Genomic DNA, 55,610 nt, shown 5'->3' on the forward strand with positions numbered 1-55,610 from the left:
GCGGCTGGCGGGACGCCTGTGGTCGAGGCGGCCAAGGATAACGGGGATGCCGCGGGGAACAAGGGGAAGGAAGACGGGGATGGCACAAGCACGGGGTGACGGACTGATCACTGCGCTCGATATCGGTTCGTGGAAGGTTTCCGCGCTGATCGCCGAGCGCAGCGAGGGCGGCGAGCTCAACGTGCTCGCCACTGGCCAGCGCGAGAGCCAGGGCGTCAAGCGCGGCTATATCGCCGACATGCCGTCGACCGAAAAGGCGGTGCGCGAGGCGGTCGAGCAGGCCGAACGGATCGCGGGCACCAACATCGAGGATGTCTGGGTCAGCTTTTCGGCGGGCGGACTGGTGAGCGACATCGCGTCGGTCGAGGTCGAGCTGGGCGGCCACCGGATCGAGCAGGAGGACATCAACGAACTGCTCGCCGCAGGGCGCAGCTCGATCGATCCCGATGGCCGGATGGTGCTGCACGCGCAGCCGACGCTCTACACGCTCGACGGCCTGCGCGGCGTGAAGAAGCCGCTGGGCCTTCATGCCGACCGGCTCGGCGTCGACATCCATGTCGTCGCCGCCGACGGCTCGCCTGTCCGCAACCTCGATCTGTGCGTGCGGAGCGCGCATCTGGAAGTGAAGTCGATCGTCGCCTCGCCCGTTGCCACTGGCATGGCGTGCCTCAGCGATGAAGAGCGCGAGCTGGGCGTCGCGCTGGTCGAGCTGGGCGCGGGCGTGACCAACGTCTCATTGTTCGCGGGCGGGATGCTTGTCGGACTGACCTCGATTCCCTTCGGCGCCGCCGATATCACCGACGACATCGCCTCGGCCTTCGGCACGCGGCGCAATCATGCCGAGCGGATGAAGTGCTTCTACGGCTCGGCGACCGCGACGCCGCGTGACAATCACGACATGATCGAGGTCGCGCCGATCTCGGCCGATGACGACAGCAGCGAGAGCGCGCGGATCACGCGCGCGCAACTGATCGCGGTCATCCGCCAGCGCCTTGAACATCTGGTCGGCGAGATCGGCAAGGCTCTGAACGAGCTTGGTTTCACCGGGCCTGTCGGCCGGCAGGTGGTGCTGACGGGTGGCGGTGCGGAACTCAAAGGCATCGCCGATTACGCGCAGGGCGCGCTCGGTCGCGCTGTCCGGGTCGGTCGTCCGCGCGGGCTCAACGGCCTGCCCGACGCGCACAGCGGTCCGGGTTTCTGCACGCTTGCCGGGCTCGTCCAATATGCCGCGAGCAACCCGGCCGATCTTCGGACCATCGTGCCTGCCCACCAGATGGTCCATCGTGTCCAGGGTTCGGGGTTGATCGAGCGGCTGATGGCGGCATTTAAGGCGGGATATTGATGGTTACTGGCCGTAAAAAAGTCAGAAGTTAAGAATTTTTGCTTGCGCGTTAACTTTTTAGGTGATTCGGTGATTCCAGTAGTGCACAAGTGTTCAGGGGCAACTGCTTCGCCCATGACGAAGCTTGGGGAGACAGTAAAATGAGCATCGAATTCATGCCGCCCGAAGTCGACGAACTTCGGCCGCGGATCAGTGTCATCGGCGTCGGCGGAGCGGGCGGCAACGCGATCGCGAACATGATGGCGAGCCAGGTCCAGGGGGTCGACTTCCTCGTGGCAAACACCGACGCGCAGGCGCTCAACGCCTCGCCCGCGGAACGTCGCATTCAACTCGGCCTCAAGATCACTCAAGGGTTGGGTGCGGGTTCGCGGCCCGAGATCGGTCGTGCAGCCGCTGAAGAAGCCGCCGAGCAGATCGAGCGCGCGCTTGACGGCGCGCACATGTGCTTCGTCGCGGCCGGCATGGGCGGCGGCACGGGTACGGGCGCTGCGCCTGTGATCGCGAAGGCGGCCAGGGATCGGGGGATCCTGACCGTCGGCGTCGTCACCAAGCCGTTCAGCTTCGAAGGCAACCGCCGGATGAAGTCCGCCGACGCGGGCATCGCCGAGCTGCAGAAGCATGTCGACACGCTTATCGTCATTCCCAACCAGAACCTCTTCCTGATCGCCAATGCGAACACGACCTTCAAGGAAGCGTTCCAGATGGCCGATGAGGTGCTCCAGCAGGGCGTCCGCGGCATCACCGACCTGATGGTCATGCCCGGCCTGATCAACCTCGACTTCGCCGACGTCCGTTCGGTGATGGGCGAGATGGGCAAAGCGATGATGGGCACGGGCGAAGCCGAAGGCGACGGCCGTGCGATCGAAGCTGCGGAGAAGGCGATCGCCAACCCGCTGCTCGACGGCGTGAGCATGAAGGGCGCCAAGGGCGTCATCATCTCGATCACCGGCGGCGAGGACATGCGCCTGATGGAGGTCGACGAGGCCGCCAACCATATTCGTGAGCTGGTCGATCCCGACGCCAACATCATCTGGGGCTCGGCGTTCAACAACGATCTCGAGGGCAAGATCCGCGTCTCGGTTGTGGCGACGGGCATCGAAGCCGAAGCGTCGGCTCAGCCCGAGCCCGCCCGCGTCTTCGCCTTCCCGACCGCGCGCCAGCCGGCGGCAGAGAAGGTCGAGGAAGTGAAGCCCGTGATCGAGGAAGCGCACGCGCCTGTGCTCGAAGCGCCCGAACCTGTCGAGGTCGAGGCCGAGGCTGTAAGCTTCGAGGATGATGCGGTTGTGGCTGAGGCCGACGAGCTGGTGCTCGACGCAGGTCGCATCGTTGACGAGCCGGTGGCGGAGGAGCCGCTCGATCTCAAGATCGAGGCGCCCGAGGAGCAGGCGAAACCCGAATGGCTGGGCGCCAGCGACGACGAGCAGCGCGCACCGCGCGTCTCGACGGGCGGTGGCACGCTGTTCGAGCGGATGTCGAACATCGCGCGCGGCGCGGCACGCCGGGACGAAGAGGACGCGAGCGGCAAGTCCGATCCGCTCGATATCCCGCGATTTCTGAACCGTCAGAACAACCAGTAACAGCATCTGGAAAATTGCGACGGTGCCGCCGGCTCATCTCCGGTTGGCACCGTTTCGCCGTTGTGGCGGCTTGCCATTCACGCGCGCTTCATCGATCAAGCAGTGCATCGACCTGTCATGACAATTGCCGTATCCCTCCCACGATGGCGCCTGCTCGCGGCGACCGCGCTGCTTTGGACATTGCCGCTCCCCGCCCTCGCGCAGGTAGGCGGGCCCGACGACCGAAATGCTGCCGGACGCGCGCTCAACGAGGCGCTCAACACGCTGGCTGCGGACACCCACAATGTGCGCGCGCTGATCGGTGCAGGCGATGCCGCGCTGACGCTCGACGATCCCAATGGCGCGATCGGCTTTTACGGGCGCGCCGATGAGATCGACCCGCGCAACGGCCGGGTGAAGGCCGGGCTCGCGCGGGCGCTGCTGATGCTCGAAAGGCCGCGCGAGGCGCTCAAGCTGTTCGATCAGGCGACCAGCATGGGCGTGTCCGAGATCGAGGTCGCGCGCGACCGCGGGCTCGCCTACGACCTGCGCGGCGACCAGAAGCACGCGCAGCGCGACTATGCGCTGGCGATGCGACGCGGCGACGATCCCGAAGTGACGCGCCGCATGGCATTGTCGCTGGGGATTTCGGGCGATCGCGAAGCCGCGATCAAGACGCTCAATCCGCTGCTCTACAAGCAGGACAAGGCGGCGTGGCGCGCACGCGCGTTTATCCTGGCGATGAACGGCGATGTCGATGGCGCCAACGGCATTGCGCGGCAGGTCATGCCCGGCAATCTCGCGCGTCCGATGGGCTATTTCTTCGCACGGCTGGGCGGGCTGTCGCCCGCACAAAAGGCGGCGGCGGTGCACTATGGCCAGATGCCCTCCGATGGCAGGTCCGATGGCTTGACCTATGCTCAGGCGGACGTGGCGGAACGGCAAGCCGGAACAGTCGATGGCGCTTTGATCCCCGCGGGCGCACCGCTCGGACCGGTTGTCTCCGACGCCGCGGTGAAGCCTTCGGCCAGGCCGTCCAAGGAGCCGCGCAGGCGCCCGGGCCGGAATGAGCCGCAGCAGCTCGCCTCGATTGCCGCGGCACAGACGTCGCCCGTCGTTTCGACCAACACCGCGCCACAACCGGCGCGCGTCGCGGCGGCGCTGCCCAGCCCGACCGCAACCACGATCGTGCCCCCGGTTCGCGCGCAGCAGAAACGTATCGGGGAGCGGCTCGACACACGCATAGGTCCACCGCCACCAAGGACGGAGCAGTCGCTGGCTTCCGCCAGTGCAAAGCCTGTGCTGGTGACGGGGATGACCGCACTGCCGCCGCCTTCTGGCGCCCCCCTGGTTACAAGTTCGGAAACGGTTGTGCCGGCGTATGCCGCCGCGGCCGTAACGGCGCCGACGCCTGTGGGTCCCGACTCGCGCCTTGGCAGCCAGCCATCGCCCGCGGTTCAAGCTCCACGGCCAACTGGTCCGACGCTGGCGGATATCATCGGCAAGCTGGAACTCGAAGAAGCGGTGATCGTGCCTCCGCCCGTGCCGGCGCCGCGCAGGGCAGTGGCCGTCGAAGCGCCGCCCGCGCCCGGCGCCAAGGCTGTAGACCCGAAAAAACCCGAAACGAAGAAGCCAGAATCCAAAAAGCCAGATCCGAAAAAGGCGGCGAAGCCCGACCCCAAAAAGACCGAGCCCTCGCGCATCTGGGCACAGATCGCGACGGGCAGCGACAAGGCGGCACTTGGGCGCGATTATCAGAAGATGGTGAAGAAGGCACCTGCCGCATTCAAGGGCAAGTCCGCCTGGACCGCATCCTATCGCGCGTCGCGTCGTCTGCTTGTCGGCCCCTTCGACAGTCAGAAACAGGCGCAGGATTTCCTCGGCAAGGCCAAGGTGACGGGTTTTGCCTGGACCAGCGCCGCCGGTGAAGCGGTCGAGAAGCTTCCGCTAAAATGACGCTGGCGCGCTATGCCAGCCATGCCGACCAAAGCCGCGGGCGGCTTCATGCCGAAGACGGCGGCGCCGCGCGGGGGCCTCGCGATGCCTTCCAGCGCGATCGCGACCGGATCATCCATTCGATCGCCTTTCGTCGGCTGCGCCATAAGACGCAGGTCTTCATGGCCCCCGATGGCGACCATTTCCGGGTACGGCTCACGCACAGCCTTGAAGTCGCGCAGATCGGGCGGACGATCGCGCGTGCTCTCGGGCTCAACGAGGATCTGACCGAAGCACTCTGCCTGGCGCACGACATCGGCCACCCGCCCTTTGGCCATGCGGGCGAAGACGCGCTGGAGGCCGCGATGCTCAAGGCGGGCGGGTTCGATCACAATGCGCAGACGCTGCGCACATTGATGAAGCTCGAGACGCCATATCCGCGCTGGGACGGGCTCAACCTGTCATGGGAAATGCTTGAGGGGCTTGCCAAGCATAACGGGCCGATCTTCGCGCCGGGCTGGGCGCTCGCGGAGGCCGATGCCCAGTTCCCGCTGGAGCTGCAGGGCTGGTCGTCGCTGGAAGCGCAGGTGGCGGCGCTTGCGGACGATATCGCCTATGACAATCACGACATCGACGACGGGGTGCGTGCAGGGCTGCTGACGCTCGATCAGTTGATGGAGGTGCCACTGGTCGCACAGGGCTGGACCGAGGTCACCGCACGCTGCGAGGGGACGAGCGCGGCACGGCTGCGCTCCGAACTCATCCGCTCGCAGATCGGACTGATGGTCAACGATCTGCTCGCCGAGACGCGGCAACGTATCACCGGCGCGCGCATCGAAAGCGTCGATGATGTCCGCGCGGCGGGCCGCGCGCTAGTGGGTTTTTCGGACGCGATGCGCGACGCCGAGCGTGGGCTGAAGCGCTTCATGTACGCCAATCTCTATCATCACCCCAGCCAGCTCGCCGCCGCCGAATTCGCGCGGCGGATCGTGGCGGGCGTGTTTGCCGCCTATGCTGCCGATCCCGCGTTGTTGCCCGAGGGCTGGCGCGCGGCGCTGCCCGCAGACGAGCCCGGTCGCAGCCGCCATATCGCCGATTTCATCGCGGGGATGACCGACCGCTATGCGATTGCGCGCTATCGCGAACTGGTGGGACCGATCGATCTGCCCGAAGGCTTCTGAGATCCGCGGTATCCGCGGCGCTTGAAGAGGAGAGAGCGACATGAACTGGCTTTCGATCGCACAGCTTGTGGCGGCGCTCGGATGCGCGCTGATCGCGGGCACCTTCTTTGCCTTTTCGACCTTCGTGATGCAGTCGCTGGCCAGCCGTCCGCCTGTCGAGGGCATGGCGGCGATGCAGGCGATCAACCAGATCATCCTGCGCTCGGCCTTTCTGTCGGTCTTTCTCGGGACCGCGCTGCTCTGCGCGGCACTGGCGGTGTACGCGCTGATTGCGCGCGACGCGCACGCAACGCGTATCGTGGCGGCGTCGTTCTTCTACGTCGTAGGGACGTTAGGGGTGACGATGTGGGCCAATGTCCCGCGCAACAATGCACTGGACCGCGCGGACCCTGTCGCACGAGAAAGCGTCGGCCTGTGGCAGCGTTATGTGCGCGAATGGACCTTGTGGAACCACGTCCGAACCATCGCGGCCACCATCAGCACCGCGCTTTTCATCGGGTGGCCTTGAAGCGGGCCCGCCCGCATCGTTGCGGACGAGCCCCTTTTATTTTGATCAGGCGCGGCGCGATCAGCGAACGGCGAGCTGTTCGCCTGAATCGAAACGCTCGACCTCGCTCAGCTTGAACGAGACGGGCCTGCCGTCGGAAATGCCACTTACGCGATCGCCGTTCACGACGAGGCGGAAAGGCGAATTGCCGGGAAAGCGGTGGCCGGTGATGATCTTGCGTCCCGCGCTTTCCCTGGTCTTGTAGACATAGCTATAGCCGTCATGCTCGAAGCGCGTTGTGGCGGGCTCGCCGGCAATGGCAGGTACACCGGTCAGAACGGCGGCGGTTGCGGAAATGGTAAGCAGCATTCGCATGGTGGTTCTCCCTTGCTGAATGCCGTTCAGGTCCCCCGAGGCTTTGCCTTCTCCTGAAAAGATGTTGCACTGCAATAAAATAGACAAACGCAAAGCGCGTTGCGGTGATTGCAGGAATGTAAATCGTGATCTCGGGGCGGACGCCGCTCTGCCCGCTTCAAATCGCGGTTCCGTTAAGCTACAGCGCCGCGTTCCCGCTTGTCATCGGAAAGCTAACGTGACCCTTTACGCCCGTTTCGCCGCGCATATCGACGCGGTGCTCAACAGTCTTGTTGCCGCCGGAGAGCTGCCCGGGGATCTCGATCGCAGGAATGTGACGGTCGAGCCGCCACGCGACGCCTCACATGGGGATCTGGCGACCAACGCGGCGATGGTGCTGGCCAAGCCCGCGGCAACCAATCCGCGCGCACTGGCCGAGAAGATCGCGGCGGGCCTGGAGGCGATCGACGAGGTCGCCTCGGTCGAGGTCGCGGGACCGGGCTTCATCAACATGCGCCTGACCGACGACACCTGGCGTCGCGAGCTGTCGGCAATTGATGACGATGGCGCGAATTACGGCCGCTCGACGACCGGTACGGGCCACATCGTCAATGTCGAATATGTTTCGGCAAATCCTACCGGCCCGATGCATATGGGGCATTGCCGCGGCGCGGTGGTGGGCGATGCGCTCGCCTCGCTGCTTGAATATGCCGGGAACAAGGTGATCCGCGAATATTATGTCAACGACGCGGGCGGGCAGGTCGATGTGCTCGCGCGCTCGACGCATCTTCGCTACCGCGAAGCACTGGGCGAGGATATCGGCGCGATCCCCGAAGGGCTCTATCCGGGCGACTATCTGGTACCGGTGGGACAGGCGCTCGCGACCGAATTCGGCGACACATATGTCGGCGCACCCGAGAGCGACTGGCTCAAGCTGTTCCGGACGCGCGCCGTCGCCGCGATGCTCGAGATGATCAGGGCCGATCTCGCGCTGCTCGGCATCCATCACGATCTGTTCTCGTCCGAGGCCGAGCTTCAGGCCGCGGGCAAGCCCGAGGCCGCCGAAAAGTGGTTGCGCGAAAAGGGCTTCGTCTATGACGGCGTGCTCGATGCGCCCAAGGGGGAGACTCCCGAGGATTGGGAGCCCGTTGAGCTGCCGCTGTTCCGCGCGACGCAGTTCGGCGACGATCAGGACCGCCCGATCAAGAAATCCGACGGAAGCTGGACCTATTTCGGCGCCGACCTCGCCTATCATTTCCAGAAGGCGCAGTCGGCCGACCAGCTCATCGACATATGGGGCGCCGACCACGCCGGGACCGTCAAGCGCATCCAGGCCGCGGTCGCCGCGCTGACCGAGGGCAAGACGCGTTTCGACGTCAAGCTCGTTCAGATGGTGCGGCTGCTGCGTGCGGGCGAGCCCGTCAAGATGTCCAAGCGTTCGGGCAATTTCGTGACGCTGGCGGATGTCGTGAACGAGGTCGGCAAGGACGTCGTGCGCTTCACCATGCTGACGCGCAAGGCCGACGCGCAGATGGATTTCGATTTCGCCAAGGTGGTTGAGGCGTCGAAGGACAATCCCGTCTTCTATGTCCAATATGCACATGCGCGGATCCGCTCGGTGCACCGCAAGGCGGCCGAAGCGGGCATTGTGTGCGAGAGCGCCGATCTGTCGCTGCTCGATGCTGAAGAGCTCAAGGTGGTAAAACTGGCCGCCCAGTTCCCGCGCATTGTCGAAAGCGCCGCCGCGGCGCGCGAGCCGCACCGGATCGCCTTCTACCTGTTCGATCTGGCGGCCGCCTTTCACGCGCTGTGGAACATGGGCAATGACGCGCCCGAGCGCCGCTTCCTTGTGGTGAATGATCCGGCGACGACCTGCGCAAGGCTTTTCCTTGCCAACGCGATCGGGCAGATTGTCCGCAACGGGCTGGCGATCATGGGGGTAGCCGCCGTCGAGGAGATGCAGTGATGAGCGATGCGCAGCGCGGGGGACTGGACCTTCGCGACGAGGACCGGTTGCCCTGGCTCGAGGCGGTCGAGGATGTTGGCGCCGACCGTCCCGCAGTCTCCTCGATGAAGCTTGTGGGCGGCGTCGTCGCGGCGCTTGCGGCGCTGGGAATCGTGATCGCCGGCGCATCGTGGATCAGCAATCGCGACAGCGGCACCGAGGGCGACGGTTCGCTGATCCAGGCGCCCGCGGGCAATTACAAGGTCAAGCCCGAAGCGCCCGGCGGGATGAAGGTCGAGGGGCAAGGCGACACCAGCTTTTCGACGAGCGAGGGCGCGGAAGCCACGGGCAAGATCGATACAAACGCGCTGCCCGAGGCCCCCGTCCAGGGACAGGTGGTCAAGACACCCGCGCAGCGCACCGAGCGTGCCGCCGCTCCGGTCGCAACGGTCAAGGTAGCCGACGGCGGCAAGCTGCCCGCGCCTTTGCCCGCCAGGTCCTCGATGCCGCTCCCCGTTGGCGTCGGCCCCGGAGGTTCGCTGATCCAGCTCGGCGCCTATGCCAATGAAGCCGTTGCCAATGCTGCGTGGACGCGGATGACCAAGCGTTTTCAGTTTCTGGCGGCGCTGCCCAAGTCGATCGTTCCGGTGAAGATTGGCGAAAACACGCTGTACCGCCTGCGCGCCAACGCAGGATCGAGTGGACAGGCGGCCGAGCTTTGCGGCAAGCTGAAGGTGGCGGGGGAGAATTGTCTCATCGCGGCCAATTGACGGGATCACCCTCCCGTCACCCTGAACTTGTTTCAGGGTCCATGCGACGCTTCCGCGACCGTCGGCGTTTTCGTATAGATGCTGAAACAAGTTCAGCATGACGGCTGGTGAAAAGGTGGTGGCGTTTCAATGAAGCCGGTGATTTTCGGGCTGTCGGGCGAGGTTCTGACCGACGACGAGCGCAGATTCTTCAAGGAAGCTGATCCCGCCGGCTATATCCTGTTCAAGCGCAACGTGGTTGATCGCGATCAGGTCAGGCGGCTTACCGACGATCTGCGATCAATCGCAGCGCGCGATGATCTCGCCATCCTGATCGACCAGGAAGGCGGCCGCGTTGCGCGGATGCAGTCACCGGTCTGGCCAAAATTTCCCGCGGGTGAGCCGTTTGGCGCGCTCTACGACAAGGCGCCCGCCTCGGCGATCGAGGCGGCGCGCGCCAATGCCGAGGCGATCGCGCTGACGCTCTCCGAGGTCGGGATCACCGTCGATTGCCTGCCGTTGCTCGACGTCCGCCAGCCGGGCGCGAGCGACGTGATTGGCGACCGGTCTTTTGGCAGCGATCCGATGCGCGTCGCGGCGCTTGGCCGCGCGGTGCTCGATGGCCTCAGGCGCGGCGGGTGCGTCGGCGTGGTCAAGCATATGCCGGGGCATGGCCGCGCGCTGGTCGACAGCCATCTGAAGCTGCCCGTGGTCGATGCGAGCGACGAGGAACTGGAAAGCGACATCGCGCCGTTCCGCACATTGAAGGACGCGCCGATGGGGATGAGCGCGCACATCGTCTACAAGGCCTGGGATCCCGAGCGTCCGGCGACGCTCTCGCCGATCGTGATCGAGGAAATCATCCGCGGCCGCATCGGCTTCGACGGGCTGCTGATGACCGACGATATCGACATGAAGGCGCTTGTCGGGTCAGCGGGCGAAAAGGCCGCAGCTGCTGTGGCCGCGGGCTGTGACATCGCGCTCGATTGCTGGGGGCGGATGGACGAGATGGTCGACATCGCCAGTTCGCTGGGTGAAATCCGGCCTGAATCGCGCGCGCGGCTCGATCGCGCGATGGCGACAATCGCGGCGGAGCCCAAAGGCGATTTCGCAGCGCTGGTCGAGAAGCGTGATGCGCTTCTCGCCTATGCATGAATCACGAGCTGTTCTTCGAGGAGGATGCGCCCGAACTTGGTGGAGAACGGCTGACGCTTCACCTGGATAGCTGGGAGGGGCCGCTCGATCTGCTGCTGTCGCTCGCGCGCGTCCAGAAGGTGGATTTGCGCGAAATCTCGATCCTTGCGCTGGTCGAGCAATATCTGGAATTTCTGAACGAGGCCAAGGCGCTCAAGCTCGAGATCGCGGCAGACTATCTCGTGATGGCGGCGTGGCTGGCCTATCTCAAATCCTGCCTCTTGCTGCCGCGCGATGTCGAGGCCGATCCCTCTCCCGAGGAGCTTGCGCTCAGGCTTCAGTTGCGTCTTCAGCGACTGAGCGCGATGCGTGAAGCGGGCGCGCGACTCGTTGGCCGCGACCGGCTGGGGCGCGACGTCTTTCAGCACGGCGCGCCCGAGGGACTCAGGACGATCCGCAAGAGCCTGTGGCAGGCCGATCTCTACGAACTGATCGCGGCTTACGGTGTGGTCAAGGCGAGGACCCAGCCCGCGTGGCACCAGGTCCAGCGCCGCCCCGTCATGACGCTCGAAGCGGCGCTGCACCGCGTGGAGCGGCTGATCGGGGAGCGCATCGACTGGGCCGAGATCGCCACGTTCCTGCCCGACGGCTTGAGTTCGGAGCTACGGCGCTCGGCGCTTGCATCGAGTTTTGTTGCGGCGCTTGAACTCGCCAAGCAGGGGCGCGTCGCGCTAAAGCAGGAGGAGGCTTTCGCGCCACTCTATATCCGGAGCACATCGTGAACCCTCCCGACGACAGGCTGCGTGCGGTGGAGGCAGCGCTCTTTGCTGCCGAACAGCCACTGACTCTGGCCGAAATCCAATCGCATGTCGGCCCTGCAGCCGATGTGAAGGCCGCGCTTGCGCAATTGCAGGAAGACTATGCGGGGCGCGGCATCGAACTGGTCGAGCGTGGCGGGCGCTGGCATTTCCAGACTGCGGCCGATCTGGCGCACATCCTGCGCCGCGAGCGTGAGGAGCCGCGCAAGCTGACGCGCGCGGGGATCGAGACGCTGGCGATCATCGCCTATCACGAACCCGTCAGCCGCGCGGAGATCGAGGCGATTCGCGGCGTCCAGATCTCCAAGGGGACGCTCGACGTGTTGATGGAGGCAGGCTGGGTACGTCCCGCAGGGCGACGCGAGGTGCCGGGGCGACCACTCATCTATGCGACCACGCCCGATTTCCTCTCGCATTTCGGGCTTGAGAGCCGGCGCGACCTGCCCGGCATCGACGATTTGCGCGCCGCAGGGCTGCTTGATCCGGTCGATCTCGCAATCGCAGAGCTTGAACTGGAAAGCCCCGACGATAGCGACTAGATAGGATCGGTGATTGTCATCGTTTTTGCATGATCCTGTCGCAAAGCGCCGCGTCGCTTTCGGCGAATCGTGCTTCGAGGAGAAAATAAATGGGTGGTCTGAGCCTTTGGCATTGGCTCGTGGTCGGCGTGGTTATCTTGCTGCTTTTCGGCAAGGGTCGCTTCTCGGACATGATGGGTGACGTCGCAAAGGGCATCAAGAGCTTCAAGAAGGGCATGAGCGAGGACGAAGAGGCGCCGAAACCCGTCGCCACGCCGCGAATCGAGACGCAGAAGACCGTCGAGCCGACCGTGGAGCATGAAGCCCGTCCCGTGAGCGAGGATCGTCCGGCCAACTGAGCCGACGACGCCTCCCGCTTTCGCGCCTGTAGGATTACCGGGCCCGCATGTTCGATATCGCCCCGACTGAATTGCTGCTGTGCGCCATCGTCGCACTACTGGTGATCGGCCCCAAGGATCTGCCCAAGGCAATGCGCACGGTTGGTCATTGGGTTGGCCGTGCGCGCGGTGTAGCGCGCCATTTTCGCGCGGGCTTCGACACGATGGTGCGCGAGGCAGAACTCGAGGAAATGGAAAAGAAATGGCGTGAGGAAAACGAGCGCATCATGCGTGAGCATCCGCCAGGGCCATCCGCGGACGAGGGTGCGCCACAGTTGACGCCGCAGCCCGAAATCGTCGATGCGCCCGAAATGACGCCGCCGCCTGCGTCCGCCGAGGACGCGAGCGAGGCTGAGGCGAAGAAGAAGCCGGCGAAGCCTGCGGGCCAGCTCGATTTCGGGCTCGATGCGGACACGCCGCAGTGAACGACATCGACGACACCCGCGCTCCGCTGCTTGAGCACCTGATCGAATTAAGACGGCGGCTGCTCTGGTCGGTGGCGGCACTTGGGCTCGCCTTCATCGTGTGCTTCTATTTTGCGCGGCCGATCTTTTCATTTCTCGTCCAGCCGCTTGTCGCGGCGGGCCAGGGCAAGATTATCTACACCCAGGTGTTCGAGGCGTTCTTCGTCCAGATCAAGGTTGCGCTGTTTGCGGCCATGATGGTCGCTTTCCCCGTGATCGCGAGCCAGCTCTGGCAGTTCGTTGCGCCCGGACTCTATCGTCAGGAGAAAAAGGCGCTTCTGCCCTTCCTGATCGCGACGCCGGTCTTGTTCATTGCGGGCGCCTCGCTTGCCTATTTCTTCGCTGTCCCCGTGGCGCTGCGCTTCCTGCTGAGCTTCCAGGGGGATCTGGGCGGCATCGAGCAGGAGGCGTTGCCGGCAGTCGGCAACTATCTTTCCTTCATCATGCAATTCATCATGGCCTTCGGGATCGCCTTCCTGACCCCGGTGCTGCTGATGCTGCTCGAACGTGCGGGGATCGTGACGCGCCAGCAACTCGTGGGTGCCCGGCGTTACATGATCGTCGTTGCTTTCGTCATAGCAGCGGTGTTCACGCCGCCCGACGTCGTCTCGCAACTGATGCTCGCCGTCCCGTTGGTGCTGCTCTATGAAATGACGCTTGTGACGATCTGGATCACCGAAAAGCGCCGCGCGCGTCAAGGCGCTATCCCCGAGAAGTAGGAAAGGGCCGCCCGCAAGGTGCGGCCGACCCTTTCACTTACGACCGATCGATCAGTCGATCGCGTCTTCGCCGGCTTCGCCAACCGATTTGATGTCCTGGCCAGCGCCTTGAACGGTGTTGCACGCAGATACGAGCAGGCCGCTCGCGATCATCATCAACGCCAGATATTTGCGGATCATGTCGTCCTCCGAATGAAGCCGCGTCACTAGCGGCCTTCAGGGGGACAATGCGCGAAAAGCCGAATCGGTTCCGAAACGACGAGGCGGGATGACGGGAATAAAATGAGGCCCGAACATGCCACCGGGGGGGAGGGGGTTGGCATGTCCGGGCCCTTGTCTTGGATAGCGAGAGCGGGGGGGCAAAAGGTCACTATCCAAGATCAAAAACGGGCGGCGGCGGCTTTGGTTCCGTGTTGGCGCAAAATTTTTTGGGCAAACCGTTCGGAGGAAAAATGCGTTTAGTGGCCAATATTTAGAGACGGGGCGTCTCGTCGCTGGTTGCCAGGATAAGCGAAAATTCGCCGATTCTTGTGTCGCGAGCGAGGGGTGAACGAAGCTGTCGGGAAAGACCCTCAATGACGCGACCGAAACGGTCCGCCAGGCGTGCATCAAGCGCCGCGCTTTCGATCAACGCGGACGAACAAACGGACAAACGCGCGCTTCCCGCATCGACTGGGCGCAGCGTGATCGCGATGCGGGCACGCGCATCGCAGCTCATTGCGAGTTCGATCAGTTCGGTCAGCAGAAAGGCTACCGGCACCGCGACATCCTGGGTGACATAGCAGGTCGCCAGGTCGAGCGTGATGATGGGGCCGTGTTCGCCTTCGGGTACGGATGCACGCAGATTCTGGGCCAGTTCCCCCACCAGCTTGCGCAGCTCAACGCCGCGACTCTCTTCCAGTTCGGCATAATGATTGCGGTGGACCACAGAGAGCGCGTCGACACGGCGCTGGATCGAGGCATAAGCGCGCGCGACATCCGGGGCATTGGCGCCGCGTGCGTGCAGGTTGATCAGGCTGGCGATGACCTGGAGATTGTTCTTCACGCGGTGATGCACCTCGCGGGTCAGGCGCGTCTGACGCGCGAGCCCCTCGGCAAGCTCGGCTTCGTGCGTGGAGATCATGCGGGTGATCGTGTGGAAGGTCGAACCGAGCTGACGCAACTCGTGCGCCGATGTCGGTTCCTGGATGGGTTCGAGGATCTCGCCCGGCTGGTAGGCTGAAACCTCTCGCTCGAGCCGGCGCAGCGGTCGGATGAGCAGCCGGTCGACCACCAGCCAGCCGATCGCGGCAGCCGCGGCCCACATCACGAGCGGCAGGAGGATCGCGACGATCTCGGCAGCGCTGAACGGCTCGCGCGCGACGGTCATTTCGGCGGAAAGACCGGTGGTGCCAACCGGCGCAGACAGCGTTTCATAGCCGGCAAGGCCGGGCTCGCCGGTATATTCGATCAGCGTCAGGCTCTCGTCTGGTCCGACAAGCGCCAGCGCGTAATCGACCGTGAAGCCCCCGGGCGCGCCAACAGCAGCCAGCGCTTCACGCGAATATACGATGACGCCAGCATGCGACGTGCTGCTCCCGACCACGATCTCGAGTCGTCCGTTCTGCAACTCGATCCGGGGCACGCCAGTGGCCGGCAGCGACAAGGTGCTCGGCCTGCGGGGCGCAAAGGCAGGCGTGGCGCATATGGGGGTGGAAGCGGGGCCGAATATCGCGAAGGGCGCGGCCGAGCCGCCCTGCGCGGACATGATCCCCGACAGTCGCGCGCAGATCGCGGGATCTTCCGACTGGTCGCCGAGTGCTTCCATGGCGACACGTGTCGCCGAAATGTCGGAGGCGATCGTCGCCGCAAGCTTCCGCGTGCTTTCAGTCAGGGCGATTCGCATTTGCGCCTGGTTTTCGAGATCAGCGGTGCGACTCGACTGCAGGGTGGCGAAAAAGGCGATCAGGCCAAGGGGCAGAAGCGCGAGGCTGAGGATCAGGAAGAGCTTGAAGCCCGTCGACAGATTCGCAAGACGCGGCTCTCGCAGCGCCATGCGGGCTGCGTTAGCGCCGGAATCGCGCGGCTTCACGCCGCTTCAACCGAGCTTGCCCAGAAGATCGAGCATTTCGGAAGGGACGGCCTCATCTACGGTTTTCTGGTACACGGAGCGGAGGGCCTGCCCGACGTCGCGGCTATTGGCCGGACGGGTCGACCCTGCCCGCTTTTCCTTTCTGGCGCCTGCGGAAGACGGGTCCGACTTTTTTACTTTATCTTTTGTCGACACCGGCGGTGAATCCCCCTGCACAGCTACTTGCAAAGCCCGAACACAGGCACCTCTCTGGCCGAAAACCCCTCGTCAATCAAATGGCAAGACGCGTGCGGCGTATTTGATGATTGGTGGATGAAACAAAAAACTCGCTGGTTGGTTCCAGACTGTTACGCATCTGTATCCGCTTTGCGCGTAAGGGGAAGCCTTGTCATAGGTCGCCGCCCGCCGCACAACAACCGTTCGATCATAGGAGCATCGCATCAATGTCGCTTGGTCAGCAACTGGCGCCGCATCTGCCCTTCCTTCGCCGCTATGCGCGCGCCCTTACGGGCAGCCAAAGCCACGGCGACACTTATGTCCGTGCGACGCTCGAAGCCATCGTCGATGCTCCCGAACAGTTTCCGCGCGACGTCGATCCGCGGCTCGGTCTCTATCGGACCTTCCAGGCGATCTGGTCGTCGACCAATTTTGATGGTGAGGGACCCGTAACCGAAGGTCAGCAGCATGAAACTATCGCTCAGGCGCGGCTGGCGCAGATTACTCCGCTGTCGCGGCAGGCGCTGCTGCTCACCTCGATGGAGGGTTTCACCACCGAGGATGCAGCCTATCTGATCGACTCCGACACGGAGGAGGTCGATACGCTCGTCGCCGAGGCTTTGGCCGAAATCGAGCGCCAGACGCGCGCCGATGTGCTCATCATCGAAGACGAGCCGATCATCGCCATGGATATCGAGACGATCGTGCGCGATCTTGGGCATGACGTGACGGGCGTCGCGGTTACGCGCGACGAAGCCGTGGCGCTGGCGAAGGCACGCCGGCCCGGGCTGGTGCTGGCGGATATTCAACTCGCCGACGACAGCAGCGGCATTGACGCGGTAAAGGACATATTGCGAGAGTTCAGCGTGCCGGTGATCTTTATCACGGCCTTTCCCGAACGCCTGCTGACGGGCGAGCGGCCAGAGCCGACCTTTCTCATCACCAAGCCGTTTCAGCGCTCCACGGTGAAGGCAGCGATCGCGCAAGCGCTGTTCTTCGACCAGGCGACTGTCCCTGCATAGTCTTCGATACGGCGACGGAACTGCGATGGCGTTCCCGCGTTGAATTCATTCAGGATCGTAACGCAGGGCCGCGACTCCATGGCTGATGACAAGCAGGTTCACATCGATACCGAGGACGCACGGGCCGGCTGGACGCCGCACGTCACGCGCTATGTTCTCGGCATTTCGCTGGCAGCCGTGGTAATCCTTTTTGCCATCATTGTTCTGCTCTGACTCCACGTATTTCGGGGATTTCGTTGGCCGCTGCGGCGGAGCGGTGCTAATTTTGCACGTACGGAGGCGGCGATTCGCTGAATCGACCGAGCCGGGGACATGATGGGCAAGGACATAACTCAAACATTGACGGACCATTCCGACAGCGACGCGGACCTGGACTCGCCGGCTCCGGAGCACGTGTCCCTGGGGGACGACGAGTTCAAAACCGAACTTGGCGCTGTCATTCCCCACCTGCGTGCCTTTGGCCGATCTCTCTCGGGCAATGCCGATCTTGCCGACGATCTGGTTCAGGAAACGCTGATGAAGGCCTGGGCGGCGCGCAAGCGCTTTCAGGCGGGCACCAATATGCGCGCCTGGACCTTCATCATCCTGCGCAATCTCTATCTCTCGCAGATGCGCCGCGCGCGCTTCAAGGGGGAGTGGGATGATCTCACGGCGGACAAGATCCTGGCGGCGCCTGCAAGCCAGGATCGGCATGTCGAACTGGCCGACATGCACCGCGCGCTTATGCTGCTCCCACAGCCTCAGCGAGAGGCCCTGATCCTCGTCGGAGCGGGCGGCTTCGCCTATGAGGAGGCGGCCGAAATTTGCGGCGTCGCGGTGGGCACGATCAAAAGTCGTGTCGCGCGGGGGCGTGTGGCGCTCGAGCAGATCATGCAGGACAATACGCTCAGCCCGCGCAGCGAGCACGAGGGCGATACCGGGCGTTCGGCGCTTGAGACGATCATGGAACAGGTGGACGAACTCAGCCGCGATCGCTGACGCGGGGCTTCGAGCCTGATTTACATTTCTGGTTGGTTCAGCCTGAAACGATCAGCGTCCTAGCGTATCCTGTCCAGCAACGCGCGCATATCGGCGGGGGGCTGATCCATGCGCTCGCGAAATGCGGCGCGCAACGCCTCACCGACGCCGTCGGTCCGTCGTGGGCGTGCTACCAGCGTCGGGTGGCCGTTTACGCTACAATCCTGGTCCCTTCTATCACGCATGCACTCACAACGCGGCTGAGCGCGGCTGGTTGCGTGCCGGCTGTCTTTTGAAGAACGGTGCCGTTAAGGCAGTTGCATGGATGCAACACATGCGATTGCCGATGCGCTGACCCGTGCCGAAGAACACGCGCCTTTCCTGCGGCTTATGCTTGAACGACACTCCGAGCTCGCGAACGCGATGCGCGACAAGGGCATCGGTGCGGCATTGGCGTTGGCGCGTACAAATGCGGCCGCTGAGCCCGATGTCGCGCGCGCGCTGCGCATTGAGCGGCAGGGATTGGCGCTGACGCTGGCGATAGGCGATCTTGCGGGCCTGCTGAGCTTTGAAGAGGTGGTGACGCACCTTTCCGATCTTGCTGATCGCGCGCTCGACCGCGCAATTACGGCGGCGATCGCGGAGCGGACGCCCGGAGAGGAGCCGCGCGGCTTTGCGGTTCTCGCGCTCGGCAAGCATGGCAGCCGCGAGCTGAATTATTCCTCGGATATCGATCCGATCCTGATCTTCGATCCCGAAACGCTGCCGAGGCGTGCTCGCGAGGAGCCGGTTGAGGCCGCGGTCCGCATCGGGCGCCGTGTCGTCGAGCTGCTCCAGGCGCGCGACGCCGACGGCTATGTCTTTCGTGTTGACCTGCGGCTGCGTCCGTCGCCGGAGGCGACGCCGATCGCGCTGCCGCTCAATGCCGCGATTTCCTATTATGAATCGAGCGCACTGCCGTGGGAGCGCGCTGCCTTTATCCGTGCGCGCGCCTGTGCGGGCGATATCGCGCTTGGCACGCAATTCCTCGACGCGATCCGGCCCTTTGTATGGCGCCGCGGGCTCGACTATGGCGCGATCAGCGAAATTCGCGGCATTTCCCGCCGAATTCGCGACCATCACGCCCGGGGCCAGATTTTCGGGCCCGGCTATGATCTGAAGCGCGGCCGCGGCGGTATCCGCGAGGTGGAGTTCTTCGCGCAGATTCATCAACTCATATATGGGGGACGCGAGACGGAACTGCGTGTCCCCGCGACGCTCGACGCGCTTGCCGCGCTCGGCGCTGCCGGACGGATAGAGCGCGACGTGGAGGATGTGCTCGCCACCTCCTATCGCCTCTACCGTACGATCGAGCACCGGTTGCAGATGGTCGATGATCAGCAGACGCATAGCCTCCCGCGCGACGCTGCCGCGCTCGACAATGTCGCGCGGCTCCACGGTCTGGATGACGGCCGCGCGCTGATCGATCTGCTCTCCGGCCCGGTCGAGACGGTGGGGCGGATCTACGATCACCTCGACGATGATGGTGACGAGACGCGCAGACTTCCCGGCGACGTCGATCTGCTTGAGCGGCAGCTTGCCGAGGCGGGATTCGCCGACGCGCAGGCGGCGCTGGCGCGCATCCAGAAATGGCGCAACGGATCGATTCGCGCACTGAGAACGGATACCGCACGCTCGGCACTCGAAGGCGTGTTGCCGGGGCTGATCACCGCGCTGGGCCATTCGCCAGATCCCAATGGCGCGCTCAACCGGCTGGACGACATCATTCACCGGCTGCCCAGCGCGATCAATCTGTTCCGCCTGCTCGATGCGCGTCCGGCGCTCGCTCGCCTTCTTGGTGACATTTTGAGCTATGCGCCGGCGCTCGCTGAACAGCTCGGGCGACGTCCCGAACTGCTCGACGGCCTGATCGATGCCACCGCGCTCGATGCCGCGCCTTCGGTCGAACAACTCGCCGCGGAGTTCGCGCGCGTGGAGCGCGGCGCGGACTATCAGCAAATGCTCGATTCGGTTCGGCAGAAGGTCAACGAACGCCGCTTTGCGATGGGCGTGCAGATCGTCGAGGGTGCGGGCGATCCGCTCGAGGTGGCGGCGGGCTATGCGCGCGTCGCGGAAGCCGCAATCAACGTGCTTGCCGATGCAGCGATCGCGGAGTTCGAGACGGCACACGGCCGCGTTCCCGATAGCGAGATGGCGATCATCGGGCTGGGGCGGCTTGGTGGCGGCGCGCTGACCCATGCCTCCGACCTCGACCTGATCTATGTCTTCACGGGAAGTCATGAGGCCGAGTCGGATGGACCCAAGCGGTTAGGTGCGGTCCAATATTACAACCGGCTTGCGCAGCGGATCAGCGCCGCGCTGTCGGTGCCCACCGCATCGGGCCCGCTTTATGAGGTGGATACACGGCTCAGACCTTCGGGCGCGCAGGGACCGCTTGCGGTCTCGCTGACGGGTTTCGAGCGTTATCAACGCGAAAGCGCCTGGACCTGGGAGCACATGGCGCTGTGCCGCGCGCGCCCGGTCTTCGGATCGAAAAATGCGCGTGCAGCGCTGGCGGCGAGCATCGCCGATATCCTTGATCGGCCGCGAGATGCGGCCAAACTGCTCGCCGATGCTGTCTCGATGCGTGCCGAAATGGCCAGGCACAAACCTGCCTGCGGGCCTTTCGACGTCAAGCTGATCGAGGGCGGGCTGGTCGATCTGGAATTCTGCGTCCACACAACGCAGCTTCGCAATCGGACAGGGTTCGACACCCGTTTGGCGCGCGCGATCGATGCGCTGACAACCGCAGGGCATTTGCCTGCGGAGCTGACGGATGCCTATGAGCTGCTCGCGCGCATGCTGGTGACGCTCAGGCTGGTTTCGCCTTCGTGCGACGCGCCCGAAGAGGCAACGCGTCGACTCGTCGCGCGCGCCTGCCGCCAGGAAAACTGGGATGCGCTGCTCGACGCCTATGCCGCCGCGCGTGCCACGGTTACGCAAAGCTGGCAGCGTGTTGTTGCCGAAACCGAGGAGGTCAGTTGATGTTGAAACCAGGCGATGCCGCGCCCGATGTCATGCTCACAATGCCCGATGGGAGCGCGAAGAGCCTGTCCGACTGGCGCGGCAAGTCGCTCGTGCTCTATTTCTATCCCAAGGACGATACCACCGGTTGTACCGCCGAGGCGCAGGCCTTTACCGAATTGATCGGCGATTTCGACGGTGCGGGCGCCGCGGTACTCGGCGTTTCCAGGGACACGCCGGCGAAGCACGGCAAGTTCATCGCCAAATATGACCTCAAGGTCGCGCTCGCTACTGACGCGGATGACAGCGTGTGCGAGGCGTTCGGCACCTGGGTCGAAAAGAGCATGTACGGCCGCAACTATATGGGGATCGAGCGCGCGACCTTTCTGATCGACAAGGACGGCAGGATCGCGCGGATCTGGCGCAAGGTGAAGGTGAAGGGGCACGCCGAGGAAGTCCTGGCCGCGGTGAAGGCGCTGGGCTGAACGATGCAGAGCGTAAGCGCGGCGATCCGCGGCGTGCTGCTCGCTGACGTGCCTGCCGATAAGGTTCGGGTGGCGCGCCGGGTAGCGCGCGACTGGCGCATGGGCCGATTGGCGCACGATTTTTCGGTGGCCATGCCCGATCGGCCGGCGCGGCCTGAGCGCCCCGAACTGCTGCCGCCCAATCGCATGCCCAAGCGCGGCAGGGGCGGCTCCGAACGAGGGCGCGTGGCCATGCTTCATGCGCTCGCGCATATCGAATATGTCGCGATTGATCTCGCATTCGACATGGCCGGGCGCTTCGGAAGCGAGTTCCCTCGAGGCTTTGTCGATGACTGGATGAAGGTCGGCGCAGATGAGGCGATGCACTTCGCGTTGCTCGACCGGCGCCTGCGAACGCTCGGCAGCGGATATGGTGCGCATCCTGCACATGACGGTCTGTGGGAAGCCGCTGGAGAAACCGCGCACGACGCAATGGCGCGTCTGGCGGTGGTGCCGATGGTGCTCGAGGCGCGCGGGCTCGACATCACGCCGATGACGATCGAGCGTTTTCGCAGTGCCGGCGACGAGCCCTCCGCACGCATCCTCCAGCGCATCATGACCGATGAAATTGTGCATGTCTCGGCGGGCACGCGCTGGTTCAACTGGGCGTGCGTTCGCGACGATTCGGACCCGGTTAACAAATGGAAAACGCTGGTAAACCGCCATTTTCGCGGCGTGCTGAAACCCCCATTCAACGACTCAGCGCGGGCGGCTGCCGGTCTAACGCAAGATTTTTACTTATGACTTGTAGAAAGCGCCCGGGCTTTTCAGAAAGGCTGGGCATCAGAAAGGGCGGGGCAAGCCCGATGTAAGAACAAACGAAACCACGCTGGTCGCGATCGGCGTTTACAAGCCGATCTCTGGGGGTCGCATGGGCGTGAATATGTATTTCAAGAACGTATTTTCGATGGGCGGGTTCCGTATTACCTCGCGCATCCCAGAAATTCTTGCCATTGCCGCAGCGCTGGTCGCCGCGCCTGCTGCGCAGGCCGCCGATGCCGAGACCGCAGCAAGCGCCAATGCAGCCGTTGCCGCCCTTTCCACCCCCGCAACCGGGGGTGTTTTTGAAAAGGCGTCGCCGCGCGAGGCCGCAGCCGATCCGCAGTACCGCTCGCTCTTCCTGTCGTGGAAGAAGCTCGATCAGGTCGGGATTCAGGGCAGCGTTTCGATCCCGTCGCAAAAGCCGGTTTCCGAGCTCGCCTTCACCAGCAATTTCGGTTTCCGTTCAGACCCGTTCCGCGGCAGCCGTGCAATGCACGCGGGCGTCGACATCCCGGGGCCGCTCGGCACCGCGATCTACGCAACCGCCGACGGCGTCGTTGGCCGCGCTCAGCGCCTTGGCGGTTATGGCAATTATGTCGAGATCGAGCACGGCCAGGGCATCCAGACCCGTTATGGCCATCTCTCGGCAATCCTCGTTGCGCCCAATACGCGCGTGAAGCGCGGCCAGTTGATCGGGCGTATGGGCTCGACGGGCCGCTCCACGGGCAGCCATCTCCATTATGAAGTCCGTCTGGACGGCCGCGCGGTTAACCCGATGCCGTTCCTCCAGTCGTCGGATTATCTGGTTGCGCTCCAGCAGCGCGAGAACACCGGAACCACCCGCATCGCGATGGGCGGACCGGACAAGGAGTAAGCGGAGAGGAAAGGGGTCGGCGCAACATGTTGCAGCCGGCCCCACCGCTCACTATCTGGGTTCCATGAGCGAACCGCTTCCTATCGAAATCACCCCCTCTGCCGCAGCGCGCGTCGCAGCCATTGCTGTGCGTCAGGGCAAGCCCGCGATTCTCAGGCTCGCGGTGGAAGGCGGCGGATGCTCGGGCTTCCAGTATCGCTTCGGCCTTGCCGACAACATCGAGACTGAGGACATCACGGTTTCGCGTGATGGCGTCCAGCTTGTCGTCGATCCGGTCAGCCTCGACCTGGTGCGCGGCTCGGCGGTCGATTTTGTCGAATCGCTTGGCGGCTCGGCCTTCCGGGTGACCAATCCCAATGCGGCTTCCGGCTGCGGCTGCGGATCGAGTTTCTCGATCTGACGCGAAGCGTCACCCTGAACTTGTTTCAGGGTCCATGAACACGATATTGTCAGAACTTGGGCCGCCTGTGTTCATGGATGCTGAAACAAGTTCAGCATGACGGGGCGCGCATTAGCGGCTAATCCTTCGCCCCATGAAAATCGCGACATATAACGTCAACGGCATCAAGGCGCGGTTGCCGCGGCTGCTCGAATGGCTCGACGAAACCAGGCCCGACATCGCCTGCCTGCAGGAGCTCAAAAGCTCCGATGAGACCTTTCCCGAAGCCGACATCCGCGGCGCGGGATACGGCGCGGTGTGGCACGGGCAAAAGGGCTTTAACGGTGTCGCAATCCTCGCGCGCGGTGTCGATCCGGTCGAGGTGCAGCGCGGGCTGGATGGCGAGCCCGAGGATGAGCACAGCCGCTATATCGAGGCGGATGTGATGGGGCTGCGCGTCGCGTCGATCTATCTGCCCAACGGCAATCCCCAACCGGGACCAAAGTTCGACTACAAGCTGCGCTGGCTGAAGCGGCTTCAGGACCGCGCGCGCGCCGTGCTTGCCGAGGAGGTGCCCGCGGTGCTGGCGGGCGACTATAACGTCATCCCCAATGACGACGACGTCTTCAATCCACAGGCGATGATGAACGATGCGCTGATGCAGCCCGAGAGCCGCGCCGCCTTTCGCACGCTGTGCTTTCAGGGCTGGACCGACGCGATCCGTACGCGGCACCCCAATGGCGGGGTCTGGACCTTCTGGGACTATCAGGCGGGCGGCTGGCAGCGCGACGCAGGCTTTCGCATCGATCACCTGCTGCTGAGTCCACAGGCGGCCGATCGCCTTGTCGACGCCAATGTCGACAAGGCGCACCGCGGTCGGGAAAAGGCGAGCGACCACGCCGCGACCTGGACGATCCTGCGCGACATGTAGGAAAGTAGGTTAGGGAAGGTGAGGCCAAGGCCGGGCGTTCGTCGATAAATTTACCCGGATAATATTGACGGATTTTTATCCGGGTAATATATGGGCGTCCGAAAGGATGACCCATGGACAGCACGTGCACCGCCTTTGTCGGCGATATCTGGATCGCAAGCGGCGCGCCCGACGAGGTTCGCGATACGATGCGCAGTTTCGACAATGATCGGGCGGCGGGCGCGCTGCTCGTGTTCGACGACGAAACCGGCCGCCAGATCGATCTCGACATGCGGATGGAGGAACCCGCGCGCGCGCGCGGCCGGCCAAGGCTGGGCGTGATCGCGCGCGAGGTAACGCTGCTGCCGCGCCATTGGGAGTGGCTGCGCACGCAGCAGGGCGGGGCGTCGGTGACGCTGAGGCGGCTGATTGACGATGCGCGCAAGCACCAGGGTCGCGATCCGCGCACGGCGCGTGATGCGACCTATCATTTCCTGTCGGCGATCGCGGGTGACAAGCCGGGCTTCGAGGAGGCGATCCGCGCGCTCTACGCGGGCGACGAGGCGCGATTCAATGTGCTGGTGGGCGATTGGCCCGTGGGCATACGGGATCACGCGCGTTCGCTTGCAGAGGGCGCCTGGAGTTAGGCACATTCAACACACAAAAGGGCCAGCCGGCATCAGCCGCGCTGGCCTCTTGCGTGCGGATGTGCCGTGCTCAATCGTCTTCGGGCTTGGACTGTAGCTGGATGTAGTTCTGCAGGCCCATGCGCTCGATCATGTCGAACTGCTTTTCCAGCACGTCGACATGCTCTTCCTCATTCTCGAGGATCTCGGCAAGCAGGTCGCGGCTGACATAGTCGCGCACGCTTTCGCAATGCGCGATCGCGTCGCGCAACAGCGGGATCGCCTCATTCTCCAGCGCAAGGTCAGCCTTCAGGATTTCCTCGACGGTCTCGCCGATCTTGAGGCGGCCGAGAAGCTGGAAATTGGGTAGCCCGTCGAGAAAGAAGATGCGCTCGGACAGCTTGTCCGCATGCTTCATCTCGTCGATGGACTCGTGACGTTCGAAATCGGCAAGCCGGCTGACGCCCCAATTGTCGAGCATGCGGTAGTGGAGCCAATATTGGTTTACCGCGGTCAGCTCGTTCTTGAGAGCCTCGTTCAAATATTCGATGACCTTGGTATCGCCCTTCACTGTATGCTCCTTTGTCGGGAAGCCATGAATATACGCCCGAACAGGCATTCAGTGAAGCAAAAAAGCGGCGGATTTCTGCGGTTTATTCGGCGAAACTAGTCGCTATTGTCAGGCGGTCGCAAGCTCGGACTTGATAATGCTTTGCGCGAACGGAATGCATTGTCCGCAGCGCGTACGGCGGCCAAGCGCGGCATAGGCGCTGCACGCATTGCGTCCCCCGCCGCTGCGCACCGTTTCGCGCAAATCCTTTTCCCGAATGGCATTGCAGACGCAGACGACCAAGGCGAATCCTCCGATTATGATTCGGAGATAAGGATAATGATAATGGATCGCAATATAGAAATGACGTTCGGGTTGTTTCAGCCGGCGCGATGCGACGAACCGAGCCAGGGTATATCAGTTCGCTGAGCGGCGCATCGGCTGAAGACGGCCGCGCGCGAGCGATCGCCATAGCCATTCGAAGGGCCCATAGGCGAAGCGATCGAGCCAGGGCTTGGACCATAGCAGCATCAACACCCAGACGGCGACCACGAACAGGTACACATTTGCGCGCGAAACCGTGCCGAACAGACCCAGCCCATAGCCATAGAACAGCGTCGTCATGACAATGCTGGTGCCCAGATAGTTGGTGAAGGCCGCGCGCCCCGCCGCTGCGATCCGGGCGACGATCGGGCTGGCGGCAAAGTGCTGGAGAAGCCAGATGCCGAGCGCGGCATGTGCGATGACGAGCACGATGCGGAAAGGCGCCGCCCAGACGAACACCGCCCCGAATGTGGTCAGCGCATCGAAGCCGCTGAGCATGCACCACGCGCACAGCAAGATCATCGGCGGCAGCCCGATCAGGTAGAATCGCATCGCGGTCGCGCGGTAGCGTTCGGGAGCCCACCCGCCCGTCAGAAAGCCGTTCCTGAGCAGCGCCATCCCCAGCAGCATGAGGCCGAGCGTCTCCACCCCCGACATCAGGATCATCAGCAGCGGGCCCGTGACGCGATCGCCAGTGCGGTACCCAAGGATCCCGGCATAATCGCTGCGATATACCGCGATTTCCTTCGCAATCGCGGCGCTTCCCGGAGCGCCGAGCCCTTCGCGCATTGCCTGAAAGCTGGCGATCGCTTGCGCCGTCGCGTCTGGCGCGCTGGCCGCCATCTGCATCAAGATCATCATCGCCAGCATGAAGACCCACAGAAAGAAGCTGAGCGCGATGAAGATGATCCCCCATTTGATGAGGTTCATCGGTTCGCGGTCGCTGAATAGCCAGGCGATGCAGCCGACCACCGCGTAGAGCACGAGAATGTCGCCGAACCAGACCAGATAATAATGCGCCAGCCCGAACAGCAGCAGCCACAGCATGCGCCGTGCATGCACTTTGCCGCCATCCTCGCCCCGGGCCTCGGCACGGTCGACGACGAGGAGCATGCTCGCGCCGAAGAGCAGCGAGAACAGCCCGCGCATCTTGCCGTCGACGAGCACGAAATTGACCGCCCAGACGCCGAGGTCGATCGGGCGCGTGCCCCCCCAGGCGAGCGGGTTGATATAGGCCTGCTCGGGCATGGTGAAGGCGATGACGTTCATCACCAATATGCCCATGACCGCAACGCCGCGGATCGCGTCGAGCGTCAGCAGCCGGGGTGGTGGGGCGCTCGTGCTGTGCATCATTCCTCCCCGCGATCGTCTGCGGGATGTGGACCGTGACCATGCGGTTTGGCAAGTGCTTGCGGCTCCCTCAGGTTTGCGCGACACCGGGCGCGATGACCGAGGGCAGCAACCAAACCGCGTTTTCCGCCACGCTGGCCGGCGGCGGAGCCAGCGACGTGTCGCGCGGCGTCGCGATCGAGGCGCCCGTGGCGATCGAGTTCAACGGCCTTGGCTATGCCGTGATGATGGCGACGCCCGCGTATCTCGAGGATTTTGCCTATGGCTTCGCGCTGTCCGAACGGCTGATCGAGGGCGCGGTCGATATCCTTGATGTGGATATGCACGACACCGGTAGCGGCACGATCCTGCGCGTCCAGCTTGTCGAGGCGCGCGCCGGGCTTGTTGTCGAGCGGGTGCGCCACCGCGTCTCAGAATCGAGCTGCGGGCTGTGCGGGATCGAGAATCTGGAGCAGGCGCTCAGGCCGTTGCCGAAGGTGGCGGGCAGAACCCCTGATCCACAGGCGGTGTTCGCTGCGCTCGGCGCGCTGGGGGAGCATCAGCCGCTCAGCCACGCGACAGGTGCGGTGCACGGCGCGGCGCTCTGCGGCGCGGACGGGACGATCCGGCTGGTGCGTGAGGATGTCGGCCGGCACAACGCCTTCGACAAGCTCAACGGGGCGATGCTGCGTGCGGGGCTGGGCTGGGACGGAGGTTTCGCGCTGCTGACCGCGCGTTGTTCCTATGAACTTGTCGAAAAGGCCGCGCTGGCAGGATGCCCGGCGCTGGTGACGATCTCGGCACCGACTTCGCTGGCGCTGGAACGCGCCGAAGCGGCGGGGCTGGTGCTGCTGACGCTGGCGCGGCCGGACAGCTATCTGGTGGTGGCATAGAGGAGAGGCGGGGCCACTTTCGATGCGTCTCGCCTGCCGTCGGCAATCGCTATCCCGCCGGAACAGCCCCGTCCACTCGGCGAAGAATGTCGCTCACGCGTTCGCGAAGCTCCCCCACCGACGTGTCGACCGCGCCGCGGTTCGCATCGAGCGGCTCAAGCGGCATCTCGGTGTACATCACTCTTCGTTCGGCGAAGACGGGTGGCCGGGATTCGTGCAGCGTGCAGGACAAATGCACCGTCAGGTCGCCCGGCTCGGTCGGCAGCGCCACGACTGGCAGATAGGGCTCAGTCTTGGCGATCTCCACTGGCATGGCGACACGATGCGAGCCCGCGACGACGCGAAGGAGGCCGTTCGCCTCGCTTGTCGGCGTGAGCGCGATCCCGACCGTCATCCGGGCGCAGACATAGGCATGCCGCCCCAAGTGACAGTCGCGGTGAAAGGATACGTCGGACGGTCCGGACTTTACGCCGACCGGCTTGAACAGCGCCTCGATGATGCGACCCTCCACGGGCACGTGCGCGAGCCGGTTTTGGCCGGCGACGATCTGCCGCATGCGCTGCCATGCATCGCTCGACAGGATCCGCGCTGTGGTCGGGGAGTGCTCGATAAATTCCTGGAGCCGGACGCATCGCCGCGAGCCATCGTTCATTCCGGCCCACCAGGATTTTCCGTCGCCCTCGGCATAGTGCGGAAGCGCGCGGTCCATATCCGCCGCGATGGCAGCCATGTCCGCAGGATCGAACCAGCCCCGCAGATGCAGATATCCTGCCTCGCGGAGGAAATGCGCGATCTCGGCCGGGTCGTCCCGGGACGTGAAGGAAGCATTGAGATCGAGGGGCGCGCCCGACCGATCGAGAAAGACAAGCCCCGCTTCTACCGTCGGCCAACCCTCGAGCATCGTTATCCACAGCGAATCCCAGATCGAGATATCGCGAAGCGTGCCGCCTCGGAACTGAAGCGTCCGGGCGACAAGCAAGCCGTTGAAGGTGATCTGGTTCTGGGCCCAGTCCGAAAACTCGGCCGGGGACAGGGTCACGACAAGGGCGTCCTCGACAGTGCCGGGGCGCGCGCAGACGGTCGCGCCGTCCCGCAGGATCGTCCAGACCGATCCATCAACGTCGAGGGAGAGCGGAGGAGCGCTGAGCGCCGCCATCCCGGCAGCCGTCATTGACCCATGTTCGGCGGCCAGCCGCGCGAACTGGCTCGCGAAGAAATCCTGTGCCTGGACGGCTCGCCGCTCGGAATCCCTGCGTGTGCGACGGTCGAGCTCAAAGGTCATGGCGATCTTTCCTGATTGGGCTGTTCATGACAATGCTTCCTGGCGCGAGCCGATCTATGATGCTGTGGATTCCCGTTCCTGTCCGCCGGGCTGGGTGCGCGCCGGAAACAGGGCTGCAACGGTGTCGTCCCACACTGAGACCAGATCGAAAGCGCCATCCACTCGCAGCCACTGCTGGGCCAGCCCATCCAGCAGCGCCAGGATCTGGCGCGCCACAACACGAGGATGCTCGACATGCGGCGCAACCATCCGGGAGAATTCGTCGATCACCATGGCTTCGCGCCGCAGGAAAAAATCATGTGCCGGATGGGCTGGGTCCAGCGCTTCGGCCTGCAGCACCGCGAAGAGACGGAGCAATTCCGGCTGACCCACCTCGCGTTCGACGATGATGCGGAACAGCTTGCGCACGCGAGCGAGCGACAGCACGCCTTGCTGGCTTTCCTCCTGCGTCAGCTCGGCCGTCGCATGTACGATCACCGACTCTCGTCGATCGCGCTCTTCCAGAATCGAGATCAGCAGCCGCTCCTTCGATCCGAAATAATAGAGCAGGCCGCCATTGGTGAGGCCGCAGCGCGCAGCGAGCTCCTGGATCGTGAAACCATGGTATCCGCGCTGCCCGATTACCTGGATGGCAGCGTCGAGGATCTGCTGCCGCCGGACTTCGGGATCTTCGCGGAGCTGCTTGCGAGCGCGACGTGACATGCATATCGTTCCAGTGACTGACCAATTAGTCAATAAGACGCGCGCGGGAGACTGTCAACCGTGGAGGACATGGATCAGGGCGAGAATCGATGAAGGCCACTTTCAAATCGGACAGGCGGCCGGACACTTCGGGCCGCTCCGATGTCAACCGGCGCAATCCGGATCAACGGTCGCACTGGCTCCAGTCGCCGCGCTCGCATGCAGCTACCCTGCGTCGCCAGGCGGCCATCTGGGCTTCGTAGCGCGCGCGGGCCTTGGCATTCGAGCTGCCACGGGCGTTGAGCTTGGCCCGGTCGCGAGCGCCCGTCGATCTGGCCTGTGCGGCGTTGAGTTCGGCGACCCGCTTTCGATCGGCGAGCTTTGCAGCGCGCTGCGGATCGTCGGGCGCAGGATCGGGTGTGCGGGTAACCAGACCCCCGGCGTGCGCGGGTTCTGCGGATGGTGCGAAGGATGCGGCGAGGACAAGCGCCGCCAGCGCAAATCGTGACATTGATGAACCCCTTTTTGCGAGTCAGCCATGCGACAGTACGCGCTATCGGGGCAAGTGTCCGGGGCGGGGCAGGAGAGGCGAGCTGCACCGCCGGCAAGCCCGGCCGAAAGCGGGTTCAGGCGGGCTGGCGGATCTGCTCGATCGCGGCGCGCGCGATCGCGTCGAGCGCGTCGCCATCATAGGCGAGGATCATCGCCTTCATGCGCGGGTCCCAATATCTGAGGATGTGATCGGCGGTGGCGTGCGCCGCCTCGTCGGGGCCTTGGGTCGCCAGATTGCGCGCGATCTGGTTGGCCATGTAGATCAGGCGTTCGAGGCTGTTCACTCGGCCGCCTCCGCGCCGGCGATGCGACGCGAGCGTTCGCTGAGCGCCTCATAGTCCTCCTGCCAGTCGGTCGGGCCGTTGGAGGGGATCACCTGCACCGCGGTCACCTTGTATTCGGGACAGTTGGTGGCCCAGTCCGAATAGTCGGTCGTGACGACATTGGCCTGCGTCGCGGGATGGTGGAAGGTCGTATAGACCACGCCGGGGGCGACGCGATCGGTGATAAGCGCGCGCAAGGTTGTTTCGCCCGAGCGGCTGGCGAGGCGGACCCAGTCGCCATCGCGCACGCCCCGATCCTCGGCATCCTGCGGGTGAATCTCCAGCCGGTCCTCGGGATGCCATGCGGTGTTGGCGGTGCGCCGTGTCTGCGCGCCGACATTATAGTGGCTGAGGATACGGCCCGTGGTGAGCAGCAGCGGGAAGCGCGGACCCGTCTTCTCGTCGGTCGGCACATAATCGGTGACGACGAACTTACCGAGCCCACGCACGAAACCGTCGATGTGCATCACGGGCGTGCCCTTGGGCGCAGCATCATTGGCGGGCCACTGGATCGAACCGAGTTCGTCGAGCCTGGCGAAGCTGACGCCGGCGAAGGTTGGGGTGAGGCGCGCGATCTCGTCCATGATCTCTGACGGGTGGGCGTAATTCCAGTCGAGGTCTAGCGCGCGCGCGAGCTCCTGCGTCACCTCCCAGTCGGCCAGGCCGTTCAAGGGCTCCATCACCTTGCGAACGGGCTGGATGCGGCGCTCGGCATTGGTGAAGGTGCCGTCCTTTTCGAGGAAGGTCGAGCCGGGCAGGAAGATGTGCGCGTAGTTGGCGGTCTCGTTGAGGAAGAGATCGTGGACGATCACGCATTCCATCGCGCTCAGGCCGGCGGCGACGTGCGACGTGTTGGGATCGGACTGGAGGATGTCCTCGCCCTGGATGTAGATCGCCTTGAATACGCCATCGACTGCGGCGTCGAGCATGTTGGGGATGCGAAGTCCCGGCTCGGAATCGAGGTGAACGCCCCAATCCTGTTCGAAGAGCCGTCGTGTTTCGGCGTCTGAGATATGGCGATAGCCCGAAAGCTCGTGCGGGAAGCTGCCCATGTCACACGCGCCCTGGACGTTGTTCTGGCCGCGCAGGGGATTCACGCCAACTCCGGGGCGGCCGATGTTTCCGGTCGCCATGGCGAGGTTGGCAATCGCCATCACCGTGGACGAGCCCTGCGAATGCTCGGTGACGCCGAGGCCGTAATAGATCGCGGCATTGCCGCCCGTCGCATAGAGCCGCGCAGCGTCGCGCAGCTCGGCCGGATCGACGCCCGTGACGGGCGCTAGGAATTCGGGGCTGTGCTGCGGCCGGGAGACGAAATCGGCCCAGTCCTGATACTCGTCCCAGTCGCAGCGTTCGCGGATGAACGCCTCGTCGGCGAGGCCTTCGGTGACGATGACATGTGCCATCGCCGTCAGCACCGCGACATTGGTGCCGGGGCGAAGCGGCAGGTGGTGCGCGGCCTCGATATGCGGGCTGTGCACCATGTCTATGCGGCGCGGGTCGATCACGATCAGCTTCGCGCCCGCTTGACCGTTCTTGGCGCGCAACCGCTGCTTCATCCGGCTGGCGAAGACGGGGTGGCCGTCGGTGGGGTTTGCGCCGATCACGAGCATGACGTCCGCATGCTCGACGCTGTCGAAATCCTGCGTGCCGGCCGAAGTGCCGAAGGTGGTCTTCAGCCCGTAACCCGTGGGCGAGTGGCAGACCCGCGCGCAGGTATCGACATTATTGTTGCCGAAGCCCTGCCGGACGAGCTTCTGGACGAGGAAGGTCTCCTCATTGGTGCAGCGCGACGAGGTGATGCCGCCGATCGAGAGGCGGCCGTACTGCGTCTGTATGCGCTTGAGCTCGGAAGCGGCATACGCAAAGGCTTCTTCCCACGACACCTCGCGCCAGGGCTGGTCGATGCTTTCACGGATCATGGGATTGAGGATGCGCTCGCGGTGCGTCGCATAGCCCCAGGCGAAACGGCCCTTGACGCAACTATGCCCGCGATTGGCCTTGCCTTCCTTCCACGGCACCATGCGGACGAGCTGATCGCCCTTCATTTCGGCGCGGAAGGTACAGCCGACGCCGCAATAGGCGCAGGTGGTGATGGCCGAACGATCGGGCGCGCCGATCTCGGCCACCGCCTTTTCCTGAAGCGCGCCCGTAGGGCAGGCCTGCACGCAGGCACCGCACGAGACGCACTCGGAAGACAGGAAATCATCATCGGCAGTGCCCGCCGAGACCTTCGACTTGAAGCCGCGCCCTTCAATGGTTAGCGCGAAAGTGCCCTGCACCTCGTCGCACGCGCGCACGCAGCGCGAGCAGACGATGCACGCGGCGGGATTGAAGTCGAAATAGGGGTTGGTGCAGTCGAGCGGCACCTCGAGATGATCGGCGCCGGGGCCGTAGCGCACGGTATCAACGCCCGCGGCCTGCGCTTGTCCACGGATCTCGCATTCGCCCGTCGTGCAATCGGGGCAGTCGGCCGGGTGATCGGAGAGATAGAGTTCCATCACGCCCTTGCGAAGCTGCTGGAGCCGGGGCGTGTGGGTGTGGACGACCATGCCCTCGGCAACGGGCGTGGTGCATGAGGCGGGAGTGCCGCGCGCGCCGTCGATCTCGACGAGGCAGAGGCGGCAGGAGCCGAAGCTCTCCAGGCTGTCAGTGGCGCAGAGTTTGGGAATGTCGGTGCCGTTCTCGGCGGCGGCGCGCATCACGCTGGTGCCTGCGGGCACCGTGATCGCGCGGCCGTCGATGCTGAGCGTGACGGTCTGCTCAGCGTTCGAGGCGGGCGTGCCGAAATCGGCCTGTCGCGTGTAGGTCATGCGGCCAATCCTTGCTGGGCCAAGTATAGCGCCAAATCCTCAGGCGTGTTGAGATTGTGGAATATGATGTCGCAGGAAACCTGTCGCACGCCGCTCACGGCGAACCAGCCACGCATCGAACGATCGGGCTGACTAGCGAGATGCCGGTCAAGCGCATCGGCGAGCGATGCGGGCCAGAGACCGAAGATATGCTGGCCTTCGAGGACACAAGCCCCTCCCTTCCAAGGGAGGGGTTGGTGTGGGTGGCGAGCGGAGCGAGCCTCGTTGGCACAAAAAATGGCTTTGCCAGCCGGCGCCGTGGCGCCGGCACCCACCCCTTGCCCCTCCCTTGGAAGGGAGGGGTTGAGCAGGGAAAGCAGATCAGTGGGCACCGGCAGCGTGTCGCACCCAGCGGTGAGCACGGCGTCAAAGCCATTGTCGGCGGCGTAACGCAACGCGGCGCAAAGGCCACCCAAGGGCCCCTGATCGGGAGCGGGCCGGTCGGGGATTGAGATCAGCCCCGGCCATTCGCGGCCGCAGATGATCAGTGCGTCGGTCTGCGCGGCGAGGGCTTCTGCGACATGATCGAGCAGCGTCTTGCCTCCGATCCTGGCGAGCGCCTTGTCACTGCCAAAGCGGCGTGACTGCCCGCCGGCGATGATCGCGCCCAGCACCTTCACCGGAAATCCTCCGGGAAATGATGCAGCGCGCTCAGCACCGGATAAGGCGTGAAGCCGCCCAATGCGCAGAGCGAGCCCGATTTCATCGTCTCACACAGATCCTCGACCAGCGCGATATTGGCGGCGACGTGCTCGCCCGCGATGATGCGATCGATCGTCTCGGCGCCGCGCGTGGAGCCGAGACGGCAGGGGGTGCATTTGCCACAGCTCTCGATCGCGCAGAATTCCATCGCGAATTTTGCTTGGCGCGCCATGTCGACGCTTTCGTCGAACACCACTACACCACCATGGCCGATCAGCCCGTCGCGCGCGGCGAAGGCCTCATAGTCGAAGGGTGTATCGAACAGCGCGCGCGGAAAATAGGCGCCCAGCGGACCACCGACCTGCACCGCGCGAACGGGGCGCCCGCTTTCGGTGCCGCCCCCGATCTCGTCGACCAGCTCGCCCAGTGTGACGCCGAAGGCGGTCTCGAACAGTCCGCCGTGCTTGATATTGCCCGCGAGCTGTATCGGCATCGTCCCGCGTGAACGACCCATGCCGTAATTGGCGTAAGCCTCGGGCCCTTCGGCGAGCACGAAGGGGACGGCGGCGAGCGTCAGCACGTTGTTGATGACGGTCGGGCAGCCGAACAGACCCTTGTGCGCCGGAAGTGGGGGTTTGGCGCGGACCTCGCCACGTTTGCCCTCGAGCGAATTGAGCAGCGACGTCTCCTCGCCGCAGACATAGGCGCCCGCGCCGACGCGGACCTCGATATCGAAGGGTGCGACGATCGCGCGACTGCGCTCGATCGCAGCCTGTATCTTCGTGATCGCGTGCGGATATTCGGAGCGGATGTAGATGAAACCCTTCCGCGCACCAGTGGCGAGTCCAGCGATCGCCATGCCCTCGATCAGGACATAGGGGTCGCCCTCCATCAGCATCCGGTCGGCAAAGGTGCCGCTGTCGCCTTCATCGGCGTTGCAGACGATATACTTGCGTGTTCCCTGGGCTTCGAGAACGGTCTTCCACTTGATGCCCGCCGGAAAGCCCGCGCCGCCGCGGCCGCGCAGGCCCGAGGCGGTGACTGCCTCGACGATTTGCACTGGCGTCATCGCCTGTGCTGCGCGAAGGCCCTTCCAGCCGCCGGTCGCCTCATAGTCCGCGAGGTCGAGCGGGCGGGTCCTGCCCGCGCGCGCGAAGGTCAGGCGCGTTTGCGCCGTGATGAAGGGGTGGTCGGCTATGCGACCGATCGACAGCCTCTCAATGTCATCCCCGTGAAAACGGGGATCCAGTTGGGCATCTGAGCGCGCACCAGCGTCGTCTGGATTCCCGCTTTCGCGGGAATGACACTGGATAATTGCCTCAACGTCCGTCGGCGTCATCGGGCCGTAGCCGATGCCGTCGATCTCGACCAACGGTTCGAGCCAGTGCATGCCCCAGCTCGATACGCGGACGATCTCGGCATTGGGAGCGGCGTAGGCGAAGGCTTCGGCCACCGCATCGGCACCGCAGGCGAGCGCAAGCGCGTCGTCGGAGATCAGGATGCGCATCACAGCGCCTCGATCAGCGCGCCGAGCTTTTGCTCGTCGAGCCGCGCGTGGAGATCGGTTCCGATCATCGCATTGGGGCCGACCGAACAGAGGCCAAGGCAATAGACGGGCTCGATCACCACGCGGTCACGTGCTTTATCCATGGCCCACTTGGCGAGTCGTTCGCTGCCCCGCGCCTGGCAGGCCTCGGCGCGGCAGAGCTTGAGGACGGGGCGTGGCTCGGGCACGGTACGGAAATCATGGTAGAAGCTCGTGACGCCATAGACTTCGGCGCGGCTGAGGTTCAGCGCCTGCGCGATCGCGCGGATCGCATCTTCATCGACGCAGCCGAATGCATCCTGCACATCATGAAGGATCGGAAGCAACGGGCCTTCGCGTTTCCCGTGACGGGCAATGATGCGGTCGAGTTCGTCTGCGTTCAACCAAGCCGCTCCGCGTGCCAGCGCACATGGTCTTCCATGAAGCTGGAGATGAAGAAGTAGCTGTGATCATAGCCCGGCTGCATGCGGAGCGTGAGCGGAATCCCGGCCTTGTCGCACGCGGCCTTGAGCAGCGCGGGCTTGAGCTGATCGGCGAGGAAGGTGTCGGCATCGCCTTGATCGACGAGGATTCCGGGCACGCGAGCGCCGCCCTCGATGAGCGCGGTGCTGTCATATTGCCGCCAGTCGGCGCGGTTGGCGCCGATATAGCCCGTTAGCGCCTTTTCGCCCCAGGGACAGTTGAGTGGCGAGGAGATCGGCGCGAAGGCGGAAACGCTCTTGAAGCGATCGGGATTCTTGAGCGCGATGGTGAGCGCGCCATGTCCGCCCATCGAATGGCCGGTGATGCCCTGCCGGTCCATGTCGGCCGGGAAGTTCGCGGCGATGATGCCGGGCAGTTCGCTGGTGATGTACGAATACATCCGGAAATTGGCGGACCAGGGATCCTCGGTGGCATCGACATAGAAACCGGCGCCTTTGCCGAAGTCATAGCCCTCTTCGTCGGGAACGTTTTCGCCGCGCGGGCTCGTGTCGGGGCAGACGAAGATCACGCCCATCTCGGCGCAGATCCGCCGATATTCGCCCTTTTCCATGACATTGGCATGGGTGCAGGTGAGCCCCGAAAGATACCAGAGCACTGGCAGCTTCGCGCCCTCCGCATGCGGCGGGACATAGACCGCGAAGACCATGTCCGTACCCGTTTCGGCGGAGGCGTGGGCGTAGACGCCCTGCACTCCGCCGAACGCCTTGTTCGTCGATACCGTATCGAGCGTCATGCTCACTGCGCCGGACGGAACAGCCCGCAGAGCTTGTTGCCCGCGGGATCGCGCAGATAAGCGAGATAGAGCTTGCCGAAGCCGCCCTCGCGCATGCCCGGCGCGTCCTCGCAAGTGGTGCCGCCATTGGCAACGCCTGCCGCGTGCCACGCGTCGACCTGTTCGGGGGAGGCTCCCGCGAAACCGACAGTGCCGCCATTGGCATGGCACGCGGGTTCGCCGTTGATCGGCTTCGAGATCATGAACAGCCCGCCATTGTGCATGTAGATCACGCGGCCCTTGTCATCGACCATGCCGGGTTTCGCGCCCAGCGTGCCGAGGACGGCGTCATAAAAGGCCTTGGACTTTTCGATGTCGTTCGAACCAACCATCACATGTGAAAACATGGCATCCTCTCCCTTGTCAGCCGCTACTTCTGCGGCATCTACCACTCAATCGTCATGCTGAACTTGATTCAGCATCCACGAACACCGTCTCGTCATGTCCTGCACCGCCTATGTTCATGGACCCTGAAACAAGTTCAGGGTGACGGTCCGGGGAGGCTCGACGCTGTTCAGTAAACCACGACGCTGCGGATGCTCTCACCCGCATGCATCAGATCGAAACCCTTGTTGATCTCTTCGAGCGTCAGCACATGCGTGATCATCGGGTCGATCTCGATCTTGCCATTCATATACCAGTCGACGATCCTGGGCACGTCGGTGCGGCCCTTGGCACCACCGAAGGCGGTGCCCTTCCACACGCGGCCGGTGACGAGCTGGAAGGGGCGCGTCGCGACCTCTTTGCCCGCTTCGGCGACGCCGATGATGATGCTCTCGCCCCAGCCGCGATGGCAGCATTCGAGCGCGGTGCGCATCACCTCGGTATTGCCCGTCGCGTCGAAGCTGTAATCGGCGCCGCCATCGGTGAGCGCCAGAACCTCGGCGATCACATCCTCGCGGCTCTTGCCCTTGCCGTTGATGAAATGCGTCATGCCGAACTTGCGGCCCCATTCCTCACGGTCGGGGTTGATATCGACGCCGACGATGACGTCCGCGCCCACCATCCTGGCGCCCTGGATCACGTTGAGGCCGATGCCGCCCAGCCCGAAAACGACGACCTTTTCACCCACCTGCACCTTCGCGGTGTTCACCACCGCGCCGACGCCGGTGGTGACGCCGCAGCCGATATAGCAGCTCGTCTGGAAGGGCGCGTCGTCGCGGATCTTCGCGACCGCGATCTCGGGCAACACGGTGAAGTTGGAGAAGGTCGAACAGCCCATATAGTGGTAGATCGGCTGCCCCTTGTAGCTGAAGCGCGTCGTGCCGTCGGGCATCAGGCCCTTGCCCTGCGTCGCCCGGATCGCGGTGCACAGGTTGGTCTTGCCCGAAAGGCAGCTTTTGCACTGGCGGCATTCGGGGGTGTAGAGCGGAATGACGTGATCGCCGGGCTTGACCGAGGTGACGCCGCTGCCCACCTCTCGCACGATCCCCGCGCCCTCATGGCCGAGGACTGATGGGAAGATTCCCTCGCTGTCGAAGCCGTCGAGCGTATAGGCGTCGGTGTGGCAGATGCCCGTCGCCATGATCTCGACCAGCACCTCGCCGGCCTTGGGGCCTTCCAGATCGAGTTCGACGATTTCGAGCGGCTTCTTCGCCTCGAACGCGACGGCGGCGCGGGTCTTCATGGGCGCGGGTCCTTTCGGATGGAATGAGGTTTCCCGCTGCTTGCCGCCAATGGGGTATACTTGGCAAGAGCGGAACCCGGATTTTATACAGTCGTATAACAAGCGCGGGCAGGGGGTGCGTCCTGCTCGGCCTTGGCGTGTGCGCCGTCAGCCTTTAGGGGGGCGTGCATGCTTCGTCTTTCCGGACTCGCCCTGCCGCTCGATCATGCTACTGAGGCGATGCCTGAGGCGATCTGCAATCGGCTGGGCATCGCGCGTGATGAACTGCGCGGCTGGACGGTCTTCAAACGCGGCAACGACGCGCGCCGCAAGAATGCGATCCAGCTCATCTATACGCTCGATATCGAGCTTGCCGACGAGGCGGTGGTGCTTGCGCGTTTTGCGGGCGACAAGGATGTGCGCTCCACGCCCGATATGCGGTACCGCTTCGTGACGCATGCGCCCGAGGGGTGGTCGGGGCTTCGGCCCGTGGTGATCGGCGCCGGGCCGTGCGGTCTTTTCGCCGGACTGATCCTGGCGCAGATGGGTTTCCGCCCGATCATCCTCGACCGCGGCAAGATCGTGCGCGAGCGGACCAGGGACACCTGGGGCCTGTGGCGTCGGGCCGAGCTCAATCCCGATTCCAACGTGCAGTTCGGCGAGGGTGGCGCGGGCACCTTTTCGGACGGAAAGCTCTATTGCCGGGTGAAAGATCCGCGCTTCCTCGGCCGCAAGGTGCTGGAGGAATTCGTCAAGGCGGGCGCGCCCGACGACATCCTCTGGGAAGCGCATCCGCATATCGGCACCTTCCGCCTCGTCACCATGGTCGAGAGCATGCGGCGGACGATCGAGGAACTGGGCGGCGAATATCGCTGGCAGACGCGCGTCGACGATCTGGAACTCGAACGGTTGGCCGACGGAAAGCAGCGGTTACGGGGTTTGCAACTGCACGACGGCAGCTTCCTCGAGGCCGATCATGTCGTGCTCGCGGTCGGCCACAGCGCGCGGCCGACATTCGAGATGCTGCACCGGCGCGGTGTTCATATGGAGGCCAAGCCCTTTTCGATCGGTGTCAGGATCGAGCATCCGCAGAGCTGGATCGATCACGCGCGCTTCGGCAATTGCGTCAATCATCCCGATCTGGGCGCGGCGGCCTATAGCCTGTCGCACCACTGTGAAAACGGGCGGACGGTCTACAGCTTTTGCATGTGCCCCGGCGGGCGCGTGGTCGCGGCGACCTCGGAAGAAGGGCGCGTCGTCACCAACGGCATGAGCCAATATTCGCGCGCCGAGTTCAACGCCAATTCGGGGCTGGTCGTCGCGATCGATCCGGCGCGCGACTATCCCGATGGACCACTGGCGGGCATCACCCTTCAGCGGCATTGGGAGGATCTGGCCTTCATTGCCGGCGGCTCCTCCTATTGGGCGCCGGGACAGAAGGTGGGTGATCTGCTTGCGAGCCGTCCGTCCACCGAACTGGGTGAGGTGATCCCCTCCTATAAGCCCGGCGTGACGATGACCGATCTGTCGCAATGCCTGCCGCCCTTCGTGATCGAGGCGTTTCGCGAGGCTTTGCCCGTCTTTGGCCGTAAGATCGCGCGCTATGACCATCCTGATGCGGTGATGACGGGGGTGGAGACGCGGACCTCGTCACCCGTGCGGATCACGCGCGGGGAGGACTTCCAGAGCCTCAATGTCGAGCAACTGTTCCCCGCGGGCGAGGGCGCGGGCTATGCCGGCGGTATCCTTTCGGCGGCGATCGACGGCATCAAGGCGGCCGAGGCGGTAGCGCGCAGCATCATGGCACGATGACGCGGGTGGCCCGCCGCTCCGCGTAGGCAGAAGCGACGGGCATTTGGGTAGCGTGATGCTCACGCCGCCCGGTCAACGCTCTGCGGCGCTATGTGGCTCGGCCAACATCAGCAGGTGCGTCGCATGATCGATGAAGTGCGGATCGGTGCTGTAGGCGTGCTCGAGTTTTTCGAGATCGGCATGAAAGGGATCGGCCTCTGCGCCCTCCTCGGGATTCCAGCGCGGATCGGGCGCGAAGCGGCTATGGAACAGGTCGAGGCCGCACAGCCGGGTGATGCCAATGTGCGGTGCGAACAGCATGTCGAGTTCGTGTGCCGCGAAAAGGTGCGAGCTGAACTCGATATGCTGCCCGTCGGCCAGGTCGATCGCGAGCCGGTTGGTGCGATGGTCCTGACGGAATGTGATGGCACGTTCGACATGGTCGACGAAAATCGAGGGCTGGCTGCCTACGGTGCGCACGCTGACCAGCAGCGCACCACGCGTGACGCGCGCGAGTTCGGCGGACACTGCAGGCTGGTGTTCCATCTCGACATGGTTGAGCACGCCGTTGAGGCACAGGCACAGGTCTACCGATCCCGTCGCTTCGGGGAGCGGATCGGTCATGTCGGCGGTTTCGAAGCGCAGGCGTAGGCCCGCATAGTCTCGCAGATCATTGGCGCGCATCCGCGCAATCGCGATCTGCTCGCCCGAAATGTCGAAACCGCGCGCCTCGATTTGCGGAATGCCGAGCGCCCAGGCGCGCGCGACGACGCGGCGCAACCAGGTGCCGGGTCCGCATCCTACGTCCAGTACGCGCAGCGTTTCGCAGCCCGCCTCGGCAAGCGCGACGAGCCGCGCTTCGATCGCCGTCCAGATCCTGCGGTCGCCATAGGAATAGCGCCCGCCGAAATCGAACAGGTCGCGCCCTGGCCCGTCGGCATAGGTGAGATAATGGACGCCGGCACTATCATATGCGCGGGCAATTTCGGCATGCACCCCCGATTTGCGGCGCGAAGTCAGGGTGAGAACTGAGTGGGAAGCCATAGGATACTCCACAATTGGCATTGGCCGCATGGAGTTAGGGCTGGTCCGCATTTTGGCTCAAGATGTGCGGAACACGGCTGGCATATGGATTGCGTAGGATTCGGGGCCGGGCGCGGCCCGGCCAATGTGGAGCAGAAGCGTTCAAGCCAGCGCTGCGGCCGTTTTCGCATTGGCGGTGATCTTCGTGACGTCGGGTGCGCCCTGGGGCACGATCCAGCTTCCGCCGACGCAGAGCACCTGATCGATCGAAAGCCAGTCGGGCGCGGTCGCTTCGGTGATGCCGCCGGTAGGGCAGAAGCGGCAATTGCCGAACACCGCGGTCAGGCTCTTGAGCGCGGGGGTGCCGCCATTGGCCATGGCGGGGAAGAATTTGAAATGCGTCAGCCCGAGATCGAGGCCGCGCATCACATCGCCGGCGTTCGCGGTGCCGGGAAGGAAGGGGATGCCGCTCGCGACAGCGGCCTTGCCGAGATTTTCGGTGAGGCCGGGCGAGACGATGAACTGCGAACCCGCGTCGATCGCGGCCTTCAGGTCGTCGGGATTGAGCACGGTGCCCGCGCCGACGATTGCGCCTTCTACCTTCGCCATTTCCTTGATCGCATCGATCGCGCATTCGGTGCGCAGCGTGACTTCGAGCACCCTGAGCCCGCCTTCGACCAACGCCTCGGCGATCGGCCGCGCATGCGCGATGTCCTCGATCACGAGCACGGGTATGACAGGCGCGGTGCGCATGATGGTTTCGATGGGCTTCATGGTGTCAGGGCTCCTGCTTTGATGTCATCCCCGCGAAAGCGGGGATCCAGAGACGTCCGTGCGGGCGCCAGTCATCGTCTGGATTCCCGCTTTCGCGGGAATGACAGGAAAGGTTTTGGCGGCGTTGGTCACAATTCGGCGAGCGCGAGCATCGCCGAACCGCCACGTTCGGCCTCATCGGCGCCGTGGCGCATCAGCGCGAAGAGCTCGCGTCCGGTGCCCATCTCGACGGGCGGACGCGGCGCGGGCTTGCGGGCCTGCCAGATCTCGTCGTCGACCAGAGCCTCGATCTCGCCGGTATTGGCGCTGACGCGGACGATATCGCCGTCGCGCAGCAACGCGATCGGACCATCGCACCAGCCCTCGGGGGTGAGATGGATCGCGGCAGGCACCTTTCCGCTCGCGCCCGACATGCGGCCGTCGGTGACGAGCGCGACGTTGAAGCCCTTGTCCTGCAATACGCCAAGCGCCGGGGTGAGTTTGTGGAGTTCAGGCATGCCATTGGCCTGCGGGCCCTGGAAGCGGACGACGACGACGACATCGTGTTCGAGCTCGCCCGCCTTGAAGGCCGCAAGCACCTGATCCTGGTCGGAGAAGACACGGACTGGCGCTTCGATCGTCCAGCGCGCCTCGTCGACCGCGCTCGTCTTGATGACCGCGCGGCCGAGATTGCCCTGCAGCAGCCGCATACCGCCATCGCGGCGGAAAGCGCTGGCGGGTGGGCGCAGCATCGTGTCGTCGCGCGTCTCGGCGGGGGCGTCGATCCAGGTGAGCGCGTCATTCTCCAGCGCGGGTTCCTGACCATATGGATCGAGCCCGCCCGTCCAGACGGTCATGATGTCGCGGTGAAGCAGACCCGCGGCGAGCAGCTCTCGAATCACGAAGCCCATGCCGCCCGCGGCGTGGAAATGGTTCACGTCGCCCGCGCCATTGGGATAGACGCGCGCAACGAGCGGCACGACCGCGGACAGGCGGTCCATGTCCTCCCAGTCGATGATGATCCCCGCCGCACGCGCTATAGCGGGGAGGTGGATGGCGTGGTTGGTCGATCCGCCCGTCGCGAGCAGGCCGATCGCGGCATTCACGACCGCCTTTTCATCGACGCAGTGACCCAGCGGGCGATAGTCATTGCCGTCCCAGCCGATCTCGGTGACGCGGTGGACCGCAGCGCGCGTCAGTTCCTGGCGGAGTTTCGTGCCCGGATTGATGAAGGCGGCGCCGGGTACGTGGAGCCCCATCATCTCCATCATCATCTGGTTGGAATTGGCGGTGCCGTAGAAGGTGCAGGTGCCCGCGCCATGATAGGATGCGGCCTCGGCTTCGAGCAGTTCGTCGCGGCTCGCCTTGCCTTCGGCATAGAGCTGGCGGACGCGCTGCTTTTCCTTGTTGGCGAGGCCCGAGGGCATCGGGCCCGCGGGGATCAGGATCATCGGCAGATGGCCGAAGCGCAGCGCGCCGATCAGCAGGCCGGGGACGATCTTGTCGCAGATGCCGAGCAGCGTCGCGCTTTCGAACATGCCGTGGCTGAGCGCTATTGCCGTACCCATCGCGATATTGTCGCGGCTGAACAGTGAAAGCTCCATGCCGAGCTGGCCCTGCGTCACCCCGTCGCACATTGCTGGAACGCCGCCCGCGACCTGCGCGGTCGCGCCCTTTTCACGCGCAAAGACCTTCATCTGCTCGGGATAGCGACCATAGGGCTGATGCGCCGAGAGCATGTCGTTATAGGCGCTGACAATGCCGATGTTCATCGCCTTGCCGCTGCGGATGACAGCCTTGTCATCTGCCGCAGCCGCGAATCCGTGGGCGAGGTTGCCGCACGAGAGCGTGGGACGGTGGACGCCCTTTTCGCGTTCACGATCGAGCAGCTCGAGATAGGCGGTCCGCCCTTTTTTCGAGCGGCTGATGATGCGGTCGGTGACCGCCGCGATTTCGGGGTGGATCTTGGTCATTTCGGCCCCCCCGCACCATCGTCATGCTGAACTTGTTTCAGCATCCATGCGCACGCCGTGCCGTGGATGCGGTTTTGGCATGGACCCTGAAACAAGTTCAGGGTGACGGGGAGAGGGGCAGTGCGTGTCATTCGTCGAGCCAGTGGATGTCGATGGCCTGCTCGGCGTCGGCGAGTACGCGGCCGACGGGGACATTGGAACTGGGGCCGTCGTTGATCGCCTTTTCGAGCAGCTTGCGCTTTTCCTTACCGGTGATCGCGATCAGGATTGTACGTGCGGACAGGATCGAGGCGCGGCTGAGCGTCACGCGCGCGACAGGCGCCTGAGAGGGCAGCGGATCGGGCATGACGCCGAGTGCGCGGCGCGCCTTGGGTCCGTTCAATGCCTCGTCGAGGTCGGGGCCGGGGAAGATCGAGGCGGTGTGGCCGTCCGCGCCCATGCCGAGCCAGACGAGATCGATCGGCCAGTGCAGGTCCTGCAGTCGCGCATCGGCGGCATTGCCCGCAAGCTTGTGATCGGGGTTCTCGGTGCCGATCGGCAGCACGCGTGCGCCGAGCGGCAGGAAGGCGCGCGCGATCGACGCGACATTGCTCATCGGGCTGTCGACCGCGACAAGGCGATCATCGGTGGGGATGATCGTCACGCTCTTCCAGCGCAGTTTTTTTTGCGCCAGCTTTTCGAACACGGGCAGGGGTGTCTTGCCGCCGGGGAAGGCGACGAGCGCCTGACCGCGCGCATCGAGCGCGCTTTCGATGATGAAAGCTATGTCGCCGGCGATCGCCTCGGCCCATTCGTCGGCGTCTTCATAGTCCCAGAATTCGGCCTCAATCATGCCAGCTAACTCCATCACGTTCCGTAAGCGCGATTGCGGCCGATGGGCCCCAGCTTCCCGCGCCATATTGCTTGGGTGTCATCCCGTTCGCTGCCCAGCCGGCGCGGATCGCATCGACCCATTCCCACTGCGCCTCGACCTCGTCGCGGCGGACGAACAGCGTCGGATCGCCCTCGATCAGGTCGAGCAACAGCCGCTCATAGGCGATCCGCCGCCGCGTGCCAGCAAAAGCGCTGGTGAGCGAAAGATCGAGCGGGACCTCGCGCAGCGTAATACCCTCGCGGTCGAGTCCGGGTTCCTTGGCCATGACGAGCAGTCGAATATATTCTTCGGGCTGGAGGCGGATGACGAGCTTGTTTGCGGTCAGCCGGCCGCCGCGCTTCGCGAAGATCGAATGCGGCACTTTCTTGAACTGGATGAAGATTTCGGACTGGCGGTTGGGGAGCCGCTTGCCCGTGCGGAGGTAGAAGGGCACGCCCTGCCAGCGCCAGTTGTCGACATGCGCCTTGATCGCGACAAAGGTTTCGGTGTCCGAAGGCTTGCCGAGCTCGTCGACATAGCCGGGAACCGCTTCGCCCTTGCTCGCGCCCGCGCCGTACTGGCCGATCACTGTGTGTGTGGCAGCGCTGTCAGAGTCTATCTTCCGGAGCGAGCGGAGCACCTTGACCTTCTCGTCGCGCACCGCGGTCGCATTCAGGTCCGCCGGCGGCTCCATCGCTACGAGCGACAGAAGCTGGAGCATGTGGTTCTGCACCATGTCGCGGAGCGCGCCCGCGCCATCATAGAAGCCGACGCGGCCTTCGAGACCGACCGTTTCCGAAACGGTGATCTGGACGTGATCGATGCCATTGGCGTTCCACAGCGGCTCGAACATCATGTTGGCGAAGCGCAGCGCGAGCAGGTTCTGGACGGTTTCCTTGCCCAGATAATGGTCGATGCGGAAGGTGCGTTCCTCGGGAAAGGCCGCGGCCACGGCATCATTGATCTCACGCGAGGAGTCGAGATCGGTGCCAAGCGGCTTTTCGAGCCCGATACGGACATTGTCGCCGGCGAGGCCCGCCTTTTGCAGACCCGCGATCGTGGGTTCGAACAGCGAGGGCGCGGTCGACAGGAAGATCGCAATTCCGCCCGAAGTATCGCCGATCTTTTCAGCGAGCGCGGGAAAGCCGTCGGGCTTCGAGGCGTCGAGCGGCTGGTATTTGAGCCGTTCGAGGAACGTGGCGAGCAGATCACCATTCTTGCGATCGGCGGGGAGGAACTCCTCCAGCGCCTTCTTCGCAAAATCCTGCCATCCGGCATCATCGAGCTCGCTGCGCGCCGTGCCAACGATTTGCAGGCAATCCTTGATCAGCCCGTCGGCGTGAAGCGCATAGAGCGAGGGGAGGAGCATGCGCCGCGCAAGATCGCCGGTCGCACCGAAGAGCAGAAGGGTTTCGCAGGCCATAGGGGAGGCGTCATTCCCCATGCTTTCCCCAGCGTCAACCGCGCGTGCAATTTTTTGGCGGCGAAAGCGCGTGCTTTTTCATCCCGACCCGCCGCTGGCGGGCGGTCGCGTAACTTTCGTGCGCGTCAGGGGGTGGTCAGGAAAGCGCGACAGGCGGCGCGCATCGCGTCGCGGTCGCCCGGCAGGATCGTATCGCAGATGACATAGCTGTAGATTAGGAACGCGCGCGCGCTGGCCTGTTCGGCGGGCACGCCGCTGGCCGCCACCACCGCTTCGAAATAGGCAAGCCGATGCCGGTCGATCTCGGCGAGCGCGCGCGCGGCGCGCGTGTCGGTGAGCGCCCATGTGCGCATCGCGAGTTCGATATGCGAACCTGTGCGCGCGCGGTCCATCTGAGAGATGCCGAACAGCCGCTCGAGCCGCGCCTCGGGCGTGGCGTCCATCGCTGCCAGCTCGGCGACGAGCCCCGTGGTGGTGCGCTGGCGCCAATAGTCGGTCATCGCGTCCAGAAAGGCGTCGCGCGTCTCGAAGCGCGTGTAGAACATGCCCTTGGTGACGCCGAGCTTCTCGGCGACGAGCTCGACCCGCACCGAATCGATCCCGCCCACCGCCAGCATCTCGAGCGCCGCTATGAACCAGTGTTCGGCGGTCAGCCGCGGCTTGGGCCCGCGTCTTGCCTTTTCTCGCGCACCCACGGCGATCGCCGGCTGAAGCGGAAGGGGCGGCAATGCGGTCATGAGGCCTGCCTAATCCCCGCCACGCCGTGGGTCAATGCAAGGCCATATTTATAGTGCGGTACAGAATGTGTTTTCGGAGGATTGCAGGCTATATGTTGACGATCGCCGGGATGCGGATATATCAATAACTCATACGGTAACGAATCTAATAAGCCGTGCTGTGGAGAGGGAGGGATTATGTCGCGCAATCGATCGGCGTTAAGGCGTGCGTTGCTGGGCGGTATCATGCTGTGGGGATCGGCCACACATTCGGCATGGGCTCAGGATAGCGCGATAGACGAAGAGGGGGTGTCGGTCGGCGACATCGTCGTCACCGCGCGCCGCCGCGAGGAAAGCCTGCAGGACGTACCCATCTCGATCACTGCCTTCACCGCCGACACGCTCGACCTGCGGGGCGCTCCGGACATCACCGCGCTCCAGCGTTCGACCCCCAACCTGACAATGCAGGTTTCGCGCGGCACCAATTCGACGCTGACCGCCTTCATCCGCGGCATCGGTCAGCAGGATCCGCTCTGGGGCTTCGAGCCCGGCGTCGGCCTCTATGTTGATGACGTCTACATCGCGCGGCCGCAGGGCGCGGTGCTCGACATTTTCGACATCGAGCGGATCGAGGTTCTGCGCGGGCCGCAAGGCACGCTCTATGGCCGCAATACCATCGGCGGCGCGGTCAAATATGTGACAAAGCGCCTGGGCGACGAGTTCAGCGGCAAGGTGCGCGGCGAGATCGGGAGTTATGACGAATACAACCTGACGGGATCGCTCGCGCTGCCGCTGGCCGAGGGGATCGCGATCGGCGGCGCCTTTGCCTGGTACAATCGCGACGGCTATGGGAAGAACTTCTTCACCGGCGCGGACACCAACGACAAGGACGTGATCGCGGGCCGGCTGTCGGTCGAGCTCACGCCCTCCGACGCCATCTTCATCCGCCTCGCCGCCGATCGCACCGAGGATCGCTCCAACACCAATCACGGCCACCGCGAAGTCCGCGAGCCCAACAGCAACACGTCCGTGCTGCCCGGCAAATATGATACGCTTGCGGGGCTCGGAGACCGAAGCAAGGTGGTGACGCAGGGTGTGTCGCTCACCGGCGAATGGCAGGTTTCGGACATAGTGACGCTCAAGTCGGTCACCGCGTATCGCGACGGCTATACAAAGAGCGCGGGCATAGATTTCGACGGAACGCCCCAGCCTTATCTGGATATCGCGGCGGGCGGCAAGGTGTATCAGGACGACCAGTTCAGCCAGGAATTCCAGGCGCTGATCGAGACCGATCGGCTCCAGGGCGTGGTCGGCGTCTATTATCTCGACGCGCATGCCGAAGGCGCGTTTGACACGATCCTTGGACGCGGGCTCGTGCCCGAGCCGATTCTGGTGCCGCGCCCCAGCGCCTTCACCGCGCTGACCCAGCTCACCAGCGGTTCGGTCGATACCAAAAGCTTCGCGATCTTCGGCGACCTCAACTACGACCTGAGTGAGCGGCTGAAACTCTCGCTTGGCGCGCGCTGGACGCGCGACAAGAAGACCGGGACGGTGTTCAAGGCCAATTATTTCGGGACGATCGGCAGCCCGCTGCTAAAGCCCTATGTGCCCGTGCTGCCAGCGCCCTTCAACGTTCCCCAGATACTGACCGACTACACTAACGAACGTACCTTCGAGGAGTTCACGCCGCGCGTCAGCCTCACCTGGGAAGCGAGCGATGATGTCAATCTCTACGCGGCCTATGGGCGCGGTTTCAAATCGGGCGGTTTCGACATGCGCGGTGACGCCACCGCCACGCCTGACACCAAGAACGGCTATGACCCGGAGATCGTCGATTCCTACGAAGTGGGTGTGAAAGGCGATTTCCTGAACAACAGCCTGCGCGTCAACGCCGCGCTTTTCTACACCGATTATCAGGGCCAGCAGGTGACGACGCAGGTGCCCAAGATCACCCCGCCGCCTGGCGTGGTCAGCTTTGTCGACAATGTCGGCAGTTCGCGGATCTATGGCGCCGAACTCGAAGCCAGTGCGGTGCTGAGCCGCAATGTCAGCGCCAATCTGAGCTTCGGCTACATCAACGCGAAGTTCGAGGAGTTCCTCGTCTTCGATCTCGCGACCCGGCAATATGTCGACGTCGCCGACCAGCGCAAATTCCAGAACACGCCCGAGTTCACCGCGAGCGCATCGCTCAACTGGCAGGAGGATTTCGCAGGCGGGCGTCTGGCGATGCTGCCCGCGATTTCCTTCCGCAGCGACGTCAATCTGTTCGAGATACCGATTCCTTCGATCGATCAGGACGGCTTTGCGCTGGTCGACCTCAGCGTCACCTGGACTTCGGGCGACGACCGGTGGCGCTTTGGCGCGCATGGCCGCAACCTGTTCGACGTGCGCTATCGCACCGGGGGCTATAACTTCCAGTCGAACCAGTTCGCGCAGTCGGTTATCGGCTTTTACGGGCCCCCGCGGACGGTGCGCTTCTCGGCCGAATACCGGTTTTGACCATGGCCGATTTCGTGGAGCGGCGCTGGCGCTCGGCTGACGGGCTCTCGCTTCACGCGCGGGACTATGCTGCGGCCGCGGGGGAGGCGCGGCTGCCCGTGATCTGCATCCACGGGTTGACGCGCAATGCGCGCGACTTCGAGGCGGTTGCGCCGTGGGTTGCGGCGCAGGGGCGGCGCGTGCTCGCGGTCGACATACGGGGGAGGGGGCGTTCGGACCCCGATCCCGACCCGATGAACTACAAGCCGCTCACCTATGCGCGTGACATGCTGGCGATGATGGATTCGCTTGGCATCGCGCGCGCGGTCTTTGTCGGCACTTCGATGGGCGGGCTTATCACGCTGATGGTGGCCGGGCTCAGGCTGCGGGCGATCGGGGGCGCAGTGCTCAATGATGTCGGCCCCGAAGTCGCTCAGGAGGGGCTCGATAGGATCGCGGCCTATGCAGGCAAGCCGGTCGACATCAGAAACTGGGACGATGCTGTCGCTTATCTCACGCGGACGATGGGGCCGGCGTTCCCCGATCTGGACGAAGCGCGGTGGCATGCGCTTGCACGCCGCAGTTTCGTCGAAGGATCCGATGGGGTGCCGCGGCTCGACTATGATCCTGCAATAGCGCGGCCTTTTTCCAGCAAGCCTCCGCCGCGGCAGTCGTATATCGCCGGGCTGTTGTTTCGCCGGCTCGCACGACGCCGGCCGACCCTGCTGCTGCGCGGAGAGCTTTCGGATCTGCTTTCGGCCGAAATTGCGGCGCGGATGCGCCGCGCTGCGCCGACGATGCACTATGCCGAAGTACCGCACGTCGGCCACGCACCCCTGCTGGAAGAGCCCGCCGCGCGCGCCGCAATCGAAGCGTTTCTGGCGAAGCTGCCTTAAACCTAGAGCCTGATCGTTTGAGGTGGAAGCGCCAAGCGCTTCCGCCGAAAGCGTGAATCAGGCTCTATTCCAATAGTTGAGACCTTGATCGTTCCAGGCTGATTCAGCCTGGAACGATCAAGGTCTAGTGTCGATGCTCGCGCCGCAATTGATATCGGCCGGGCGCAAATCCATCGAACAGCCCCGAAATTGCAGGGTGATCGACGGGCTCGTCGCTGTCGTCGGCGACCAGATTCTGCTGGCTGACATAAGCGACGTAGCTGCTCTCCGCATTCTCGGCGAGCAAATGGTAAAAGGGCTGGTCGCGATGCGGCCGGATGTCTTCGGGAATCGCCTCGTACCATTCCTCGCTGTTGGCGAAGACCGGGTCGATGTCGAAGATTACCCCGCGAAACGCGAACATCCGGTGCTTCACCACATCGCCGATCGCGAAGCGTGCGTGCGAAACGGGGGGCATGGCGGCGGGAATCGTCGGGCAACCGGTCGAGATATCGGGATAGTTCATATAGCTTATTTAGGCGGGTTTTGCTTTCAAGCAAGCGGACCGCTTGCAGAGCGCGAAAGCCTGCGCTAATGGCCGCCCCTCAAACGACCGGACGGGCCGCTTTCCAAGCGCCGTTCATCAGCGGAGAGGTGGCTGAGAGGTCGAAAGCACCGCACTCGAAATGCGGCGTGCCGGCAACGGTACCGTGGGTTCGAATCCCACCCTCTCCGCCACGACTTCCTGGAATCCGCAGACTTCCTAGGATTGGCTGATTTCTGTCGCTTTTGATGCTGCTATGGCGGCTCGTTTCGTTTGAAATACACCGTGGCCTTCGCTCAGGGGCGCCAACTGAACAGCGCGGGATCGATGGGCACATTCACCTCGACCTTGTCCCAGAATACCTCGTTGGCCATTACGCCGTTATAATAGAGCGTCACGCGGCGCGCCTGGAGCCAGCGGGGCTTTTCCAACATGACGAAGTCGTCATAGACGCGTTGGTGCCAGCCGCGCGGGGTCATGAAGCCCATCGTACGGATGGCATGCGTTTTTGCGTCGATTCCGAACAGCGTGACCGCGCCCCTGGGATCGGTCAGCCGAACCATATGGAGCGGGTGACCACCGATCGTGTCATCGGGGACGCGCTCGGCCTTGAAGCCAGGCTTTGCAGCATGCCGGATGATGCCGAAGCCGAAGTTGGCAGCCCAATAGGCGTCCGCCTCCGCCTTGGGCATGACTCCGCGGTCCGACCATGTCGTCTCGCCGTCATAGCCGATCGTGAAAAGCGTTTGTTGCTTGCTCCTGGCCAGGATGCGCACCTTGCCGTCCGCGCCGTGCGCTGCAGTGCGCGCCGGATCGAAGACCCGCCACATCCGATAATCCTCGGCCCGACTTTTCGGCTCTGCGCCAGTCTCGGCATAGAAAACCGCGCGTCCCTCAAGCACCAGCGTTCTGGCGTTGATCCAATCGCTGCCGCCTGCGGCCTGGGCCGCACGCGCCAAAATCGCTCCGCCTTCTTGAACCGGATCGGCCGCGGCCGCCGGGGTGGCCACGAGCATGATCATTGCAAACGCGCGCATATTTCGTCCCCTCCATGTCTTCCGAAATCATTACAGCGACTCGCCGGTCGATTCAATTTGTCCGGACATATTTTCAATTCCCGATAGCTGCGCTAAAGAGCGTTGATTGCTTAGGGGAGGCATGACGTGATTGGCTTGGCAATACTCGCGCTTGCGGACACGAATGCGGCAATAAGCCTGCAACCCGGCACCTACACCAACGAAGAATATGTCTATTTCGAACGGGACGGAGGGCGCGAACCGCCGCCATGGATTGGTGTCGAGATCGGACGGGACGGAAGCGTGCGCCGGATCGACCCCTTTGGTGGGCCGGTGGCATCGGCGGTAAGCGTCAAGCCGAATGCTGATACGCCGCATGCGGTGACGATCGAAACCGGAGGCAAGACCCACATATTGCGCCGCGCGCGCGGGGCTACATGTTGGGCAGCACTGCGCAAGGACAAGCCCAAGCCCGACGGCGGAGAAGATTGGCATTTCGAGCGTAACCTCAAGCTGCACGATCAGGGCGGACGCCGCGCGTTGGGAGGCGCCGACACAGGCGTCCCCGCAATCGTCTTGCGGATGCGCAACGTCGTCTGGCCTGCAGGCAACACCAATCGCCCGAGCCTCGTTCTCTACATCCATTCAATCGAGCAACCCGATCGCGCGCTTGCCTATGCCTGGGCGGACCCGGGCGCCGCGCGAATAGGCCTTAACCTGCGCTGGGTTCAGGCAAGCTGCACGATCGAAGGGCGCGAAGATTCATAGCCAGTTGTCAAAGAGGGAGAGTGCAATGGTTCGTATGATGTTGCTTGGCTGCGCGGCGCTGGGCGTCCTGGCTGCGGTACCGGCTGGGGCAAGGACGCTCGATCCGGCCAAGCCTGAAGACGCGCTTGAAATCATGAAGCGCACCCAATGCGGTGAAAAGGATGGGGCGCCCGCGGTTTATTACTGGTCCGGCAAGATCTACTCGCGCGTGACCGGCGAGCCGGATCGCCTGCTGTTCCACGGCGAAGGCATGAATGTTCGCCAATGCGTTTCCGTGAACGATCCGAAGCGTGGGACAGGGTACCGGCAGGTCAGCCGCGAAGTGATGGTCTTCACCGATCCAAAGACGGGCGAGATCCTGCGGACGTGGAAGAATCCCTGGACCGACGAGACAGTCGACGTGATGCAGATCGCAAATGACCCGGTCAATGCGCGTCCCAGCTTCCCTTATGGCGCAGACGGAAAGCCGTATCAGCTCGGCTACAAGAGAATGGGGCAGTGGTTCGCAATGCCGCTTGAGGTGCCGCTCTTCTACCACAATGTCCTTGCGGGCGAGTATCAGGATTATGTGGGCAACAAATATCACGCGATGGAGATTTTCGATTTCGTCGCGCGCGCCGACGAACTGCTCGAAACCAGGCATTCCACCGCATATCCTTCGGTGTCGTGGGTTCGCATTTCCGACTGGATGCCCTGGATGAAGATGCGCGGGCGTCAGGGCCAGATCGTATTCAACGCAATGGGAACCAAGCTCAAAGCCTATGACGAACTTCCAAAGGTGCTGAAGGACGAGATCGCGGCCAATTATCCGATCTACAATGAGGCGCCGCCTGCCGACGACGCGCGTCCCAATGAGACGACCTGGACCGTGTTCAAGAAATGGGCTGACGAAAAGCGGAAGAACGCGCCGGAAGCACCGAAACAGGGTCACTGACGCGATATGACTTGGCGGGCGGTCGCGGTCGGATGTTCCGCGATCGCCTCGCGTCATGATGGGCAGCGACGATCTGTCACATCATTTGCAAAAGGCGAAGAGTGCTCAAGCAAGTTCGAACGCGTCGTCCTGTCAGAGGTGGCTGGATCCTCGACCGAATTCTTCTGACAGCGGCCCTTTCTTACTGATTGACAGTGTCAGCCGCGCAGGACGAACAGCAACGATGCACACAAACTCATCAATGTGGCGGCGAGAACCGGCACAACGGCCCGCCATCCAAGCTCCATGAGGAGGTCCATTCGCGATCGCATGGCAGTGGCCGTGACGGCAACGAGCAGCAGCGCCTTGGACAGCGACAGCGCCAAGGCCCTTGCATCCCCAGGCATCGCGACGACGCTGTTGAACGCGACCACGCCCAAGAATGCGATGATGAACCACGGGATGCTGATGCGACGCCAGATCGGGCGCGCCTCGCGTTCGCCGCCAGATCCCAGCCACATCGATACCAAGAGAACTACCGGCGCTAGCAACGTCACCCGGGCCAACTTGACGATCGTGGCATGGCTGCCCGCCGCATCCGAGAAGCTATAGGCACCGCCGATGGCCTGAGCGACATCATGGACCGAAGCGCCGATCAAATAGCCGGCCTGCTGGTCGTTCAGGCCCATCTCGCCGGCAAGTGCCGGATAGAGTGACATCGCGAGGGCGCTCGCCAGCGACACGCCGACCAGCGTAAGCGCAAATTGCGCCTGGCTGAGCCTGTCCTTGCCGACCACGCCGTAAAGCGCAAGCGCTGCGCTCGCGCCGCAGATCGCGGTCGCGCCACCCGCCAATATGCCGGCGTAGCGCGACTGCCCCGAAATGCGCGCACCCACCAGCCCCGCCGCAAAGGTCAGCGACATGATGAGCAGCAGGGCGATAAACGGCTGCACGCCGAGCGCTTCGATCTGGCCATAGCTGATCTGCAGGCCGAGCAATATGATGCCGATCCGCAGAAAGTTCCGCGATGCAAAATCGAGCCCGGCATGCGTTGCCGCGTCGCGCGTGACGAAATTGAGCGAAAGCCCGATCAAAAGCCCAAGCAAGATGACGGGCATGCCATAATGATCGGAAAGCCATGCCGCGGCCCCTGAACCGACCGCGCAGATGGCGAGCCCCGGCAGCAAATTCCGCAAACGTGATGTTTCGCCGTGCTGGATCTTTTCGGCAAGGTACAGTTCGCCGAACAGGTCGCCGCTATAAGGCATCTCCGCCTGATCCGCACGTTTCATATCGTCCCCGACGCCTTGTGTCCTACGGTGTCATATTCTGCTTCCCTTATCGTCGCGAAACGTTAGGTTGCAAGCCGAAACACGCCCGAAGGACGGACAGGGGAGAAATTGGCATGGCGACGGCCGCGGTTGGAGATGCGAGAACGAGCAGGATTTTCGTTGTCCTGGTCACCCTGCTTTTCTTGGGTAACGCGCTCAACTATGTCGATCGCCAGGTGCTGGCTTTGCTCAAGCCGACGCTCGAAATCGAGTTTGGCTGGACCGACTCCGACTATGCCCATCTCGGCTCGACCTTCCAGATTGCTGCCGCTTTTGCGCTTCTGGGCGTTGGCTGGTTCGTCGATCGCCTGGGTGTCCGCCTGGCCTATGGCATCGCGATCGTCGTGTGGAGCGCAGCGGGCATGGCGCATGCG

58 protein-coding genes and 1 tRNA gene (2 of these 59 only partly in view) are annotated in these 55,610 nt (G+C 64.0%); 32 read left to right on the plus strand and 27 right to left on the minus strand.

Going from position 1 to position 55,610, the window contains the following annotated elements:
* From D3876_RS09895 to D3876_RS09920, 6 genes are all read left to right on the plus strand, one after another.
* Positions 1 to 99, plus strand: the 3' portion of a protein-coding gene (locus D3876_RS09895) for a cell division protein FtsQ/DivIB (RefSeq protein ID WP_119761814.1). 882 nt of this gene lie to the left of the window's left edge; only the last 99 of its 981 coding nucleotides appear in the window; the start codon falls outside the window, past its left edge; it ends in the stop codon at positions 97 to 99.
* Positions 80 to 1,342 carry a cell division protein FtsA gene (gene ftsA / locus D3876_RS09900; protein ID WP_119761816.1) on the plus strand — a complete coding sequence of 421 codons (1,263 nt, stop codon included), beginning with the start codon at positions 80 to 82 and terminating at the stop codon, positions 1,340 to 1,342. The genes D3876_RS09895 and ftsA overlap by 20 nt, the downstream gene beginning before the upstream one ends.
* Before the next feature lie 140 nt (positions 1,343 to 1,482).
* A complete protein-coding gene (ftsZ, locus tag D3876_RS09905; protein WP_119761818.1) occupies positions 1,483 to 2,919 on the plus strand; it encodes a cell division protein FtsZ in 1,437 nt (478 codons plus the stop codon).
* Positions 2,920 to 3,036: 117 nt separating this feature from the next.
* A complete protein-coding gene (locus D3876_RS09910; RefSeq protein WP_147417634.1) occupies positions 3,037 to 4,854 on the plus strand; it encodes a tetratricopeptide repeat protein in 1,818 nt (605 codons plus the stop codon).
* Positions 4,851 to 6,014, plus strand: coding sequence for a deoxyguanosinetriphosphate triphosphohydrolase (locus D3876_RS09915; RefSeq protein ID WP_119761822.1), 1,164 nt, complete (start codon positions 4,851 to 4,853; stop codon positions 6,012 to 6,014). Before D3876_RS09910 ends, D3876_RS09915 begins: the two co-directional genes overlap by 4 nt.
* A gap of 40 nt (positions 6,015 to 6,054) precedes the next feature.
* The gene (locus D3876_RS09920; protein WP_119761824.1) at positions 6,055 to 6,522 is read left to right on the plus strand and encodes an anthrone oxygenase family protein; all 468 of its coding nucleotides are present in this window, start codon (positions 6,055 to 6,057) and stop codon (positions 6,520 to 6,522) included.
* Positions 6,523 to 6,582: 60 nt separating this feature from the next.
* On the opposite strand, the gene D3876_RS09925 is transcribed toward D3876_RS09920, so the two are convergent.
* Positions 6,583 to 6,876, minus strand: a complete 294-nt coding sequence (locus tag D3876_RS09925) for a hypothetical protein (RefSeq protein ID WP_147417635.1) — start codon at positions 6,874 to 6,876, stop codon at positions 6,583 to 6,585.
* 217 nt (positions 6,877 to 7,093) lie between these two features.
* On the opposite strand from D3876_RS09925, the gene argS reads away from it, so the two are divergent.
* From argS to tatC, 8 genes are all read left to right on the plus strand, one after another.
* Complete coding sequence (gene argS / locus D3876_RS09930) at positions 7,094 to 8,821, plus strand: arginine--tRNA ligase (RefSeq protein ID WP_119761828.1); 1,728 nt, start codon at positions 7,094 to 7,096, stop codon at positions 8,819 to 8,821.
* Positions 8,821 to 9,570, plus strand: a complete 750-nt coding sequence (locus D3876_RS09935) for an SPOR domain-containing protein (protein ID WP_119761830.1) — start codon at positions 8,821 to 8,823, stop codon at positions 9,568 to 9,570. Before argS ends, D3876_RS09935 begins: the two co-directional genes overlap by 1 nt.
* A 129-nt stretch (positions 9,571 to 9,699) precedes the next feature.
* The gene (nagZ, locus tag D3876_RS09940; RefSeq protein WP_119761832.1) at positions 9,700 to 10,704 is read left to right on the plus strand and encodes a beta-N-acetylhexosaminidase; all 1,005 of its coding nucleotides are present in this window, start codon (positions 9,700 to 9,702) and stop codon (positions 10,702 to 10,704) included.
* Positions 10,701 to 11,465: a segregation and condensation protein A gene (locus D3876_RS09945; protein ID WP_119761834.1), complete on the plus strand. Its 765-nt coding sequence runs from the start codon at positions 10,701 to 10,703 to the stop codon at positions 11,463 to 11,465. Before nagZ ends, D3876_RS09945 begins: the two co-directional genes overlap by 4 nt.
* Entirely contained in the window at positions 11,462 to 12,040 is a 579-nt protein-coding gene (scpB, locus tag D3876_RS09950; RefSeq protein ID WP_420801952.1) for an SMC-Scp complex subunit ScpB, read from the plus strand. Before D3876_RS09945 ends, scpB begins: the two co-directional genes overlap by 4 nt.
* An 89-nt stretch (positions 12,041 to 12,129) precedes the next feature.
* Complete coding sequence (locus D3876_RS09955; RefSeq protein WP_119761838.1) at positions 12,130 to 12,378, plus strand: twin-arginine translocase TatA/TatE family subunit; 249 nt, start codon at positions 12,130 to 12,132, stop codon at positions 12,376 to 12,378.
* Positions 12,379 to 12,425: 47 nt separating this feature from the next.
* Positions 12,426 to 12,842 carry a Sec-independent protein translocase protein TatB gene (gene tatB / locus D3876_RS09960; protein WP_119761840.1) on the plus strand — a complete coding sequence of 139 codons (417 nt, stop codon included), beginning with the start codon at positions 12,426 to 12,428 and terminating at the stop codon, positions 12,840 to 12,842.
* The gene (gene tatC / locus D3876_RS09965; RefSeq protein WP_119761841.1) at positions 12,839 to 13,600 is read left to right on the plus strand and encodes a twin-arginine translocase subunit TatC; all 762 of its coding nucleotides are present in this window, start codon (positions 12,839 to 12,841) and stop codon (positions 13,598 to 13,600) included. The genes tatB and tatC overlap by 4 nt, the downstream gene beginning before the upstream one ends.
* A gap of 51 nt (positions 13,601 to 13,651) precedes the next feature.
* Here tatC and D3876_RS09970 read toward each other — a convergent pair whose 3' ends face one another.
* From D3876_RS09970 to D3876_RS21040, 3 genes are all read right to left on the minus strand, one after another.
* Positions 13,652 to 13,780 carry an entericidin A/B family lipoprotein gene (locus D3876_RS09970; RefSeq protein WP_119763691.1) on the minus strand — a complete coding sequence of 43 codons (129 nt, stop codon included), beginning with the start codon at positions 13,778 to 13,780 and terminating at the stop codon, positions 13,652 to 13,654.
* 292 nt (positions 13,781 to 14,072) lie between these two features.
* Complete coding sequence (locus tag D3876_RS09975) at positions 14,073 to 15,635, minus strand: sensor histidine kinase (protein WP_119761843.1); 1,563 nt, start codon at positions 15,633 to 15,635, stop codon at positions 14,073 to 14,075.
* A gap of 42 nt (positions 15,636 to 15,677) precedes the next feature.
* Positions 15,678 to 15,887 (minus strand): NepR family anti-sigma factor, encoded by a 210-nt coding sequence (locus D3876_RS21040; RefSeq protein WP_338014323.1) that lies wholly within the window; start codon positions 15,885 to 15,887, stop codon positions 15,678 to 15,680.
* A 227-nt stretch (positions 15,888 to 16,114) separates the two neighbouring features.
* On the opposite strand from D3876_RS21040, the gene D3876_RS09985 reads away from it, so the two are divergent.
* From D3876_RS09985 to D3876_RS10025, 10 genes are all read left to right on the plus strand, one after another.
* Positions 16,115 to 16,909 carry a response regulator gene (locus D3876_RS09985; protein WP_119761847.1) on the plus strand — a complete coding sequence of 265 codons (795 nt, stop codon included), beginning with the start codon at positions 16,115 to 16,117 and terminating at the stop codon, positions 16,907 to 16,909.
* Between the two features lie 78 nt (positions 16,910 to 16,987).
* A complete protein-coding gene (locus tag D3876_RS21045; protein WP_274378979.1) occupies positions 16,988 to 17,122 on the plus strand; it encodes a hypothetical protein in 135 nt (44 codons plus the stop codon).
* Positions 17,123 to 17,224: 102 nt separating this feature from the next.
* Positions 17,225 to 17,887 (plus strand): sigma-70 family RNA polymerase sigma factor, encoded by a 663-nt coding sequence (locus D3876_RS09990; RefSeq protein ID WP_119763693.1) that lies wholly within the window; start codon positions 17,225 to 17,227, stop codon positions 17,885 to 17,887.
* A gap of 300 nt (positions 17,888 to 18,187) precedes the next feature.
* Complete coding sequence (locus D3876_RS09995; protein WP_119761849.1) at positions 18,188 to 20,890, plus strand: bifunctional [glutamine synthetase] adenylyltransferase/[glutamine synthetase]-adenylyl-L-tyrosine phosphorylase; 2,703 nt, start codon at positions 18,188 to 18,190, stop codon at positions 20,888 to 20,890.
* A complete protein-coding gene (locus D3876_RS10000; RefSeq protein WP_119761851.1) occupies positions 20,890 to 21,354 on the plus strand; it encodes a peroxiredoxin in 465 nt (154 codons plus the stop codon). Before D3876_RS09995 ends, D3876_RS10000 begins: the two co-directional genes overlap by 1 nt.
* Positions 21,355 to 21,357: 3 nt before the next feature.
* Complete coding sequence (locus tag D3876_RS10005; RefSeq protein WP_119761852.1) at positions 21,358 to 22,137, plus strand: ferritin-like domain-containing protein; 780 nt, start codon at positions 21,358 to 21,360, stop codon at positions 22,135 to 22,137.
* 127 nt (positions 22,138 to 22,264) lie between these two features.
* The gene (locus D3876_RS10010) at positions 22,265 to 23,029 is read left to right on the plus strand and encodes a M23 family metallopeptidase (protein ID WP_119761854.1); all 765 of its coding nucleotides are present in this window, start codon (positions 22,265 to 22,267) and stop codon (positions 23,027 to 23,029) included.
* Between the two features lie 64 nt (positions 23,030 to 23,093).
* Positions 23,094 to 23,429, plus strand: a complete 336-nt coding sequence (gene erpA / locus D3876_RS10015; RefSeq protein WP_119761856.1) for an iron-sulfur cluster insertion protein ErpA — start codon at positions 23,094 to 23,096, stop codon at positions 23,427 to 23,429.
* Between the two features lie 133 nt (positions 23,430 to 23,562).
* Positions 23,563 to 24,339: an exodeoxyribonuclease III gene (gene xth / locus D3876_RS10020; RefSeq protein WP_119761857.1), complete on the plus strand. Its 777-nt coding sequence runs from the start codon at positions 23,563 to 23,565 to the stop codon at positions 24,337 to 24,339.
* A 113-nt stretch (positions 24,340 to 24,452) separates the two neighbouring features.
* Positions 24,453 to 24,965 carry a DUF2239 family protein gene (locus D3876_RS10025; protein ID WP_119761859.1) on the plus strand — a complete coding sequence of 171 codons (513 nt, stop codon included), beginning with the start codon at positions 24,453 to 24,455 and terminating at the stop codon, positions 24,963 to 24,965.
* A gap of 70 nt (positions 24,966 to 25,035) precedes the next feature.
* Here D3876_RS10025 and bfr read toward each other — a convergent pair whose 3' ends face one another.
* From bfr to D3876_RS10040, 3 genes are all read right to left on the minus strand, one after another.
* The gene (gene bfr / locus D3876_RS10030) at positions 25,036 to 25,515 is read right to left on the minus strand and encodes a bacterioferritin (RefSeq protein ID WP_119761861.1); all 480 of its coding nucleotides are present in this window, start codon (positions 25,513 to 25,515) and stop codon (positions 25,036 to 25,038) included.
* Between the two features lie 108 nt (positions 25,516 to 25,623).
* Entirely contained in the window at positions 25,624 to 25,797 is a 174-nt protein-coding gene (locus D3876_RS10035; RefSeq protein ID WP_119761863.1) for a (2Fe-2S)-binding protein, read from the minus strand.
* Between the two features lie 114 nt (positions 25,798 to 25,911).
* Positions 25,912 to 27,168 carry a DUF418 domain-containing protein gene (locus D3876_RS10040; RefSeq protein WP_119763695.1) on the minus strand — a complete coding sequence of 419 codons (1,257 nt, stop codon included), beginning with the start codon at positions 27,166 to 27,168 and terminating at the stop codon, positions 25,912 to 25,914.
* Positions 27,169 to 27,263: 95 nt separating this feature from the next.
* On the opposite strand from D3876_RS10040, the gene fdhD reads away from it, so the two are divergent.
* Positions 27,264 to 28,040: a formate dehydrogenase accessory sulfurtransferase FdhD gene (fdhD, locus tag D3876_RS10045; protein ID WP_119763697.1), complete on the plus strand. Its 777-nt coding sequence runs from the start codon at positions 27,264 to 27,266 to the stop codon at positions 28,038 to 28,040.
* Positions 28,041 to 28,089: 49 nt separating this feature from the next.
* Here fdhD and D3876_RS10050 read toward each other — a convergent pair whose 3' ends face one another.
* The 11 genes from D3876_RS10050 to D3876_RS10100 all read right to left on the minus strand — a co-directional run bounded on the left by D3876_RS10050 (position 28,090) and on the right by D3876_RS10100 (position 38,800).
* Positions 28,090 to 29,196, minus strand: a complete 1,107-nt coding sequence (locus tag D3876_RS10050; RefSeq protein WP_220475451.1) for a phytanoyl-CoA dioxygenase family protein — start codon at positions 29,194 to 29,196, stop codon at positions 28,090 to 28,092.
* 180 nt (positions 29,197 to 29,376) lie between these two features.
* Entirely contained in the window at positions 29,377 to 30,024 is a 648-nt protein-coding gene (locus D3876_RS10055; protein WP_119761866.1) for a TetR/AcrR family transcriptional regulator, read from the minus strand.
* 163 nt (positions 30,025 to 30,187) lie between these two features.
* Positions 30,188 to 30,514 carry a hypothetical protein gene (locus D3876_RS10060; protein WP_119761867.1) on the minus strand — a complete coding sequence of 109 codons (327 nt, stop codon included), beginning with the start codon at positions 30,512 to 30,514 and terminating at the stop codon, positions 30,188 to 30,190.
* A 115-nt stretch (positions 30,515 to 30,629) separates the two neighbouring features.
* Complete coding sequence (locus tag D3876_RS10065; RefSeq protein ID WP_420801953.1) at positions 30,630 to 30,839, minus strand: formate dehydrogenase subunit delta; 210 nt, start codon at positions 30,837 to 30,839, stop codon at positions 30,630 to 30,632.
* Positions 30,836 to 33,691, minus strand: a complete 2,856-nt coding sequence (gene fdhF / locus D3876_RS10070) for a formate dehydrogenase subunit alpha (protein WP_119761869.1) — start codon at positions 33,689 to 33,691, stop codon at positions 30,836 to 30,838. Before fdhF ends, D3876_RS10065 begins: the two co-directional genes overlap by 4 nt.
* Positions 33,688 to 34,350 carry a molybdenum cofactor guanylyltransferase gene (locus tag D3876_RS10075; RefSeq protein WP_119761871.1) on the minus strand — a complete coding sequence of 221 codons (663 nt, stop codon included), beginning with the start codon at positions 34,348 to 34,350 and terminating at the stop codon, positions 33,688 to 33,690. Before D3876_RS10075 ends, fdhF begins: the two co-directional genes overlap by 4 nt.
* Positions 34,347 to 35,879 carry an NADH-ubiquinone oxidoreductase-F iron-sulfur binding region domain-containing protein gene (locus D3876_RS10080; protein WP_119761873.1) on the minus strand — a complete coding sequence of 511 codons (1,533 nt, stop codon included), beginning with the start codon at positions 35,877 to 35,879 and terminating at the stop codon, positions 34,347 to 34,349. The genes D3876_RS10075 and D3876_RS10080 overlap by 4 nt, the downstream gene beginning before the upstream one ends.
* Complete coding sequence (locus D3876_RS10085) at positions 35,879 to 36,301, minus strand: NAD(P)H-dependent oxidoreductase subunit E (protein WP_119761875.1); 423 nt, start codon at positions 36,299 to 36,301, stop codon at positions 35,879 to 35,881. The genes D3876_RS10080 and D3876_RS10085 overlap by 1 nt, the downstream gene beginning before the upstream one ends.
* On the minus strand, positions 36,298 to 37,134 hold the full coding sequence (gene fghA, locus D3876_RS10090) for an S-formylglutathione hydrolase (RefSeq protein WP_119761876.1): 837 nt from the start codon (positions 37,132 to 37,134) through the stop codon (positions 36,298 to 36,300). Before fghA ends, D3876_RS10085 begins: the two co-directional genes overlap by 4 nt.
* Positions 37,135 to 37,136: 2 nt before the next feature.
* Positions 37,137 to 37,520 (minus strand): VOC family protein, encoded by a 384-nt coding sequence (locus D3876_RS10095; RefSeq protein WP_119761879.1) that lies wholly within the window; start codon positions 37,518 to 37,520, stop codon positions 37,137 to 37,139.
* 167 nt (positions 37,521 to 37,687) lie between these two features.
* The gene (locus D3876_RS10100) at positions 37,688 to 38,800 is read right to left on the minus strand and encodes an S-(hydroxymethyl)glutathione dehydrogenase/class III alcohol dehydrogenase (protein ID WP_119761880.1); all 1,113 of its coding nucleotides are present in this window, start codon (positions 38,798 to 38,800) and stop codon (positions 37,688 to 37,690) included.
* Positions 38,801 to 38,968: 168 nt separating this feature from the next.
* Here D3876_RS10100 and D3876_RS10105 point away from each other — a divergent pair, with 168 nt between their 5' ends.
* Complete coding sequence (locus D3876_RS10105) at positions 38,969 to 40,591, plus strand: NAD(P)/FAD-dependent oxidoreductase (protein WP_119761882.1); 1,623 nt, start codon at positions 38,969 to 38,971, stop codon at positions 40,589 to 40,591.
* Between the two features lie 72 nt (positions 40,592 to 40,663).
* Here the strand turns inward: D3876_RS10105 and D3876_RS10110 are convergent, their stop codons facing one another.
* The 6 genes from D3876_RS10110 to D3876_RS10135 all read right to left on the minus strand — a co-directional run bounded on the left by D3876_RS10110 (position 40,664) and on the right by D3876_RS10135 (position 47,332).
* Positions 40,664 to 41,614: a class I SAM-dependent methyltransferase gene (locus D3876_RS10110; protein ID WP_182911974.1), complete on the minus strand. Its 951-nt coding sequence runs from the start codon at positions 41,612 to 41,614 to the stop codon at positions 40,664 to 40,666.
* A gap of 141 nt (positions 41,615 to 41,755) precedes the next feature.
* A complete protein-coding gene (gene eda / locus D3876_RS10115; protein WP_119761885.1) occupies positions 41,756 to 42,367 on the minus strand; it encodes a bifunctional 4-hydroxy-2-oxoglutarate aldolase/2-dehydro-3-deoxy-phosphogluconate aldolase in 612 nt (203 codons plus the stop codon).
* Between the two features lie 128 nt (positions 42,368 to 42,495).
* Positions 42,496 to 44,319 carry a phosphogluconate dehydratase gene (gene edd / locus D3876_RS10120; protein ID WP_119761887.1) on the minus strand — a complete coding sequence of 608 codons (1,824 nt, stop codon included), beginning with the start codon at positions 44,317 to 44,319 and terminating at the stop codon, positions 42,496 to 42,498.
* Positions 44,320 to 44,446: 127 nt separating this feature from the next.
* Positions 44,447 to 45,151, minus strand: coding sequence for a 6-phosphogluconolactonase (gene pgl, locus D3876_RS10125; protein ID WP_119761889.1), 705 nt, complete (start codon positions 45,149 to 45,151; stop codon positions 44,447 to 44,449).
* On the minus strand, positions 45,144 to 46,595 hold the full coding sequence (gene zwf, locus D3876_RS10130) for a glucose-6-phosphate dehydrogenase (protein WP_119761891.1): 1,452 nt from the start codon (positions 46,593 to 46,595) through the stop codon (positions 45,144 to 45,146). Before zwf ends, pgl begins: the two co-directional genes overlap by 8 nt.
* Positions 46,596 to 46,720: 125 nt before the next feature.
* Entirely contained in the window at positions 46,721 to 47,332 is a 612-nt protein-coding gene (locus tag D3876_RS10135; RefSeq protein WP_119761893.1) for a TetR/AcrR family transcriptional regulator, read from the minus strand.
* 177 nt (positions 47,333 to 47,509) lie between these two features.
* On the opposite strand from D3876_RS10135, the gene D3876_RS10140 reads away from it, so the two are divergent.
* Positions 47,510 to 49,810, plus strand: coding sequence for a TonB-dependent receptor (locus tag D3876_RS10140; protein ID WP_119761895.1), 2,301 nt, complete (start codon positions 47,510 to 47,512; stop codon positions 49,808 to 49,810).
* 2 nt (positions 49,811 to 49,812) lie between these two features.
* A complete protein-coding gene (locus D3876_RS10145) occupies positions 49,813 to 50,685 on the plus strand; it encodes an alpha/beta fold hydrolase (protein WP_119761897.1) in 873 nt (290 codons plus the stop codon).
* A gap of 124 nt (positions 50,686 to 50,809) precedes the next feature.
* On the opposite strand, the gene hspQ is transcribed toward D3876_RS10145, so the two are convergent.
* Positions 50,810 to 51,190 (minus strand): heat shock protein HspQ, encoded by a 381-nt coding sequence (gene hspQ, locus D3876_RS10150; protein WP_119761899.1) that lies wholly within the window; start codon positions 51,188 to 51,190, stop codon positions 50,810 to 50,812.
* A 122-nt stretch (positions 51,191 to 51,312) separates the two neighbouring features.
* Here hspQ and D3876_RS10155 point away from each other — a divergent pair.
* A tRNA-Ser gene (locus D3876_RS10155) sits at positions 51,313 to 51,402 on the plus strand.
* 102 nt (positions 51,403 to 51,504) lie between these two features.
* Here D3876_RS10155 and D3876_RS10160 read toward each other — a convergent pair.
* A complete protein-coding gene (locus D3876_RS10160) occupies positions 51,505 to 52,245 on the minus strand; it encodes a hypothetical protein (RefSeq protein WP_119761901.1) in 741 nt (246 codons plus the stop codon).
* Positions 52,246 to 52,371: 126 nt separating this feature from the next.
* On the opposite strand from D3876_RS10160, the gene D3876_RS10165 reads away from it, so the two are divergent.
* Together D3876_RS10165 and D3876_RS10170 are read left to right on the plus strand one after the other, a co-directional pair.
* Positions 52,372 to 52,992: a hypothetical protein gene (locus D3876_RS10165; protein WP_147417636.1), complete on the plus strand. Its 621-nt coding sequence runs from the start codon at positions 52,372 to 52,374 to the stop codon at positions 52,990 to 52,992.
* Between the two features lie 25 nt (positions 52,993 to 53,017).
* A complete protein-coding gene (locus D3876_RS10170; RefSeq protein ID WP_119761904.1) occupies positions 53,018 to 53,926 on the plus strand; it encodes a DUF1838 family protein in 909 nt (302 codons plus the stop codon).
* A 197-nt stretch (positions 53,927 to 54,123) separates the two neighbouring features.
* Here the strand turns inward: D3876_RS10170 and D3876_RS10175 are convergent, their stop codons facing one another.
* Positions 54,124 to 55,197, minus strand: a complete 1,074-nt coding sequence (locus tag D3876_RS10175) for a YeiH family protein (protein ID WP_119761906.1) — start codon at positions 55,195 to 55,197, stop codon at positions 54,124 to 54,126.
* 113 nt (positions 55,198 to 55,310) lie between these two features.
* Between D3876_RS10175 and D3876_RS10180 the strand changes: the two genes are divergently transcribed.
* Positions 55,311 to 55,610 carry the 5' end (the start) of an MFS transporter gene (locus tag D3876_RS10180; protein WP_119761907.1) on the plus strand. Its footprint extends 936 nt past the window's final position, so only the first 300 of its 1,236 coding nucleotides appear in the window; its start codon is at positions 55,311 to 55,313; its stop codon lies off the right edge, out of view.

Origin of the sequence: Sphingomonas cavernae, assembly GCF_003590775.1 — a bacterium.
Taxonomy (GTDB): Bacteria; Pseudomonadota; Alphaproteobacteria; order Sphingomonadales; family Sphingomonadaceae; genus Sphingobium_A; species Sphingobium_A cavernae.

Excerpts from the sequence above, each read along its gene's own strand:
- ftsA (WP_119761816.1), top strand. The coding sequence starts at position 80 with ATGGCACAAGCACGGGGTGACGGACTGATCACTGCGCTCGATATCGGT.
- ftsZ (WP_119761818.1), top strand. The coding sequence starts at position 1,483 with ATGAGCATCGAATTCATGCCGCCCGAAGTCGACGAACTTCGGCCGCGG.
- D3876_RS09910 (WP_147417634.1), top strand. The coding sequence starts at position 3,037 with ATGACAATTGCCGTATCCCTCCCACGATGGCGCCTGCTCGCGGCGACC.
- D3876_RS09915 (WP_119761822.1), top strand. The coding sequence starts at position 4,851 with ATGACGCTGGCGCGCTATGCCAGCCATGCCGACCAAAGCCGCGGGCGG.
- D3876_RS09920 (WP_119761824.1), top strand. The coding sequence starts at position 6,055 with ATGAACTGGCTTTCGATCGCACAGCTTGTGGCGGCGCTCGGATGCGCG.
- D3876_RS09925 (WP_147417635.1), bottom strand. The coding sequence starts at position 6,876 with ATGCGAATGCTGCTTACCATTTCCGCAACCGCCGCCGTTCTGACCGGT.
- D3876_RS09935 (WP_119761830.1), top strand. The coding sequence starts at position 8,821 with ATGAGCGATGCGCAGCGCGGGGGACTGGACCTTCGCGACGAGGACCGG.
- nagZ (WP_119761832.1), top strand. The coding sequence starts at position 9,700 with ATGAAGCCGGTGATTTTCGGGCTGTCGGGCGAGGTTCTGACCGACGAC.
- D3876_RS09945 (WP_119761834.1), top strand. The coding sequence starts at position 10,701 with ATGAATCACGAGCTGTTCTTCGAGGAGGATGCGCCCGAACTTGGTGGA.
- D3876_RS09955 (WP_119761838.1), top strand. The coding sequence starts at position 12,130 with ATGGGTGGTCTGAGCCTTTGGCATTGGCTCGTGGTCGGCGTGGTTATC.
- tatB (WP_119761840.1), top strand. The coding sequence starts at position 12,426 with ATGTTCGATATCGCCCCGACTGAATTGCTGCTGTGCGCCATCGTCGCA.
- D3876_RS09970 (WP_119763691.1), bottom strand. The coding sequence starts at position 13,780 with ATGATCCGCAAATATCTGGCGTTGATGATGATCGCGAGCGGCCTGCTC.
- D3876_RS09975 (WP_119761843.1), bottom strand. The coding sequence starts at position 15,635 with ATGGCGCTGCGAGAGCCGCGTCTTGCGAATCTGTCGACGGGCTTCAAG.
- D3876_RS09985 (WP_119761847.1), top strand. The coding sequence starts at position 16,115 with ATGTCGCTTGGTCAGCAACTGGCGCCGCATCTGCCCTTCCTTCGCCGC.
- D3876_RS21045 (WP_274378979.1), top strand. The coding sequence starts at position 16,988 with ATGGCTGATGACAAGCAGGTTCACATCGATACCGAGGACGCACGGGCC.
- D3876_RS09990 (WP_119763693.1), top strand. The coding sequence starts at position 17,225 with ATGGGCAAGGACATAACTCAAACATTGACGGACCATTCCGACAGCGAC.
- D3876_RS09995 (WP_119761849.1), top strand. The coding sequence starts at position 18,188 with ATGGATGCAACACATGCGATTGCCGATGCGCTGACCCGTGCCGAAGAA.
- D3876_RS10000 (WP_119761851.1), top strand. The coding sequence starts at position 20,890 with ATGTTGAAACCAGGCGATGCCGCGCCCGATGTCATGCTCACAATGCCC.
- D3876_RS10005 (WP_119761852.1), top strand. The coding sequence starts at position 21,358 with ATGCAGAGCGTAAGCGCGGCGATCCGCGGCGTGCTGCTCGCTGACGTG.
- D3876_RS10010 (WP_119761854.1), top strand. The coding sequence starts at position 22,265 with ATGGGCGTGAATATGTATTTCAAGAACGTATTTTCGATGGGCGGGTTC.
- erpA (WP_119761856.1), top strand. The coding sequence starts at position 23,094 with ATGAGCGAACCGCTTCCTATCGAAATCACCCCCTCTGCCGCAGCGCGC.
- xth (WP_119761857.1), top strand. The coding sequence starts at position 23,563 with ATGAAAATCGCGACATATAACGTCAACGGCATCAAGGCGCGGTTGCCG.
- D3876_RS10025 (WP_119761859.1), top strand. The coding sequence starts at position 24,453 with ATGGACAGCACGTGCACCGCCTTTGTCGGCGATATCTGGATCGCAAGC.
- D3876_RS10040 (WP_119763695.1), bottom strand. The coding sequence starts at position 27,168 with ATGCACAGCACGAGCGCCCCACCACCCCGGCTGCTGACGCTCGACGCG.
- fdhD (WP_119763697.1), top strand. The coding sequence starts at position 27,264 with ATGACCGAGGGCAGCAACCAAACCGCGTTTTCCGCCACGCTGGCCGGC.
- D3876_RS10050 (WP_220475451.1), bottom strand. The coding sequence starts at position 29,196 with ATGGCGGCGCTCAGCGCTCCTCCGCTCTCCCTCGACGTTGATGGATCG.
- D3876_RS10055 (WP_119761866.1), bottom strand. The coding sequence starts at position 30,024 with ATGTCACGTCGCGCTCGCAAGCAGCTCCGCGAAGATCCCGAAGTCCGG.
- D3876_RS10060 (WP_119761867.1), bottom strand. The coding sequence starts at position 30,514 with ATGTCACGATTTGCGCTGGCGGCGCTTGTCCTCGCCGCATCCTTCGCA.
- fdhF (WP_119761869.1), bottom strand. The coding sequence starts at position 33,691 with ATGACCTACACGCGACAGGCCGATTTCGGCACGCCCGCCTCGAACGCT.
- D3876_RS10080 (WP_119761873.1), bottom strand. The coding sequence starts at position 35,879 with ATGCGCATCCTGATCTCCGACGACGCGCTTGCGCTCGCCTGCGGTGCC.
- fghA (WP_119761876.1), bottom strand. The coding sequence starts at position 37,134 with ATGACGCTCGATACGGTATCGACGAACAAGGCGTTCGGCGGAGTGCAG.
- D3876_RS10095 (WP_119761879.1), bottom strand. The coding sequence starts at position 37,520 with ATGTTTTCACATGTGATGGTTGGTTCGAACGACATCGAAAAGTCCAAG.
- D3876_RS10100 (WP_119761880.1), bottom strand. The coding sequence starts at position 38,800 with ATGAAGACCCGCGCCGCCGTCGCGTTCGAGGCGAAGAAGCCGCTCGAA.
- D3876_RS10105 (WP_119761882.1), top strand. The coding sequence starts at position 38,969 with ATGCTTCGTCTTTCCGGACTCGCCCTGCCGCTCGATCATGCTACTGAG.
- D3876_RS10110 (WP_182911974.1), bottom strand. The coding sequence starts at position 41,614 with ATGGCTTCCCACTCAGTTCTCACCCTGACTTCGCGCCGCAAATCGGGG.
- eda (WP_119761885.1), bottom strand. The coding sequence starts at position 42,367 with ATGAAGCCCATCGAAACCATCATGCGCACCGCGCCTGTCATACCCGTG.
- edd (WP_119761887.1), bottom strand. The coding sequence starts at position 44,319 with ATGACCAAGATCCACCCCGAAATCGCGGCGGTCACCGACCGCATCATC.
- pgl (WP_119761889.1), bottom strand. The coding sequence starts at position 45,151 with ATGATTGAGGCCGAATTCTGGGACTATGAAGACGCCGACGAATGGGCC.
- zwf (WP_119761891.1), bottom strand. The coding sequence starts at position 46,595 with ATGGCCTGCGAAACCCTTCTGCTCTTCGGTGCGACCGGCGATCTTGCG.
- D3876_RS10135 (WP_119761893.1), bottom strand. The coding sequence starts at position 47,332 with ATGACCGCATTGCCGCCCCTTCCGCTTCAGCCGGCGATCGCCGTGGGT.
- D3876_RS10140 (WP_119761895.1), top strand. The coding sequence starts at position 47,510 with ATGTCGCGCAATCGATCGGCGTTAAGGCGTGCGTTGCTGGGCGGTATC.
- D3876_RS10145 (WP_119761897.1), top strand. The coding sequence starts at position 49,813 with ATGGCCGATTTCGTGGAGCGGCGCTGGCGCTCGGCTGACGGGCTCTCG.
- hspQ (WP_119761899.1), bottom strand. The coding sequence starts at position 51,190 with ATGAACTATCCCGATATCTCGACCGGTTGCCCGACGATTCCCGCCGCC.
- D3876_RS10160 (WP_119761901.1), bottom strand. The coding sequence starts at position 52,245 with ATGCGCGCGTTTGCAATGATCATGCTCGTGGCCACCCCGGCGGCCGCG.
- D3876_RS10170 (WP_119761904.1), top strand. The coding sequence starts at position 53,018 with ATGGTTCGTATGATGTTGCTTGGCTGCGCGGCGCTGGGCGTCCTGGCT.
- D3876_RS10175 (WP_119761906.1), bottom strand. The coding sequence starts at position 55,197 with ATGAAACGTGCGGATCAGGCGGAGATGCCTTATAGCGGCGACCTGTTC.